Source organism: Rheinheimera sp., assembly GCF_037442345.1.
In the GTDB taxonomy this organism is placed as follows: Bacteria; Pseudomonadota; Gammaproteobacteria; order Enterobacterales; family Alteromonadaceae; genus Pararheinheimera.
The window spans coordinates 1-56492 of record NZ_JBBIQL010000025.1; the positions used below are offsets into that span (position 1 = coordinate 1).

Here is a 56492-nt window from a genome sequence, read left to right on the forward strand (position 1 = left end):
ACGATGGTAGTGTGGCGCTTGCCATGCGAGAGTAGTTCACCGCCAGGCTCCCAATAAATAGAAAAGCCCTTCGCGAAAGCGAGGGGCTTTTTGCTTTGAGCAATAACGACCAAATTTCCCCCTATCTTGCATTTTTATCCTTCAGGCGCACTTGCGCTGTTCAACAGACAAAAAGCCAAGCACTATCGTGACATCATTCGCAGAGGATAATGATGATGAAGAATAAGCTGCACTCAGGGGTTTTTGTTGCGGGCTTTGTTGCTGTTTGCTCATTTGGGGCAACAGCTGGCCAGCCATTGCAATACGAAGATGTATTTCAACTGGAGTATGTGTCGGAACCACAAATAAAAGCTGATGGCTCAGCCGTGGTGTTTGTACGGAACCGTTTTGATCAAGTGCTGGATAAGAGGATTGGTTCACTCTGGTTGTCGGATACAAAAACCGGGCAGCTTCGACCTTTATTGGCTGAAACAGACGATATCAGTTCGCCCGTCTGGTCGCCTGACGGCAAGAAACTGGCTTATATCTCTATGGCTTCTGGCAAACCTCAGATCCACCTGCGCTGGATGGATAGCGGCCAGACGGTACAAATCAGTCATTTGCCAAACGCGCCTTCGGGTGTTAGCTGGTCTCCAGACGGTCAATGGCTGGCTTTCTCAATGTTTACTGCAAAAAAAGCTGCAAACCCAGTTCAGTTGCCTGGTAAACCAGAACAGAATGATTGGGCCAAACCACCAATCTACATCGATACCATGCAGTACAGAGCTGATGGTCGCGGTTATCTGGCGAGCGGTTACCGTCAGATCTACCTGATGCCTGCAGAGGGTGGTACCCCGGTTCAACTGACTCAGGGCGATTTTGATCACGGCGGTGAGATTAGCTGGCAGGCCGATGGCAAAGCATTTTATTTTTCTGCCAATCGTCAGTCAGATAAAAGACTTCAGGCACAAAATAGTGAGATTTATCAGCTGACTATTGCTGATAAGCAGCTAAAGCAAATCACGGATCGTTTTGGACCTGACCACAGCCCTACACTGTCACCAGACGGTAAATGGTTGGCTTATCTTGGCTACGACGATAAAAAGCTCGCGTATCAGGCTGATCAACTGTATCTGCGAAACTTAAAATCTGGCGAAGTGAAAGCCCTGACCGCTGATCTGGACAGAGCGGTAGACAGTTATGCCTGGGCTGCGGACAGCGATGCATTGTATATCCAGTATGATGACGCCGCAGAAGGCAAAATTGCCTTACAACCAGTATCAGGCAAACGCAAGGTACTGGTCCAACAGGTTGGAGGCACTTCATACAGCCGGCCTTATACCGGAGGCAGTTTCTCTGTCGCCGATAATGGGGCTTTGGCCTATACCAAAATGTCAGCTCAGGCTCCGGCTGAACTGGGCTATTACAAAGGTGGCGAAGTCAGGCTACTGACGGGGCTGAATAAAGATCTACAGCTGGCCCGTGATATTGGCGAGGTAGAAGAGTTTAGGGTGAAATCTTCTGTAGACCAGCGGGAAATTCAGAGCTGGCTGATTCTGCCACCAGACTTTGACCCTAGCAAAAAATACCCTCTTATCCTGGAAATTCATGGGGGCCCCCACACGGCCTATGGCCCGGTATTTGCGATGGAGCTGCAACTCATGGCGGCTCAGGGTTATGTTGTGCTTTATTCGAACCCGCGCGGAAGTACCAGTTATGGTATGGAGTTTGCGAATTTGATCCATCATAACTTCCCAAGTCAGGACTACAACGACCTGATGGATACCGTGGATGCCACTATTGCGAAGGGCTTCATTGACCCAGAGCAACTATTTGTAACCGGGGGCAGCGGTGGCGGTTTGTTAACCAGCTGGATCGTTGGACATACCGATCGTTTTAAAGCTGCGGTGGCGGTAAACCCGGTAATAAACTGGTTCAGTTTTGTGTTGAATGCCGACATGTACAACTATTTCAGCCAGTACTGGTTTCCGGCTATGCCCTGGGAAAACCCGCAACATTATCTGAAACATTCGCCCATCAGCTATGTTGGCAATGTCAAAACTCCCACCATGCTGATAACGGGCGAGGCCGATCACAGAACGCCTATTTCTGAAACTGAGCAGTTTTATCAGGCACTGCAATTGCGTGGCGTTGAAACGGCCATGGTGCGGATCCCTGGTGCCTCGCATGGTATCCATATTCGCCCCAGTAACCTGATGGCGAAACCGGCTTACATCACCTATTGGTTTAATAAGTACAAGAGTAAAGACTGATAGGGGACGCCGGGAAGCCGGTTTTATTGACAGTCTGTGACTAAACAATCATACCTGTATTCAGGGCTTCACGGTCGAAGCCCGAATACAGGAGTCTAGGATTATGGAAAAGAATGCTCAGCCATTGTGGCCACTGAGTACAGCAAAGACGCTTTTTCTGTTGCTGCTCATTCTTCACGCTGCTTATCGTCTGACGGACTATTCAGCCGCACAATCAGGGTTTTATTATTCATTAGCGCTACTGCTGGCACTACTGTCTACTTTGTTCAGGCCGGAGGAGCTAAACTTGAATCTGACGGCTTTTCTCCATCAACCCTGGTATTGGCGCTCTGTTCCAGGTTTACTGGTTGCTGCTGCAATTGGTTGCCTGGGGATTGGCGTTGTTTTAGCTCTGAGCCACTAAATTCCTCTCTAAATAAGTACTTTAGGTTTTTCGACGGAAAAAGAGGCTCAGTTTTTTTGCAGAACGACGGTTTGTTGAGTAAATTTATTGTTAACTGATTGGGTGGTTGTTGGTCGTCGCCGAAAAATTAAGGCACAGACTATGACACAAGGATTGTTTCGCCCTCACGCAGTACAGCACCAAAGCTTACGATTGGAAGGTTCAGTCGTGGTCTTACAGCCTGTCTCGGCAACACTCCTTACTCTTTTGCTTGTCGCTGCCGTCAGTCTGGCTTTGTTGTTTTTAAGCCAGGCGTCTTTTGATCGGCGCGAAACCGTCGCCGGTTATCTAAAACCTATCTCTGGACAGTCGCATATCAGTGCTCCCCGATCTGGCGTAATCAGTCAGCTTCTGGTTCAGGACGGAACCGTAGTACAACAGGGCCAACCGCTGCTCGCCCTTAGGGTTCAGGGGCAGCTGGCAGAAGGGGGAAGTCTGGCTGAGAGTTTACAGCAGGGTATTGTTCAGCAGCGCCAGTTGTTGCTACTCAGGTATCAACAGATGGATCAGCAATACCAGCAACAACAGCAAGAGCTTGAGGCCAGACTGGCAAGTGGGCGACTGTTGCTGGAACAGACAAGAAATCAGCAGCGTTTGACGAAGCAGCGCATCCAGCTTCAAAACGAGCGTCTGGATGATCTTAAAAAATTGCGGTTTCAGGGAGCGGTCAGTCAGGACAGTATCAAGAATCAGCAAGAACAGATTTTTAGCCTTCAGCAATTGCTCAGCGAGCACATAAGCAACGAGCAAAATCAGCTGAACTACCAGCAGCAACTCAAAGGCCAGTTGGCCAGACTTCCATCTGAGCAAGCGCAACATCAAGCCAGTTTACAACAAGAACTGGCGCAGCTGCAGCAACAGAGTATTCAGCTAAAAGCGGATGAGGAATTGGTGTTAACTGCACCAGTGTCTGGCCGGGTGACCAGCTTATGGGCTGAGTTAGGCAATCAGGTTCAGAGCGGAGGCTCTTTGCTGACGCTGGTTCCGTTGAATGCAGAGTTGACTGCTGTGCTGTTGGTGCCAACCCGTGCTTATGGTTTCGTCCGGCCTGGACAGGCTGCCCGCTTGCGCTTTGATGCTTTCCCTTATCAACGCTTTGGGACTTTTCAGGGGGAAGTGATAAAAACCGCTCAGGCCATAGTGTTGCCGGGGGACAACGCCATGCCACTTTCTATTCAGGAGCCAGTGTACAGAGTGGAGGTACAGCTGGGATCCCAATCAATCCGCGCCTACAACAAGGAGATGCCGTTGCAGTCTGGCATGTTGTTAAGTGCTGATGTGGTGCTCGAAAACCGTAGCCTGCTGGCCTGGTTATTTGAGCCTTTGCTGAGCCTGAAAGGCAGGCTCTGAACTTTCAAGGAGAGAAGAAATGAAAGAGTTACAAGTAAATGAAGTACAAGAGGTAAGTGGTGGATTTTACAGCGCAGGCAACTTAGCTGCAGCTGCAAGATTCACAGGTGCGATGGGATTTCTATCCGGCGCCTTCCAGGTTGGTTTTACCGCAGGTACCTGGTTGAATGAAAATACTCCAATCCAGATGTGGATTTCTGAATATATCGAAGCTTATTAGTTCAACTAGGGGAGCGTGATACACCTTTATCATGTGAGGGTAATTAATTATGAACAGATTAAGTTCAAAAAATGACTTAGCCTTGTGTATTGCAAGGTATGTGTTTGTATTCTGCCTTGCGTTGTTTGTTAGTTATTCATTCGTTGATAGTGAACGCTGGAGTTATGCGTTTTTTATTTATGGAGCACTTTGTATTTTGATGGTGAGTGCGCTCCTAAATATGAGACAGTTAGATGAGACGTTTACTGGATTTATTACTCTCCCCATTGATTGGAAATCATTGCAAGGATGCCTATATATCCTTGCAATGCTCATCCTCTTTCTAGGGGTATTATATGGAGATTGACTAAATTTACGGTATAAATCGCTAGCAAGGAATGCTAAATGATTTATCAAGCCGAAGCGGCAGAATGTGGGTTGGCTTGTCTGGCTATGCTGGCCGGGCATTATGGGTTAAAGCTGGATTTACCCACATTACGCAGCCGTTATCCTGTTTCATTAAAAGGGGCTAATTTGCAGCAGTTGATGCAATTGGCTGATCAGTTGCAGCTGGCTCCGAGGGCTCTGAAGCTGGAGTTAGACGAGCTGAAACAGTTACGTCTGCCCTGTATATTACACTGGAATATGAATCACTTTGTGGTATTGCTCAGAGTGTGCCGCTCCGGTGCCTTAATCTGTGATCCAGCCAGTGGCGAACGATTGGTACCGATAAAAGAGTTGGATCAAAGCTTTACCGGGATCGCGCTGGAGCTCACACCAACATCCGATTTTTCGCCTAAAGACGAGCGTCAGCCGCTGCATCTGCACTCATTCTGGCAAAATAGCAGGGGCCTTTGGCCTTCGCTTGCCAAGCTTATGCTGTTGTCTCTGGTACTGCAGCTGTTTTTACTGGCGGCACCTTATTACAGCCAGTTGGTGGTTGATGAAGTACTGGTCAGTCATGACACCCCCTTATTGCTGGTGCTTGCGTTGGGTTTTGGTTTATTGATGTTGCTGCAAAACCTGACCTTTGCATTGCGCAGCTGGGTCGTTTTGCATTTGTCATCCAGTCTGAGCCTGCAGATGGCGACTAACCTGTTTCGGCATTTGCTGCATTTGCCAGCCAGTTATTTTGAGAAACGCCATATGGGCGATATCCTGTCGCGTTTCGGTTCCCTTGACAGCATTCGCGAGCAGCTCAGCAGCAGCCTGGTCGAGGCCGTAGTGGATGGTGTAATGGCATTTTCTGTATTGCTGATGATGTATTTGTACAGTGCCCACTTATTGCTGGTGGTGCTCGGGGCTGTGCTGCTTTACGCTTTGTTGCGTCTGCTGTTATACAAACCCCTAAAACACCGCACAGAAGTCAGCATCATCAGCAAAGCGAAAGAGCAAAGTAACTTTATGGAAACAGTGCGAGGTATTCAGACTTTGCAACTGTTTGGTCAGCAGAGTAACAGGCTGAATTTGTGGCAAAACTGCTATGCAGATGCGGTAAACCAACAATACCGGTTGGGGCGCTGGCAAATAGGTTATAGCACTGCCCAGCAGCTGTTGTTTGGTCTGGAAAATATTCTGGTCGTCTATCTGGCGGCTTGGGTAGTGTTGCAGAACCAAATGACAGTGGGCATGCTGCTGGCGTTTTTAGCCTATAAGAATCAGTTTACCAGCCGGACTTCTGCACTGATTGACCGCTTGATCGAGCTGCGGATGGTCAGTCTTCATCTGCAGCGCCTGGCCGATATCAGCCTGACGGCGAAAGAGCAGGATGGGGGCGACGCCAGTTTCCGGCAGATTTCCGGACAATTGGAGTTGTGTCAGCTGAGCTTTCGTTATGCAGTCACTGAACCTTTTTTATTCCAGAGCCTGCAGTTACAGGTGAATGCCGGGGAACATATTGCCATTATTGGCGCTTCAGGTTGCGGCAAAACCAGTTTGTTGAAACTGATGCTGGGTTTGCTGGCTGCGGACAGCGGTGAGGTTTGTGCGGACAGCATGAATATCCGGAATCTGGGTTTAAAGCATTACCGTGCTCAGGTGGCTGCAGTCATGCAGGATGACCAGTTACTGAATGGCAGCCTGGCTGACAATATCTGTATTTTTGATCCCAAACCTGACTGGGATTTGCTGGTGCATTGTGCCATGTTGGCAGGCATTCATCAGGAAATCATACAGATGCCCATGGGTTACAATGCGTTGGTCGGGGATATGGGCAGCAGTTTGTCGGGGGGACAAAAACAACGGGTGCTGCTGGCCAGGGCTTTGTACCGGAGGCCTAAAATTTTGTTTCTTGATGAAGCCTGCAGTCAGCTTGATATCGCGACTGAGCAGCAAATTAACAGCGCCATCAGCCAGTTACAACTAACCCGTATTGTGATAGCGCACCGACCTCAGACCATTCTGAATGCTGATCGGATCTATGTGTTGGAGCAGGGCCTGCTCAAAGAAGTGACTGCCTGTGTCCGGCAGCAGCTGCAGCATACAGCCGGCTAGTTGTATCAATGCTGCAGCTGCTTAAGCCCAGGGTATTGCTTTAACACCTCACAGGCTCGTTGCATCGCTTCACCAAACAAGACAGGATGAAAATCGCCATTTTGACAATAATCGCGTTTGAATCTGAGCAGGCTGTCTAAATCTGCACTGGCCCTGGCCAACGCCTCTTGCTGTCCAGAACCGTAGTCCTGACCTATCGCATAAAAAGCTTTTTGTACTTTACGGGTGATGACCGAGCTGTTGTTTTGCACGGGCAATGAAATATGCTCAGCCAGCCAATCCAACAGGGGTTCAGTATAAGGGAACACCCTGGGGTGATCATAAAATGTCAGTGTCAGAGCCAGCAGCAAACAGCACAACAGAAATTTACGCATATCAGTCTCACTCAGAGGCCTTGTATTGGTTATAACACAGTAACAGGCGGCTGCCACTGTGAACCGGGCAGTCACTGCGGCTGTCTGCTGTCAATTTTGTTCACAGGTGGCCGCATCCCTGTAGATTAAAAACCAATACAGATCATCGTGTTATATAATGGCGCTTTCTGGCTCGCTTTTTGCTGTGCCGGTTTGGGTCAAAAAACAACACAGGCTTTGTTCTGAGTCAACAAGCCGCAATGAACCGCCTGCTAGACTCAATGTCAGTTGGTGGTACGAGGTATGGGCGTGGATAACAAAATAGACATCAAGAATATTCCGGTCGATGTAAAAGTGCATAAAGCTGAGGCCGCTGTCAGTAAATACAACCCAAGGGATCGTATCTACGTGCGGGCTGTGCAAGGGTTGCATCAACGCTTGCGTCGGAATATGGGCTTTATCTTTATGGCGCTTTTTATGGCGTTGCCCTGGTTACAGTTCAATGGCCAGCAGGCCATTCTGCTCGACATTGTGGGACAGAAGTTCAATATTTTTGGCATGACGCTCTGGCCGCAGGATTTCACTATTCTGGCCTGGATTTTTGTCATCGGTGCCTTTGCTTTATTTTTTGTCACTACTTTTTATGGACGGGTCTGGTGCGGCTATATGTGCCCGCAGACGGTCTGGACCTTTATTTTTATCTGGTTTGAAGAGAAAATTCAGGGGAGTCGTAACCACAGGATGAAGCTGGACAAAGACCCCTGGTCAGCTGCCAAAGTCTGGAAAAAAGGTTTCACGCACTTCTGCTGGCTGGCTTTTTCATTGCTCACGGCGCTGATTTTTGTCGGCTATTTCACCCCTGTTACCCAGCTTTTTGTCGAATTTTTCAGCTTCAACGCCAGTTTTTGGGCTGTCGTGTCAGTGCTGTTTTTTATGTTCTGCACATACGGCAATGCGGGCTGGATGCGTGAAATCATGTGTACCCATATCTGCCCTTATGCCCGCTTTCAGTCGGCCATGTTTGATAAAGACACCTTTACCGTCACTTATGATGCGAAACGCGGCGAAAGCCGTGGTCCAAGGTCACGCAAAGACACCGACTATCAGGCCAAAGGCCTGGGGGACTGCATTGACTGCAACCTTTGTGTGCATGTATGCCCAACCGGCATCGATATCCGTAACGGCTTGCAGTACGAATGTATTAACTGTGGTGCCTGTATTGATGCCTGCGACGATACCATGGAAAAAATGGGCTATGCCAAGGGCCTGATCAGCTACACCACAGAACACAGCCTGGAAGGTAAAACCACTAAAGTGGTGCGAGGCAAACTGGTGGGGTATTTCTTGGTATTGCTGGCGGTATGTTCGGCTTTTGCCTGGACCTTGGTGGTACGCAAACCGGTGATGATGGACATAGTGCGCGATCGTGGAGCCTTATTCCGTGAAACCAATGAAGGTCTGATAGAAAATACCTACACACTGAAGATCATCAATAAATCTCAGACCGAGCAAACCTACCTGTTGTCGGTGAGTGGCATTGACGGGCTGAACTGGATTGGTGCTCAGGAGTTGACGGTCCAGGGGGGCGAAACCGCTAATTTGCCAATCAGCCTGGCTCTGGACCCAGTGCATGCGAATAAACCTGTGCTGGATATTGAGTTTGTGCTGCAGGACAAAGACGAATCTGAGGTCAGTCTGAGTCAGGGCAGTAAATTCTTCTCAGCCCGCTAAATCCCTGAACTACAGGACCAGGCTGCTCTGGGCTTGGTCCTTCTGCTTAAACCCAGTATGATGCGACCACCTTTGTTCTGTGACAGAACCTTATGAGCCAGTTTCATTTTGAGCATCTGACCCCGGATTTTATGCTGGACGCACTCTGGCATTATGGCTTCGACGTGGCATCCGGCTTATTGCCACTGAACAGTTACGAAAACCGGGTCTATCAATTTAAAGATCAGGACAGAAAAAACTGGGTGGTAAAGTTTTACCGGCCAGAACGCTGGAGCCTGGCTCAGTTGCAGGAAGAACATCAGTTTGTGGCAGAACTGGTAGCGGCTGAGATCCCGGTGGCACAAGCGGTGCAGCGTGATGCTGAATATGTATTGCCTTATCAGGGCAGTTATCTGGCGATTTACCCAAGCCTGGGTGGGCGGCAGTTTGAGCCTGATCAGGATGAACATCTGCTGCAAACCGGTGCTTTGTTGGGGCGCTTACATCAGGTGGCTGCAGGCAAAGGCTTCCAGCACAGGCCTGAGTTCAGTGCCGCACAAATGCTGGGGCAAAGCTCTGACGTACTGCTGAACAGTGGTTTTATCCCGAAAACTCTGGAGCGGGAATTCTCTGCGGTGCTGCAACAATTGCAGCAGAAAGCGGGTCAGCTGTATCGGCCTGAACGACAAATCCGGCTGCATGGAGATTGCCATCCAGGCAACTTAGTCTGGGCCAATGAACAGGTCATGTTGCTCGATTTTGATGATTGCAGAATGGGTCCGGCGGTGCAGGACCTCTGGCTGTTGTTGCACGGCGACAGAGCGGAGCAACAAATGCAACTGGGCTTATTGCTTGACGAATATGAACAATTTTGTGATTTTGCAGCCAAAGAGCTGACCTTGATTGAACCGTTGCGGGCTATGCGTCAGGTGTCATATATGGCCTGGTTGGCGCAGCGTTGGGATGATCCGGCGTTTGCCCGGCATTTCCCCTGGTTCAGCAGTTCAGAGTACTGGCAGCAACAACTGAAGGTGCTGGATGAGCAGCTGAAACGCTGTGGCGAGCCACCACTCAGCCTGATGCCGCAGTGGTAAAGATTTGATAAAGTAAACTTTAGTAAGAATACCAAGGAACAAAACATGAAGAAGTTAGCAACATGGGTTTTAGCTGCTTTAGTTCTGCCACTGTCGGCGTGGGCAGCGCAGTTTGAAGAAGGCACACATTATGAAGTGATTGCCGAGCAGGCAACAGCCAAGCCTGAAGTCAAAGAGTTTTTCTCGTTTTATTGCCCAGCCTGTTTTGGCTTTGAACCCAAAGTTCAGGCACTGAGCAAAAAGTTGCCTGCAGGGACTGAACTGAAAAAAGTGCATGTCGATTTTTTACGTCATGCCAGCCCGGAAATTCAGAACACTGTGGTGCGTGCTTATCTGGTGGCTAAAAATCTGGGCAAGGGCGACGAAGCCGCCAGCGCGTTGTTTAACCATATTCATGTAGACCGCAAAGCCTTTGCGTCGGATGAAGATATTAAAGCGGTCGTGGTTGGTCTGGGGATTGATGCAGCCACCTACGACAAAGCCATTAAAAGTTTCACAGTGGTTGGCGCTGCCAAGCAAATGAAAAAGGATCAGGACAATCTGACCAGCCGACGTGTGCTGAGTGGTGTGCCTATGTTTGTCGTGAACGGCAAATACAAAATTCTGAACCAGGGTCTGAGCCGTGACAATCAGGAGCAGGAATTCAACGAGCTGGTTGCCTACCTGCTGGCACTGAAATAAGGGGCATAACTATGTTGAGAACTTTGCTTGCTGCGCTGGTGCTGTTGCCATCTCTGCTGTTGGCGGCGCAATTCGAAGCCGGAAAACACTATGAAGTGCTGGAAACACCCAAAACGGCCACTCCTGAAGTGGTGGAATTTTTTTCGTTTTATTGCCCACACTGCAAAGCCTTTGAACCCTTTGCCCAGCAATTGAATAAAAGCCTGCCCAAAGGTCAGAAACTGATCCGGAACCATGTCGACTTTTTACGGGCAGCCCCGGCTGAACTGCAGGCCGAGTTGGGTAAAGCCTATCTGGTTGCCGAGAGTGCAGGCCAGGGGGACCGTATTGCCGATGCTATTTTTAATTACCTGCATCAGCAGCGAGCCAGTTTCAGCAACGCTCATGATATTCGCAGCCTGATGCTGGTAAATGACATTCCGGCTATGGTCTATGACGCAGGTGTGGTCAGCCCGAAAATTCAGTCCGAAGCTCAGGCCCTGAAACAGCGGCAGGAGTTTTACACTCAGGCTGAGGCGCTGCGAGGGGTACCAACCCTGATAGTCAACGGCAAGTACCGGGTGAAACTGGATGGCCTGGACTCAGCTCAGTTCCAGCAGCAATTGAATGATCTGGTGGCATACCTGCTGGCGAAAAAAGACTGATCTTTTTCTTGTTCTGAAGCCGGCATTTGCCGGCTTTGTTGTTTTTGTCAGCCTGAAAAAGGCCAACCTACTTTTTGTGCCGGACAGACTGGTGAACTTTTGTCAGATCAGGCAGACTAAATGCGAGTAATTCTCAAATGAGGTCTGGTTATGGACTACTGGCAACAACAAATGCAGGCCGGAAACAAGGCTTTGGCGGCACATCAGCCTGCTCAGGCTGAATACTGTTACCGGCAGGCGCTGAAAGATGTCTGGCCTGTGTGGTTTCACAGCTGCTTTATTGAAAGTCCGGCGGAGCTGGCGCAGGAACAGGCTTGTCTGCCGACCTTCTGCCTGGCAGCGACCATCCGTAATCTGGCCGAGTCTTATGCCAGACAAAAACGCTGGCGTCGCAGTCAGCGGACTTTGCGTCAGGCATTGCACTGGTTTGAGCTGGGGGCTGCGCAAATGGCTGCTGAACATCCAGCTGCCCTGGCAGTACTGATGCAGGTTGCTCAGTTCAGGCAGGATTACCAGCAACTGAAATGGCGTCAACACTACAGTCAGCAATCCGTCTGGATCCAGCCGGAACCGTCGGGGTTATTGCACTAAGCGCCACTGCCGTTCGCTGAACTCCAATACATGATGCTGTTGCTGTTGTTGACCGGCTGAGTGATACAAACGGACAAAACGCACTTTGGTCGGGCTTTGCCAGGCTACGTCAACAGGGTTCCAGGGTTGCAGCCTGTTGTCATCGCCGCTGAGCGCCAGTTCAGGAGTCAGCTTGCCTTGTTTAGTCAGACGATAAATGGCCAGCAGTTTGGCATTGTCTTTATCAGTGGTGGCTTCGGAATAGACCAGCAGTCGTTTCCTGTCTGGAGACAGCAATGGAAAACCATTGACCTGGGTTTGTTCACCGCTGTGCAAATGCACCAGATAAACGCTGCGTCCTTTGGTTTCAAACACCCAGACGACGGCCAGCTGCACTTCCTTAAAATAAGCCACCACATAAGGTTTAGTGTATTCGTCTGTTCTTCGGGATGGGACCACCGGAAACGCGAGGGCTTGCTGTCGGGTAGGCAGGTGCAGCAGATTGGTGCTGCGTTGCAGTTTGAGGGGGGCTTCCAGCTCCTCTTCCAGTTCCTCAGCACAATCTGGCTCTATGCTGGCAGAGAACTCACAGGCATGCAGGGGCAGGACCCAAAAAAGTAGCAGGGCAGTGAAACTGGCAAACCGCATCCAATACTCAGAGTGAAAGCTGTTCATTGCAGCAAGCATAGCTGGTGCCAGAGACGAAGTAAGTAACATAAAACAGGGAATCCTGTTGCCTGCGCAAAACGACCCAAATTCAGAGCGACCGGAATAAAAGAAAACTCAAATAAAAAAGGCCACCTGTTGTGGCCTTTGTCACAGGTTTAGAATTCCTGCACTGTTGGGCGTAACACCACTTCACTGATGTCGACATCGGCAGGTTGTTCAATGGCATAAGCAATAGCTCTGGCAACGGAGCTGGCCGGAATTGCATTTTGCTTGTAGAAGGATTCAACAAACTCTGCACTGGCAGCGTGCGCACTGCCATGTTTCAGTTCGGAATCAACAGCTCCCGGTGAAATCACCGTGGTACGGATGGTACCGCCAACTTCATGGCGTAACCCCTCACTGATGGCCCGTACGGCAAATTTGGTGCCGCTGTAGACGGTGCCACCCGGACTGAACACCTTGGTGCCAGCCACTGACGAGATATTGATCACATGGCCGCTTTGTTGCTGCTGGAACACAGGTAAAGCGGCAGCAATGCCATAGAGCACACCTTTGATATTGATATCGATCATCCGGTCCCATTCGTCTGTGCGGACTTCGCTCATTGGGGCTATGGCCATTACCCCGGCGTTATTGACTATCACATCCAGCCGGCCATAAGTCGTCAGTGCCAGCTGTACCGCCTGTCGCAGCTGTTCCGCTTGGGTCACGTCCACCAGCTGGTACACAGCTTCACCGCCCGTGGCATGGATCCGCGCTACCAACTGCTGCAACCGGTCTTCACGGCGGGCAACCAACACCAGCTTGGCACCTTTGGCGGCCAGGTGTTCTGCCGTGCTTTCGCCCAGACCTGAACTGGCACCAGTAATAAGTACAACTTTGTTTGCGATGGTCATGCTTTGTCTCCTCTGTTGAATTGCTGAGCAGTATAAAAGCCTGGACTAGCACAAAAAATGGAAATATCTTGATTTTATAATTCCATAAATAGGAATAAAAATGGCCAACAATCTGGAGTTATTACGGCTGTTCTGCGCAGCTGCGGAGTCTGACAGCTTTAAGGCGGCGGCCAACAGGTTGGCGGTATCGCCCCAGGCCGTGACCCGAGCGGTACAACAGTTAGAGCATCAGCTTGGAGAGATGCTGTTTCATCGCAGTACCCGTCATATCCGTTTGACCCGTTTTGGTGAAACATTTGCGCTGCAGGCCAGGCAGCAGCTGCAGCAACTGGACGCTTTGCTGAATCAGCGCCAAATCAAACCGGCACAGGCACAGGGGTTGGTCAGACTGACAGCACCCCGTTCGATGCGTGCTGTACTGATGCCCTTGCTGAACAGTTTTTTGCAACGTTATCCGGCTATTCAGTTGGATGTTCGCCTGACTGACCAACTCAGTGATGTGGTGGATGACCAAATCGATATTGGCATCCGGGCCGGAGTGATCCGTGACAACAGATTTATCGCCCGCACTGTGGGCAGTATCAGCATGTGGGTGGTGGCCAGCCCTGCTTTACTGGCAGAGCGTGGCCAGCCGCACAGTCCGGCTGAACTGAGTGGCTGGCCGCTGACAGGCATGATGGATGTGAATACCGGGCGGCCCTGGTTGTGGTATTTCAGTCAGGGGCAGCATTGGCAACCCAAAGAGTTCCGGATCCTGGTGACTGAGGCAGAAGCAGAGCTGGATGCTGTGCTTGCCGGTATTGGCATAGGCCAGCTGGCCAACTTCAGTGCCCATCAGGCGGTGCGCCAGGGGTTACTGACCCGGCTGTTGATTCCCTACCAGCCCGACCCTTGGCCTTTGTCGGTATACCGACCACAACGCGGCCCTGTGCCGGAGCGTATTCGTTTGCTGTACGACGAGCTGGTCCGTCAGCTTAGCCAAACAGACTGGTCAATCTCAGACTGAGTTAAACAGCAGCTCTGCTGCGGTTGGTGGCTGATCGATAAAAGAAAAACACCGTAGACTGTTAAGAACCTTTAATTGTCGCAGAGCAGGTTGTGAGAATTTTTGTTTTTATTGTGCTGCTGAGTCTGCTGATACCTTCGGTCTGGGCGCAAAGTTCGGGCTGGGTCCAGGCCACTGAATTAAAGGCCGAGCTGGTCAGTGACTACCAGCAGGTTAAACCTGGCCAACAGCTGACGCTGGCGCTGCATTTTATTCCCACCGAACACTGGCATACCTACTGGCTGAACCCGGGGGATTCTGGTTTGGCAACCCGAATTGAGTGGACTTTGCCTGCAGGTGTGACCGCCGGGCCCATTCAATGGCCCGTGCCCCAGGCAATACGGGTGCCGCCTTTGGTGAATTATGGTTTTGAAGGTCCGACCCTGTTGCTGACTCAACTGCAGCTAAGCCCGGATTTTCAGGGTGACTTGTTACCGGTTTCGGCCAAAGTGGACTGGCTGGTCTGTGCAGAGATCTGCATCCCGTCAGAAGCTGTGCTGCAACTGACGCTCCCGGTTAGGAACACTGCTGAGCTCAGTAAAAACTACAGCGCTCTGTTTGAGCAGGCAAGGCAACAGCAACCCAAATCGCTGCCACAACAAGGTCGGTTTGAGGTACAAAATGGCACTTTTTCAGCCGTGCTGCCGCTGCCTGAAGATTTAAAAGTCAGTGCTTTTTTTGTCGGCGGGACCGAACTGGTCGATCATTCGGCGGCGCAGAGCATTGATTGGGTTGACGGGCAGTTGTTATTACGTCAGCCACAAAATACCTATTTCAGTGCGGCACCTGCAGAGATCCCGCTGGTACTGCAAACCGCTGCCGGCGCAGTCAGTACCACACTGCAGTTTAATCAGCACTTGTCGGTGCCAGTGTCAAAGCCACAGACAGAATGGCTACAGTGGCTCTGGATGTTGGTGCTGGCCGGAGCCGGAGGTCTGGTGCTGAACCTGATGCCCTGTGTCTTTCCGGTACTGAGTTTTAAAGCCCTGAGCCTGGCGCAGCAACAGGCAGGTCAGCAGTCTGCCCGCAGTGAAGCCCTGTGGTATAGCGCTGGTGTGGTGCTGAGTTTTGTCGCTCTGGCCGGGGTGATGCTCAGTTTACGCTCGGCAGGTGAGGTGATTGGCTGGGGCTTTCAGTTGCAGCAGGCCTGGGTAGTACTTGGACTGGCTTATTTACTGCTGGTGCTGGGTTTAAGTTTATCCGGCTTAATGCAATTGGGAGCGGGCCTGATGAATACCGGTCAGGCGCTGACGGCGCGTGAAGGGAAACAAGGTGCCTTTTTTACCGGCATTCTGGCTGTCGTGGTCGCCAGCCCCTGCACAGCGCCTTTTATGGGCGCTGCGCTGGGCTACGCGGCATCGCAGCCGGCCTGGTCAGCCTTAAGTATTTTTGCGGCTTTGGGCCTGGGCATGGCCTTGCCATTTTTGTTGTTGGGCTTTTGGCCTGCGTTGGGGCGCAAATTGCCTCAACCCGGCCCCTGGATGGCGCTGCTGAAACAATGGCTGGCTTATCCTCTGTACCTGAGCGCTGTCTGGTTGTTATGGGTGTATGGTCGTCAGCAAGGGCTGGATGCGATGGCACTGGCGCTGGTGGGGGTGGTGGCGCTGGTGGCTGCCTGCTGGATTTGGGGACTGGTCCAGCTGGGCCGGCAGCCGAAAGTCTGGCTGGTTGCGGTGGCCGCTCTTGCCGCTTTGGCGCTGCTGTTACCGCAACAGGTGCAACAGGCTCAGGGCGATGCGTCGGCGGACCATAGTCTGCCCTGGACTGAAAGCCGGATGCAGCAACTGATCAGCGAAGGCAAACCAGTGCTGGTCAATATGACCGCCGACTGGTGCATTACCTGTCTGGTCAATGAAAGGGTGGCGCTCAACACCGACAGCAGCAAAGCCGCCATGAAACTGTACGATCTGCATTACCTGAAAGGCGACTGGACACGCAAAGATCCGGCTATTACGGCCTACCTGCGTCAGTTTCAGCGCGATGGTGTGCCTTTGTATGTGGTGTACTGGCCGGGTCAGCCACCAGAAATTTTGCCTCAGATCCTGACACCCGATTCTGTGCGTCAGGCGCTGGAACAACTCAGTCGTAAAAACTCAACTCAAGGGGAGTAAAACCATGAAACTGAAACTTTTGTGCTCTGTGTCTGCTTTGTTGTTCTCCACTGTGCTGTGGGCCATGCCACAGATTGGCCAGCCGGCACCAGACTTCAGCCTGGTTGACAGCAAAGGCCAACGTCATAATCTGAAAGACTTTGTTGGAAAAACTGTCGTGCTGGAATGGACCAACCATGATTGTCCTTTTGTGAAAAAACACTACCAGGGCAATATGCAGGTGTTGCAGAAAGAATTTACAGCCAAAGCGGATACAGTCTGGTTATCCATCATTTCGTCGGCGCCAGGTAAACAGGGGCATGTCAGCCCTGAGCAAGCCGATCAACTGACCCAAAGCCGCGGTGCTATGCCAACCGCAGTGCTGTTTGATGAATCCGGTGTTGTTGGCAAAGCCTATGACGCCAAAACCACCCCACATATGTATGTGATAGACGCCAAAGGGCTGTTGCAGTATATGGGGGGCATTGACAGCATTCCGTCGACCAAAGTGGAGGATATACCCAAAGCTACACCTTGGTTTGCCGATGCAGCGAGCGCTGTGCTGGCTGGGGAAGCGGCCAAACCGGCAGTCAGTAAACCTTATGGTTGCAGTATTAAGTACGCCGATTAGAGCGGATACCAGCGAAGGGCAGGAACAGACAAAGCGCAGCCGCTCTTTGCCTGTTCCGTCTTGTGGTCAGAGTTTCAGCAGGACCTTGACCGAAGCATCAACTTTGCTGGCGTCCACATAACCTATCAGGTTTGGGTTGCCAGCCACCAGCTGAATCATTTCTTCATCGGACGCCAGCTCTTTGGGTGGAGTCCCTTTGCCGGTAAAGACCAGTTTGGACCAATAGGACTTTAACTGACTGGAGGATTTCTTCAGCACCTGCTCGTTAAAGGTATTGGTAGCAGCATTGGTTTCCTGCAGGGCGACTGGCACCGCCGCGGCTCCACCAGGAAAGTTTTTGTCCCTGCCCAAATAAATTCGGGCCACAGTATCGGCGTCCAGACTGGCGGTGTTCGATGGATGGGCAATGATGGCAATATCGGCAAACACTGCACTGCAGCAGAACAGACTGACCGCGTAAATTACTGATTTCATGAGTCAATCTCCTTAGAAGGTTAAGTCAACACCAACGGAAGCAATACGGTAATCACCGACTGTGGGTCGGGTGTCTGTGCCCTGAAAATAGTCCACTTTCAGCGCTGCGCTTGGGTGGAAATCCCAACGCAGATCGATGCCAGCGCCATCGAATTCACGCTGACTGAAGGCGTCTTTTAAGGTGCGTCCTGTGGCCAGCAGCACAGGGTTGGAAATACCACTCAGAAAGGCATAATCCTGTTGATCGCGGCTGTAATCCTCGGTATGAACCGTCAAAGTCACACTGTCAAACCGCCGGCCTATGGCGGCATACCAGGCTTTGTTCTGTGCGTTGACTGAGTCCTGGATGCCATAGTCGACATACTCCACATCAAACAGCCAGTTGTTGTAGTCAATGTTAAAGGCGGCAAACATATATTCGCCTGTTTTGCCCTCGCTTTGGATGGCGGCTTTAAAGTCATCCACTTGCTCAGGTGTGGCGCCCATTGCCTGCGCTGCTGCTATGCCCGGTGCTGCCAGCAGAAAGGTGGTCTGTTGATCCAGGGTTTCTGCGGCAATATCGACCGTCATAAAGCCACCAGACAAGCTCCACCAGTCCCCAGTGAGGGATCCATTCGCGGCCATCAGGTTTTCAAAGGCCAGAGGCAAAAAGGCATTGGTGACCGCAAAAAATGTCTCCCCCTCCCAGTTGGCATACAAGAGTTTGGTGTTGGCAGTCATGCCATTCAGGTCAAACTGACTGTCGAGGGCTATGCCTTCTACTGTGCTGAAATCAAAGCCGATATACACAGCTTTGGGCAGACGGGCGAAATTATGGGCATAGCCTACTTTTTCATATTCAGACTGCCGGAACAGCGGGTTCGCCAGCAATCCTGCGCTCACTCTGTGGTGCTCGTTCAATTCGTAAGCGATATAGGCCCAACGGGCCTCCACATCAAAATCATTTTGTCCGTCAGCATAAAGCTGAACTGTGGCGGACAACCCTTCGCCTAAGTCGGCTCTGGCCTGAATCGCAAACAAGGATTCGCTTTTAAAGGAGAAGTTGCCTTCTTCGTAGCCCGGGAATGGCTCGGTGCCACCGTCGGTAGACACAGAAGTGCCTCGGATAGAGGCAAAACCATTGAGTTGAATTTCGGCAAAACTTGAGGTGGGCAGACAGCCTAAGGCGACAGCAAGCGCCAGGCTTTGATACGCGATATTGCTTTTTTTCATATTATGTTCCCATAAAGGAAGTGTGAACTTTGCATCCATGCGCCTTATCCACTTCAAAGCTAGATTTGAAGTGAACAAAATGCAATCTGGGCTATTTACTAGTTCGCTTTTTGTTGTGTTTTTTTAGTATTTATCAGATTTGTGCCATTTTCAGGCCCGCAGTTGACCGCCATGGCGATGAGTCTGGTGAACACGCATCAGCTTTTACAGTTGGAAATTTCTATGAATCACTTGCTCAATGCAGACCAAAGTATGGTGGTGTTGATTGATATCCAGCAAAAACTGGCGCCAGCTATTGCCGATGGCAAAGCGGTGGAACAGGCGGCTGCCTGGGTATTGCAGGTGGCGTTGCAACTGGGCGTTCCGTTGTTTGCCACCGAACAGTATCCGGCAGGCCTTGGCCCGACGGTACCGGCCCTGGCTGAACTGCTGCCGGCAGGTCAGGTGCTGGAGAAAATCCATTTCAGCGCTTTTAAAGACGCCCGAATCCGGCAACAACTGGCGCAAAGCGGCCGTCGTCAGTTGGTGCTGTTAGGGACAGAAAGCCATGTCTGCGTGTTGCAAACGGCTTTGGATGGGCTGGTGATGGGTTATCAGGTGTTTGTGGTGGTTGAAGCCGTGGGGTCGCGGACCGAACAGGATAAACAGCTGGCGCTGCAGCGGATGCAACAGGCGGGGGTGGTGCTGGTCAGCAAAGAAATGCTCGCCTTTGAATGGTTGGAAAAGGCCGGTAGCGACAGCTTCCGGCAGATCAGTAAAGGCTGGATCCGCTGATCTCAATGCCGCAATGGTAGTAAGTTGTAAACGCTGGTCTGAAAAGGCTTTATGTCTTGATACACTGCCATTTTTTTCTGATGGATCGGATGATGCACACTCAGCCACTTTTATCGTTGGTGCTGCCCTTTTATAACGCGCAGGACTTTTTGCAGCCTTTGCTTGAGAGCATTGACCCTCAACTAAGCCCTGAGGTACAGCTGGTGCTGGTGGCGGACGGGCCCACAGACGACAGCCTGTTGCTGGCGCAGCAGTTTATCCGGCTCAGCCAGAAGGGCAGTTGCTATATGTTGCTGCAACAGGCGAATGCCGGGGTCAGTGTGGCCAGAAATTTTGGTATAGCGCAATCGACCGGTCAGTATATTGGTTTTGTGGACGCAGACGATCTGTTGCTGCCGGGTTACACAGAGCAGGTGTTGCAGCTGATCCGCAAAGAGCAGCCGGATTTGATTGAGCTGGGTTATCAGCGTTTTAGTCAGCCTCCGCAGTTGTCAGCGGCTAAAGCACGTTTTTTGCATACCCGGGCCGGTTGGTTGCCGTTGCCGGCTGCGTTGTCTGAGGTTGCACAGGTCAATCAGTGGTTTCCCTGGTTACGTATTTATCGCCGTCAGGCGGTACCAGACTTTCAGTTTCCGGCCGGTATAGGGTTTTGCGAAGATATGATGGCGGTACCACAGCTGTATTTAAGCTGCCAAAGCCTTTATCACCTGCGCCAGCCGTTGTATGGATACAGGGTACATGGAGCCAGTGCCTCTTACCAGGTCAGCCCGGACCAAAAGTTACAGCTGCAACAGTTTTTCCGGCAACTGGACAACGGGCTTATGCCGCAATTACCAGTCAGAGCCCGGCAACTGATGTTGCTGCATCTGGCCTATTGGTTATATAACTGGCAGCTGCAGCAACCAAAAGCCGATGCAGAGACTGGTAGGTTGGCTGCCGACATACGGCAACTGGCCTGTCAGCTCTGGTGGTGCCCGGGTTTTTCCTGGCGGAAAAAGTGGCGGTTATGGCGTTGCATGTCGGTTTTTCAACAACAATTTCCGGCCTGAAAGGTGGGAATAACAGCAAAAACACAGGGAATTTTTATGAAACTGGCCATTCTTTTTACTGCAGTGTTGCCTCTTATGGCGTTGGCTCAACCCAGCCTGAGTCGGGTGTCTGAAACCGCGGATTTACGGGTGCCCGAGTCGGCTTTGGTCTGGCAGCGTCAGTCGGGGGGGAGCCTGCTGGTGTCGGAAATTGACGGTGCAGGTACCACAGTGGATGGCCAGGGTGGGGTGGCTTTACTGCAGCTGGATGGCCGTCTCGTCAAACAGGACTGGCTGCGGGGGCTGAATGCTCCCAAAGGTATGGCTATTCACGGCGACAGGCTGTTTGTTGCTGACCTGACGGAGTTAGTGGAGGTGGACCTGAGCACGGCGCAGATCATACAGAGGTATCCGGCAGAAGGGGCGGTTTTCCTGAATGATGTCACAGTGGATGCCGCTGGCCTGGTCTATGTGTCAGATACCAGAACCAACCGAATCTACCGGCTGCAGCAGGGGAAACTGCAGTTATGGCAACAGCAGATGATGTCAGCCAATGGATTAAAAGCGACAGCACAAGGTCTGGTGGTTGGGGCTGGAAAGCAGTTGTTGCTGCTGGATGACAGCGGAAAGAGCCGCTTACTGGCGGAAGGTTTTGCATCAGGTATTGATGGCATTGAACCCTTGACTGAGGGTGGTTTTTTGGTCAGTTGCTGGGTAGGGCTGATCTACCATGTCAGTGCTGACGGCAACGTCAGTTTGTTGCTCGACAGCAAAGGCAAATTTAATACCGCCGATATTGGCTACGACCCGGCCACTCAATTGCTGTATGTGCCCGGCTTTAATGCAAATTCTTTGCAAATATACCGCTTCGAGCCCTGAGAGCGCTGGCCGCAGTACAGCAAAAGCGGCATACTGCGGCCACTGCATATTCTGACCTTTTCGCATGTGGCAATTCAGTAAAACCCTGTTCTGGCGGGCGCTGGCTTTGATGAGTCTGGCGCTGGGTTTGTTGGGTATTCCATTGCCGGTTTTACCCACAGTGCCTTTTTTACTGTTGTCGGCCTGGGCGGCCGGTAAGGGCTGGCCAGCGTTTGAACTCTGGTTAGTACAGCATCCGAAATTCGGCCCGCCGGTGCGGCGCTGGCGTGAACAGGGCGCCGTACCGCGCAAAGCCAAATGGCTGGCTTCTGTCATGATGCTGTTCAGTGTCGGGCTCTTGTGGCTGTCGGCGTCACCTCTCTGGTTAAAAGTGGCAGTGCCGTTGTTGTTGCTGGCCGTGGCCTGCTGGTTATGGCGTCGGCCGGAAACAGCTGGTTAAGGCACACTGCACCAAAGTGTTATGTCGGGTCGATCGAAGCCCGACTATGGTTGTGGCGGGCACTGTTGCCCGTGACAACCAAGGACATAACAATGAAAAAAATCCTGTTGGCTTTGTTGCTGCTCTGCACAGGCTCGCTGAATGCCGCCTGTCTGGACGCGGTGGTGCTGGTGCATGGCAACACGGCCAGTCCGTCCAGCTGGAATACCACCTACAACCTGCTGCTCAGTAAAGGTTATACCAGTGCGGATATTTACCGGCCCGCCTGGGGCAGCAGCAGTTGCGCCGCCTGCAACGACCACAATGGCTCAGAAGAAACGCCGGTTCGAACCGCAATTCAGAATGCTTTGGCCAGCTCCTGCACAGGTAAAATAGACGTGATAGGCCATTCGATGGGCGCCACTCTGGCGGCACAACAAATTACCAAACTCGGTGTGCATAGCCAGGTGGACGCTTTTGTGGGTATAGCGGGCGCCTTTCGTGGTTTATACAGCTGTGGTATTTACCCCTATAACGTCTTGACCAGTACCTGCGGACAGCACGGCTTGTCGGTCAGCAGTCCCTTCCTGGATAACCTGTATGGTGTGCGTTTTGGCAGCCGGGTCTATTCCATCAAAAGCTACAGTGACCAGATTGTCTGCTCAACCGGGACTTGTCTGGTGTACGGTGCTCACAGCAGCAGTATCTGGGGAGAGAACGGCTCCAGCACCTTTGTGTTGGGGCATTTTGCACTGCAAACCGATACGGCAAACACTCAGTATCAATTCATCAGGTAAGCGCAGGCCTGCACCGCAGCGGCGGTGCAGGCTGATATGGCTTAACGGCCGGGCTGAAAGTGCAGGCCAACCGCCAGCCGGTTCCAGGCATTAATGCTCATCACCAGCGCGGTTAAATCAACCAGTTGTTTGTCATTGAACTGGCTGCTGACGCGCTGATAGTCCGCCTCTGACGGACGCTGGCTGGCCAGCAAGGTCAGTTTTTCTGCCCAGTGCAACGCAGCCTGTTCTGCAGTGCTAAACAGCTCCGGCACGTCCACCCAGGCCGACAGCAGGTCCAGCCGCTGTTGCTGCTCGCCGTCGTTGCGGGCTTCAGTTGTGTGCATGTGCAGGCAAAAAGCACAGCCATTCAGTTGCGACACCCGCAGTTTCACCAGATGCACCAAGAGGGGGGGCAGGCCCTGGCTGGCGGCTTTATCCAGGCTGTAGAGGCCGCTCAGCAGGGCGGGTTGTAACTGATAACTGGTTTCACGGGCTATGCGTTGCGTCATGGTTGTTTCCTCAGTTGGGGGGCTGCACGCAGCATAAAGCCGACAGTCCGCCCCGCCTTGGAAATTTGCGACATGGGCAAATTTTTTGTGTGCCGCGTTTAACCCGGCGTATAAGGCCCTGTACCTGGCAATAACTGCAGCAGGGCATCGCTGATCATGCGGGGGAACACCGACAAATGGTCTTCGTCCGGGATCACCTGGTGCCTGAGCTGCAACGAAGGGTACTGACGGCTCTGCAGCAGCACAGCGAATTTCTGGGTATCGGCCACCATATTCAATGGGTTGGTTTTGTAATGCCGGGCTGTTGGCCCCTGTTGTTCATAAGCGCCGGTATAAAGCAGCACATTGGCGGGCAAGTCCTGGTGGGTACTGGCATAGGTTTTTTCCTGTTGCCAGGCCCAATACTGATCAAACCATAAAGACGGGCTGCTCAGCACATAATGGCTGAACAGTTGTGGTTCGCTGAGCAGAATTTGACTGCCCAGTAAGGCTCCGTAGGAGTGGCCAACAAACATCAGCCGTTTGGGGTCGACCCGGTAATGCCTGCTGATATAAGGCAGCACCTGAGTTTTCAGATACTGTTGATAGGCCGCCGCACCACCATAAGCCTTGGCCCCGTAGCGGGATTCGGGTTTGGCTTTGGCCAGCACATTGGTTGGGGTGTAGTCGAAGCTGCGGCTGTCGGTGGCGCTGTCTTGTTTGGCATAAGACAGCCCAATCAGAATAAAGTCTTCAATATTCTGTCCACCAGCGCCCAGACGGTTATTAATGCTGCGTACCAAAGGAAAGGCATAACTGGCGTCCGTCAGCAGCACGACCGCATAGCGTTTGTCCTGGTGTGTATGGTAAGAAGCCGGCAAGTCCAGCCAGAGCTGATACTGGCGGCCACTGCTGGGGTCGGGTAGTTCAATAACCTGAGTGTCGGGCAGGCTGAGTTCAGGAAATTCTTGCTGGGCCTGTGCTGTCCAGCCAAAAATCATCAAGGCCAGGAGCCAGAGCCTCATAACACTTCCCCCCAAAACCATTTGGCGACTTTGCCTGTCACATCGGCTTCAGCATTGGTCAGCAGCACCAGACCTATGTCTTTTTCCGGCGAATAGGCGATGTAAGGCCGGTAACCGTCCACCACTCCGCCGTGGTAAAACAGCCGGTGGTTGTCGTATTGCACCATACGCCATCCGCGGCCATACCAGGTCGAGACTTTTTTGTACTGCTGCCAGACAGGCCAGCGCGGTTTATTGGCTACCTTCACCGCAGGGCTGCGCAGCTCCTGCAGTGCTTGCGGGCTGAACACTTTGGGCTGATGGCCCAGCATCGCCAGCAGGTATTTGGCCAGATCGGTGGCGCTGGCGTTAATACCTGCCGCCGGGTTCACCCAGTAGAAATTCGGTTTGACCTGTTCGGAGCGCCAGCCTTTGCCAGCCCTGTGGTGGGGCATGGCTTTATTCTGAGTGGCGAGAAAACCGGCATAACCCACCGACGCTGTCTGCATTTTCAGCGGGCTCAGGATGTGTTGTTGCAATAAGTCAGGGTAAGGCAGGCCAGTGCTGTGCAGCAACGCCTGCTCCAGCAAACCAAACAGAATATTCTGATAGCTGTAACAGCGGCCCGGTGTGCAGCTGGTCTTCAGCAGCTTAAAACGTGGCAGGATCTGCTCCGGGGTCTGATTGTCCTCCAGCAGGTTTTCAAACGCATGAGGCATCACCCCACTGGCCTGGCTGACCACATGATCGACCGTCAGCGCTTTAGTGTCGCGTTCGCTGCCCAGCTGAAAACCGGGCACATAATGGGCCAGTGGCGCATCCAGTTTCAGGCTGCCTTGCTGGGACGCCAGCACGGTCAGGCCGCCGGTAAAGGTTTTCGACACCGACGCCAGCCGGAACACGGTGTCGGCGTCCACTTTGTCGGGTTTACCAACTTCCCGTACCCCATAAGCGCCGGTGAACACAATCTGGCCGCCTTGTACCACGGCATAAGCGCCACCCGGCACTTTGGCTTTATTCAGCGCCAGCCTGAACTCCTGGTCCAGGCCCTGCAATAACTCAGTCTGGCTGAGCTGCGCCAGCGCCGGGGTGGCCAGCAGGCTCAGCAGTCCAATCACACCAGCACGAAAGACCAGTTTCGTCATGCTGTACTCCTTGGTGATTTAAGGTGAGGTGGTCAGCAGCAAAGCCGGGTCTTGTGCCTGGCCCTGCTGCAATAATTCAAAATGTAAATGGGCACCGGTCACCCGGCCTGTCGCACCGACTTTGCCCAGAGGCTGGCCTGCCTGTAACTGCTGGCCCGGCCTGACGTCGGCTTGCTGCAGATGGGCATACAAGGTCTGGTACCCATTGCCATGGTCCAGCAACACTGCTATGCCATAGTTACTGTTCAGGCTTTGGTTGTCGGCAATCAGCACTGTGCCGCGGGCGCTGGCGTACACAGGGTCACCGGCCTGTGCGGCAAAGTCCATGCCCTGATGGCGGCGGTTTTGCCGGAACGGATGCTGCTCCCCATAAAAAGAGCTCACCCGCACCTCAGCGGCCACAGGGCGCAGCCATTCTGTCGGGCTCTGGCTGAAGCGCAGCTGAGCGCAGCCCAGTGTCAGAGCCAGGGTGAAGAGCAGCAGCAACAGGCTGCCACTTTGTTGTTGTGGCGCAGGCAAAGCCGGTAAAGGCTGAAATAAGGCGGTTAACCGTTGCTGATACTGAGCCAACACCGAAGACCGGTTAAAGGCCAGGCCATTGGGTTGCTGCTGCTGGTTCAGCTTCAGACAAAGCAGCAAGGTTTGAGCATACAGTTCTGGCTTGGAGTCTTGGCATAACTGACGGTCAACCCTTAGCTCCACAGCCTGTTGCCAGTGTTTTTGCCAGAGCGCCAGTACGGGGTTAAACCAGCACAGTGCCAGCAGCAACCGCCACAGCAGCAGCACTAAAGGGTCGCGATATTGCAGATGGGTCAGCTCATGACGGAGCAATAACTGGCGCTGTTCGGGCGGAAGTTGCACTAAATAGGCGGGCACCATCACTACAGGCTGGATCACACCAGAGGCAAAAGCTGAACTCTGGCCATAAAACAGCCGCAGTTCGACCTGACCAGGCCAGTCGGGCAGCCAGTCTTCACCCTTTAACAGTTCCGACTGCACAATAAAACGCTTTAACTGCCACTGTTGTTGCACTAAGGCCCCAAGCCACCAGGTGGTGACAAGACACAACAAGGCCAGCAGGTAATCCGTAGCTTGCCAGCCCGGTTCCACCTGCAACGAAGGGTGCACAGGCACCGCCTGCAGTTGTTGCCATTGCCAGCTGCTTTCCTGCAGCAATGCCACAGGCACAGGCCAGCTGTGCCCCAGCTCGGGCAGGGGCAGAAAAGCAAACAGGGACAACAAAGCCAGCAGCAGGTAAAAACCCGGCAAGGCTTTTAAGGCTGGCCAGCGTCGTTGCAACAGCAACTGCAGCAGCGCCAGCACTGAAGTTAAGCCAACAAAGGCCAGCAGATGCAGCAAAACCTGGCTGCTCATGATGGTTGCTCCTGAGCGGCTGACAGCATGGCCAATTGCTGTTCCAACTGCTGTAACTCTGTGCTCGTCAGCAGCCGGCTGTCGGCAAACATACTGACCGGCAAAGGTCCGTTCAGCCCCAGCACCCGGCTGGCGAAATCATTGGCCAAAGCGGCCAGAGTGGGTAACTTTTCCAGTTTGGCCTGGTAGCTGTTTTTATGGCCCTGGCTTTCCATCTGCACAAAGCCTTTTTCGGTCATACGTTCCAGCGTTTTGCGGGTGGAGGAATAGCCCCAACCCAATACAGCTTGCAGCTGGTCATGCAATTCCCGTCCAGTTTGTGGCTGCTGTTGCCATAACAGTTTTAATATTTCCAGCTCAGCGGCAGTAGGGTGTGACATCTAAACTCCGGCACTCAATGCAAAACTGGCATCAGGGTGCGACAAGTGTCGCACAAAGGCAAGTAAAAAGTGCGACCAATGTCGCACAAAAGTTTTTTCTGTTTAGCTCAGCGAACCGGTCTGATGTCACATCAGAGTCATACTGTGATTGTATAACGCAGAGTTATCGGCAAGCCCTGACCCACCCATCGGAGATCAACATGGCAGTTTCTTTTGCAGAAATGGTACAACGGCGTTTATCGCGGCGTGAGTTTTTAAAAGCCGGTACGGCGCTGGCGGCGGCCGCGGCTTTACCAGGCTGTGGCAAAACGGCGCCCACCCTGGCGGCCAGCGGTAAATCCGCCCTGACCTTTACCGAACAAAGCGCAGAAATGACCACTCAGTTGGAAGTACCGCCGGGGTATCAGGCGCAGGTGCTGCTGAAATGGGGGGAGCCGTTATGGGCCGACGGCCCGGCCTTCGATCCGCAGCAGCAAAGCGCGGAAAAACAGCAGCTACAGTTTGGGTTTAACAACGACTTTATCGGCTTTTTGCCCTTGCCGCTGGGCAGTTCGAACTCTGAGCATGGGTTGTTGGTGGTGAACCACGAGTACACCAACAGTGCCACTATGTGGCCCGGCTCACCGCCAGATACCAAGCTGGATAAAGCCCAGACCGACACCGACATAGTGGCCCATGGCTTGTCCGTGGTCGAAATTCGCTATCAGAATGGCCAGTGGCAACAGATCAAAAACTCCGCCTATACCCGACGGATCACACCGCTCACCCCCATGCAGATCAGCGGCCCGGCCGCAGGCAGCAGCCGGCTGAAAACCGCCATTTCCGCTGATGCCGTGCATACGCTGGGGACTTATGGCAATTGCGCCGGTGGCGTGACGCCCTGGGGCACAGTGCTGACCGGCGAAGAAAATATTGATGCGATGTTTGCCGGTGACTACAGCCAAAGCAGCGAGTACGACAGCCTGAAACGTTTTGGTATGGAAGTGCAGCCACAAAAAAGCTGGGCCCGGCATTACCCACGCTGGGATTTAAGCCAGCAGCCAAACGAATCTTTGCATATGGGGTGGATAGTGGAAATTGACCCGTACGACCCCAATTCCACACCGAAAAAACGCACTTTGCTGGGCCGCTTTAAACACGAAGGCGCCAATGTGTTTATCAATGCCGATGGCCGGGTCGTGGCCTATATGGGGGACGACCAGAAATTTGAATACCTGTATAAGTTTGTCTCCAGTGGTCGTTATCAGCCGGACAACAGAGCCGCCAACCTGGACTTGCTGGACAGCGGCACACTGTATTGCGCGCGTTTTGATGCTGACGGCACAGTCGACTGGCTGCCGCTGCAATTTGGCGAAGGCCCTTTACAGGCGGCCAACGGCTTTCACAGCCAGGCCGATGTATTGATTGATACCCGCAAAGCGGCCGATTTACTGGGGGCCACGCCAATGGACAGACCTGAGGATGTGGAGGTCAACCCGGCCAATGGTGCTGTCTATGTAATGCTGACCAAAAACGCTGACCGCACAGACAAACAGCTGAATCCGGTGAATCCCCGCGCCCGTAATAAAGCCGGTCAGATTGTCGAGCTGGTGCCGCCCAAAGGCGATCACACGCAAAACAGTTTCGCCTGGGAGCTGTTTTTATTGGCGGGCCGGCGCGACGACCCCAGCACCAACTATCACCCGGCCACGGCGGTCAGCAGCTGGATTGCCTGTCCGGATAACTGTGCCTTTGACAGCCAGGGCCATCTTTGGGTGACGTCCGACGGCGCTGAAGATTTTGGCATTGCCGAAGGCGTCTGGGCCACTGAGGTCAGTGGGCCAGACCGGGCCTTAATGCGGCGTTTTTTGCGTTCGCCTGTGGGCTCTGAAGTCTGTGGGCCGTTTTTTACCCCTGACGACAAACACTTTTTCTGCTCCATTCAGCACCCGGGCAGTGGCAGCAGTTTTGAGCAGCCGTCTACCCGCTGGCCGGATTTTGATGCTACATTGCCACCCCGCCCTGCAGTGGTGGTGATCAACAGACCTGATGGCAAGGTGGTTGGCAGTTAACAGGCCCTGAGTTCAGGGCGAAGACTCAGACCGCCCTGAATGAGAAGCACAGAATGCAGCCACGTATTCCTTTGTATGTATTAACCGGTTTTTTAGGCAGTGGTAAAACCACCTTGTTAAACCAGCTGGTGAAAACGCCGGTTTTCGCCAACAGCCTGGTTATTATCAATGAGTTAGGCTCTACCTCACTCGATCACTTGCTGATGACGCACAGTCAGGAAGAGCAGGTGGTCGAGCTGGCCAGCGGCTGTATTTGCTGCACTATCCGTAGTGATTTAAGTAAAACGCTGCGGGACATTGGCTGGCGTTTTGCCCGCCAGGGCCGCAAACAATTCGACCGGGTGCTGATTGAAACCACGGGCCTTGCCAATCCAACTCCTGTTTTGCACACCCTGATGGCTGATCCCAACATTGCCGATCAGTACCGGCTGCAGGGTGTGGTCAGCTGTGTCGACAGCGTCAATGGTCTGTCAACCCTGAAGGAACACTCGGAAGCGCGCCAGCAAGCGGCGGTGGCCGATTTGCTGCTGCTGACCAAACAGGATTTGCCACAAGCCCATAGTGTTGCAGAGCTAACGGCGGCGCTGCGGCCACTGAACCCGCTGGCCCACATTGCTTTGGCCGAACAAGGGCTGGCCGACTGGAAACTGATAGAGCAACTGGACCATGCCGAACCTGTGCAGTCTGAGACACCACTGCACCAATGGCTGAGTTTCACCCCGGCCGCAGCCAGCCCTGCCAGGCTGACCCCTGAGCAGCAACTGAATGCCCATGGTGACGCCATTCAGGCCTACAGCTTTGAGCTGGCAGAGCCCATACCTATGCATAAATTTGAGTTGTGGCTGAATGCACTTTTGGCGCACCAAGGCCCGGATTTATTGCGGATGAAAGCCATTTTGCATATTCAGGGTTTTCCTGGCCCTATGGTGGTTCACGGTGTGCAGCACCTGTTCCATCCGGCGGCTTTTTTAACCCAATGGCCAAACAGTGATCGCCACAGCAAGCTGGTGTTTATCACCCGCAATATTCCGCGTGAGCTGCTGGAGCAAAGTGTGCAGCAGCTGCAGCCCTCGTCTGAAGGTTAAGCCATGGTAAATCCGGTTCTGAGTTTTCTGCACCCGTTGCAGCAGCTGGAAAAACTGCTGCTGCGTATAGCCGCAGAGCGGCCGGCCTTATGGGCTGCTCAACTGGCGCCGGATATGCTGCCCTTGTGGCAACAGGCCCGCACGGCGGCCGGTTTTAGTTTACGTGCCTGCTATCCGCTGGCCGCGTTGGAGACTCCGGCCATAGAGCTGGTAACCGAAGACTGGATCGGATTGATTCAGTTTGTGCAGCAATGCCAGACGCAGTTGCAGGCGCTGGCACCTGCTGGTTTTGCTGACTGGCAACAGCGCCCCGTTGAATTTGACGCCGGTTTTGCCCACCAACAGCTGACCGGGCAGGATTACCTGCAGTTGTATGCGCTGCCCAACTTCTATTTTCATTTCAGCATCTTGTTCGCCATAGCCCGCCAGCAGGGCCTGGCCATCGGCAAAGCCGACTTTGACGGCTGGCACAGTTACCCAGCCGGGTTTAGCTGGGTTGGCTGAATAGCCTGATCAAACGGCGGTATTGCTGGTTTAGGTTTTCACTTGCTCAAGTTTTTTAAGCTCAATCAGCAATTCTGTGTTTATGGCTTCAATCTTTCTGGCAAAGTCTTTGGCATTAATTTGTTGAGCTTCCAGTAAGCTAAAGCTATTGGTTTTGTCAGCACCTGAGGTTGAAGCGTAATTGAACATTACGACTTTTAACACCTGATCAAGCTCCGCAGCTTCTTTGCCCAAAGAGCCGTCAGTTTTTACATCAGCCGTTAATTTCGTAATCATATCGTCGACTGCTTTTTGAGTTGGACTAACCCTGCTTTTGTAATCCTTTAATTTCGCTGCAAAACCGGCCAGCACTTTTTCCGCTACCACTAATGAGTCTATTGGTCTAAGCATAAATGACTCTGACAGACGTCGGCTGTTACTTAAGGAAGCCATCGCATCGTTCAGTTTACTGATGCCAATATCGTCGAAAGACTGAATACTCTTTTGGGCATACCCTATGCCTGTGTCCATGCTACAAGCGCCGTGGTAAGTGATAGCATCAGCCATTGCTCCTTCTACTGTGTATTGCGTTAAAGGTTGGGAGCGCTTTTTATCAATTTCTTTTAACAAATCAGCCCTGCTCTTTTGGATACCGGGAATAATGACGCTGGTGGCTATGGATTCGAAGATGGCTTGAGTCAATTCCGCCCGGGTTCCACTAGATATACCCGACAACCCTGACAATAATCGTGCCGTACTTTGGTCTGTAACAATGGCCCCTGCTCCACCAAGTACAGTTGTTAACGTGCCAAAGATGCCGTTGGTGTAGTTACTGACCCTTTTCAGGTAAGTCATATACAAGTTGCATCGCTGATTGGACGCAGCAATTAAGCGATCCTGGATCTGTGCGCGGTGGGCGAGAGCGTTAGTGCCCGTATTGGCCGTCAGAAATGCTTTACGCAAAATCTTGATTTTTGTTGACTCATCTTCATTGTCATAATTACCCGTATTGTTGGGATCCAATAGTAATACCAGTTGTGCGTCGGTAAAGCCTTCAAATCCTTTATCAAACATTTGGTTGGCGGACGCTGCAGTGACTCTGTGATCCCCGAAAAAGTTATCTTCGGGGGTCATACTGCAGCTGGATATTAAAAAACAGGTGAAACTGGAGATGAAAATAGCCTGTGGTTTGAGCATGACTTGTGTCCTTTGCTTTGTAGCAGCGTTGGAGGCATGGTTGGGTCTGCGAAAGGGATTAGCGCTCAACTACAACTCCCCTTCGCGCAAATGGCTTTAGAATTTCAGGCCGTAGCTATTGCCGACATTCCATACGCAATGGGCATTTACGTGTGGAAACTCCTCGTGTTGTGGCTCAATATATCGGTGCCCAAGCAGTAAACCCACGGGATCGCGTAATTTCAACTTCAGATTAGTGCTGATGCTTGCTCCACTTCGGGGGCTAAAGCTTGCAAGCAAACATGGATAATCTTTATTTTCCACGATAATTTTTGCTTCTGAGTTTAGGGCATGGAATCGTTCGTGAGCTCTCTTCTCATGTCCCGCTCCTTGGGTCTGTTGGCGTAAAAGTTCGGGAACATAATGAGAGTGTTGCATACGGTAGAATACGGAAGAGTGAACAGTGGTTCTGTATTCGCCCGGTCTGTTTTTGCTGACCTGACGGATGAATGAACTGCCAGTCAGTTGATAAGGCAGACCATATGAGTTATGTAGTTCGCCCAAGAGATCTGGTTTGACTGAGTGTCTAAAGGTCGGATCGTCCCGATCAAATTCCAGTCCCAAAGCCTCGGCTTTTTCAACAAGCCACAGCAGGCTGATATCCGAAACTTCAGATGACTCATAACCACCACCAATGTCGGAATGGACCCCGGCAAACCAACATTGTTCTACCTGCTGGTTATTTTGTGTTAAACCTTTCCACACAGAAGGCTCAAAAGGGCCTCTTTTTTCATCCAGAGCCAGCGCATGGTAAGCATGCTCTACATAGGGTGACAGTTCAGTGTCATAAAAACCGACCCAACGGTTAGTTAATTTCTTTAGCAATGGAGTTGGGGCTCCTAATGAGCCGACGGTATCCCAGACACCAATCATTTTAATCCTGGGTGCGATATTGTTTTCGCGTGTTAAAGGGCTGGTTTTAGGCCTGTGTTTGGGAGGTGTCCGATAATATTCGTAGGCTTTAGGTAGTTCTTCCCACAAATCTTTCTTTAGAATACCTGCCGCATGGATCAGGCCTGCGACGGCTCTTGCCGTGTAAGCTCCCCGACTAAAGCCAAACAAATAAATGTCATCATTGGGTTCATAGTTGTGCACGATAAAACGGTAAGCGTCTAAAACGTTTTTTTCTAAACCTTTGCCTGTCGCGCCACCTATATATTTATCAATAGGTCCCCCAGTGCCGACACCTTGGTCATAAAACACCACCTGTTGCATTCCATTACTGGCGGTGGGTTTCACGTGATGAGCAACTTTTATCACGTTGGTCGGGGAGTGATCAGGTTCATTCCAGGTACCATCACAACAGATCACAATGCGTTTATTGAGTTTATTTTCGTTCATGTAAGAGCTCTCCTTGAGTGGGGGTTATCCAAGCACTACAAAATCTTTGCCTTTCACTGCTCTGGTGCGCTGACAGACTTCGTAGCCATTGCGGCTGCCGTCATTGTTGGTATTGCCTTCAATGGTCTGAAACACACCATCCTGCATGGCAAAGCCCAGCCCTGTGTGGATCCAGTCCGAGGCGGATTTACGGTTTAAAAAAATAAACACCTGGTCGGGTTTGATGCTGGATGCCTGCTTTTCTGGCAGAAAAAGCCCGGCGGTTTTGGCCTGGCTGGCCAGCGAGTCGCAGGAGAAAGAACCGGGGACCGGCATTTTTTGCTGCTGTATTAAACAGGCTTGCTTCAGGATAAAAGTGACAAAACCGGCGCACCAATACCAGGCCGTGCCTTCATTGCCCTGCATATAAAGCCTCACCCAAGGGCCTTTGTTATCACCACCCACCTCCATGGGGTGCTGTTCCAGGTGCTGTTTGGCAACGCGCATCACTGTGCTGCTGAAGTCCGGGGCTGCCGGGCTTAAAGCGAGCGCCTGCTGCACAGGTGCAGTCAGTTTTTGCCAGCAGGTTTCGGTCAGGGATTCATTGGCAGGCAAGCGTTGTTTTTGCTGAAAACGTTGCAGACAACTCAGAGTTGCTTTGCCAAAAATACCGTCGGGTTCACAACCAAACTGCTGCAGTGACAGCCATTCCTGCAGCTTCTTCACACTGCTGCCCTTTTGTCCCAGCGTGACGGCGCCAGGGAACTGCAGTTCTTTTTGCACATGTGCCGGGAAAGGCATAAGCAAGCCTCCTCAGTAAAGGATTCTGTTGGATGATTCAATTGAAATTGATGTTTTGTCTTGCCACTGGACAACACAAAAACTGAAGGGATACGCGACGGCCTGGCTGTGACGGCTGGTTCAGTAATGGGCACTACAGACTGTTCAAGGCTAGTCAGCTTTAGGCTGATTGCCACCCTGATTCAGGAAATATTTTTCGAATTTAGTGAATTTACCAAAATTTTATTTTTCGTTTACCTTTTTGCGCATCAAACGCCTGCTGCTCTGCCACCGTTTGTCTGCGACCCCAGACAGTGGCCTGATTTCCCGGCTTGGTATGCAGGTGCCCGCTCGAAGCGCAGGGCGCCCTGGACTGGCAGTGATCTGTGTTGTGGCGTTATGCCTTTGGTTGGTCTGAGTCTGGCATTTGGGTCAGTTGCCCGCTTGTACCTCAAGGCTCTTCAGGCGCAAAGCTGCAGAGAAAACCTCAGTCCTGGCGCTGCGTTTTCGGCCGACAAAGTCCAGCCGTGCGCCAGCGCAATCTCCTGGCAGATGGACAGCCCAAGGCCAGCGCCATGGTCGCGCCGGTGCGGGCCACGCCAGAAACGGACAAACAGCTGGCTTAACTGGTCGTCACGAACCCCAGGGCCAAAGTCCCGCAGCGACAGCCCTTCAGGGCCGATAGTGATCTCCACGGCCGTCCCTTGTGGGGCATGTTGCAATGCATTTTCCAGCAGGTTTTTCAGCAAGGTAAAAAGCGCGGCACTGTCGGCTTGCCAGTACAAATCTGCGAACTGGCGGAGCTGAACCCTTACGTCTGCCGTGTCCGCCATCGGCTGCAGATAACGGCTGACTTCCTGTGCCACAGCCCCGACATCCACCCGACTGAACTGATAATTCTGCGGTTCACTGACCTCCGCCAGCAACAGCAACTGCTGGACCTGGCGGGCCATATGGCTGACATCGTTCAGCAACATATCCCGCTCGGCACTGGGTGGTTTGACTTCAATTTGCGCCCGGATCAGTGCCAGAGGTGTTTTCAGCTCATGGGCGGCAGTGGCCAAAAACTCCTGCTGCACCTGAAAGCCATGCTGCAACCGGTCCAACACCTGATTAAAGTTGCTGACCAATGGCGCGATTTCGGCTGGCACTTTGTCCAACGGTAAGCGGGTATGCAGGGAACGCGGTGAAATGGCCGCCGCCGACTGTGACAGTTGACGCAGCGGCGCCAGGGTATAGCCCAAAGTCACAAAGGCACAAAAACCGAACACAAACAGCAGCACCAGGCCAAAGACACTGACCCCCTGAGCCATAAAAGGCACCGCTATATGTTTATCCACCAAATTGAGAAAACGGCTGCTGATGGCCAGTTGCACAATCCACAGCTGACCATTGTGCTCTCTGGTTGCACTGGCGCCCTGCACATGCAACCCGTGCCTGGTAAATTCAAAATGGTCGTTACTGATTTGTTTAAGTTCTGGATCTGCAGGCCAGAAATCCTCTCCCGCTTTTGAACTCAGGGCAATTTCTCCTGAGGGGGATATCACCCGGAAGGCTGCGTCTTCACTCATGCTGTCAAAGAAAAACCAGTTTTGCTCACCATCTTCATCATCGATCACGGCAACCGGCAAATTCTGGCTGTTAAACACCAGTTCGTCAGCTGCACCTTCGACGGTGTCCATCAGATTGGTGGACAGCAGCAGCTTGCTGTTTTGGGCCGACAGCAAAGCGATCATCAGGCCGATGCAAATCAGGCTCAACAGGACCCCGATAAAATAGGCCATCAAGACCTTCAGACTGAGGCTGTTACGTGGCAGGCGCAGAGGCTTTTTGACGAAGTGCATAACCAAGGTTTCTCAAGTTGATAATCTGTTGGTTGGAGCCAATAGCCAGCAGTTTGCGCCGCAGCCGGTGAATAGCCACATCCAGGGCGTTTGGAGTGACTGTGTCGCTGAAGCCCCAGGCGGCGGCCTCCAATGCACTGTGCCGCACCACGTCGCCTTGTTTGCGGATCAGCAGCAGGGCTATTTGCAATTCGGCCGGAGCCAAAGCGACACTGTCGTCACCGCAGCAGAGCAACCCCTGTGCGGGTTTCAGTATCAGATCGGCATGGCAAGGGTCGGATGCCACGTTGTGGGCAGGACGGCGCAATAAAGCCCTTACTCTGGCCACCAGTTCATCCATCGCAAAAGGTTTGGTCAGGTAGTCATCGGCGCCGGTTTCCAGCCCTGCCACCCGATCATGCAGGGCGTCCCTCGCCGTCAGCACCAGGCAAGGAATGCCTGAGCCAGCCTGGCGCAGGCGCTTCACCAGACTGATGCCATCGCCATCCGGCAGCCCTCTGTCCAGCACCAGAGCCTGATACGGCAACTGCTGCAATGCCATCCAGGCAGGCTCCAGCTGACCAAACACATCCACAGCAATACCGGCGCTGGCCAGCTGATGACGGATCAGCTCCGCCAGACGCTCATGGTCCTCGACCAGCAGGATCCGGCTCATCAGAAACGGTAAATGTAACCAAACAGCACCCGCTGCTCGGTAGAGCTGTCGACCAACGGGCTGTCTTTAATTTCAGACCCCAGACTGGTCACACTGAGGTCTAACAGCACTGAATGGCTTGGGTTAAAGAGATACATGGCCCGCACTCCGTAGTCGATATTCATGGTTGAACTGGCTGTATAGGCCGGACGGCCGGCTCTGGCCTGGTGCTGTTGTACACCGTAAAGGTAATTGACCTCTTTGTCATCCAGCCAGCTGGCGCTCAGTTTAGGCGTCAGTATCAGATGGTCGCCAAAAAACCAGTTGCGTTCAATGCCCAGGCTCAGCCGCCGGCCTTTGCTGTGGCCTGATGCGTCGGAAAGCCATTGCAGGCTGAGGTCAGCCCAGGGGCTGGTCCATTCTGCTTTGAAGCCGGCCCACAAGCTGCCTTTGCGCTCTTCCATACCCACCAGTATTGGCGTGTCACGGATGTCATCGTCATCATAACCGCCAAAATCATAGTGCGCCGACAGACTGAAATTCAGCTGCTGTGACTCATTGAGTGTCAGACCCGGCAACTTGATGTCGAGATTAGGGCCCAGCCAACGCAGGTACTGGTTTTCATAGGTTAAAAATGGGATCACTTTGTTGTCCCTGTCCATGCCGGTGAAAGGTTTTTGCGAGCTCAGCGCCGCCACACCCAACCCCCAGTGGGACTCGTGTTCCGGTGGCTGTTGCGCTGCTGCCAGCATTGGCAGACAAAGCAGCCCAGCCAAAGCTAAACCTGGGGCGTGATGGTGACGGACTGCAGAAGGTTGAACGTGCATTGGGTGTCTCCAGACAGATTGATTTCCACACCAGCATCACAGTGCTTGTCTTACCGGCGCCTTACCGGAATTTGTTTTTTTCGGTAAGGAACCAGCAAGTTTTGCGGCCGGATAGTGGGGGCACGCACGAACCCCAACCCCGTTGTAAGTCATGCGGCAGCGGGCACCACAGGACTGTATCTGATGAACTATTCATGGCAAAAAACAGCGGCATTGTTGCTCACTCTTCTGTTGCTGCTCTGGCTACTACTGCGCGACGACCCGCCAGGTCCCATGGCCAGCGAGCCGGCGAGACCGGCTCTGACGGTGAGTGTGGTGTCTCCGCAATGGCAGAGCTGGCCGCTGCAACTGGTGGCCAGCGGCAATATCATGGCCTGGCAGGAAGCCAGCATTGGGGCCGAAGCCAATGCGCTGCGGTTGCATGAGGTGTATGTCAATGTCGGAGATCAGGTACGCAAAGGCCAACTGCTGGCTCAATTTGCAGCTGACACCGTTCAGGCCGAGCTGGCCCTTAGCCGTGCGGCCGTCAGTGAGGCGCAGGCCAGATTAAAAGATGCAGCAGCCGACGCGGCACGGGCCCGTTCTTTAGTGCATGGTTCAGTGGCGCTGTCAAAGCAGCAGGTGCAGCGTTATCTGAATGCGGAGCAGATAGCCGCTGCACAGCTGAACGCGGCGCAGGCAGCACTGCAGTTACAGCAGTTGCGCCTGAAACAATGCCGGGTACTGGCGCCGGATGACGGCGTCATTTCAGCCCGCACTGCAACCAAAGGTGCTGTGGTTCCGGCAGGACAGGAACTGTTCCGGTTAATACGGAAAAACCGGCTGGAATGGCGGGCTGAAGTGGCGGCTGGCGAGCTTGACCTGCTGCGCGCTGGTCAGCAGGTCAAGCTTCTACCTGTGGGCGGAGCGCCGGTGCAGGGGCGGCTGCGCTCCGTCGCCCCTGTGGTGGACACACAAAACCGTAATGGCTTGATTTATGTGGATTTGCCAGCTGGCAGTGCGGTCAGTGCCGGCATGTTTGCCCGTGGCGAATTTGTGCTTGGCGACAAACCGGCACTGGTGTTACCGGCGCAATCGGTAGTGCAGCGTGACGGTTTCAGCTATGTGTTTGTGCTGCAGCCGGATTCAACGGTGCGTCTGAATAAAGTCAGTACAGGGCGACGGCAGGGCGAGGCGGTAGAAATTCTGGCCGGGCTGGCGCTGACGGCCAGGGTCGTTGCACTGGGCGGTGCTTTTCTGAGTGATGGTGATCAGGTGCAACTGGCTGATCCGGCACTGGTCCGGCAGCTGTCGGCTGAGGGCATATGATGAGCCTGAATGTTTCTGCCTGGTCTATCCGTAACCCTATTCCGGCGATTTTGCTGTTCATGTTGCTGACCCTGGCGGGCGTCATCGGCTTTGGGCAGATGAAAATTCAGAATTTTCCTGATGTGGAACTGCCGTCCATTCTGGTCAGTGCTGAGCTGCCGGGGGCCTCGGCCCTGCAGTTGGAAAACGAGGTGGTGCGTAAGCTGGAAAATGCTTTTGCGTCCATTCAGGGCGTGCGGCATATCAAAAGCCAGCTGAGCGACGGACAAGCCACCATGGAGGTGCAGTTCCAGCTGGAAAAGCCATTGCAGGAAGCTCTGGACGATGTGCGGGACGCGGTATCACGCCAACGGTCGGAATTGCCGGCTGAACTGCCGGAACCTGTTGTCCGCAAAGAGGAGTTTTCCAGCGAGGCCATTCTGACTTATGCGGTGCAGAGCGACCGCCTGGATGAACAGGAACTGTCCTGGTTTGTGGACCATCAGGTCAGTAAGGCAATTCAGGCGCTGCCCGGCGTTGGCACTGTTTACCGGCTGGGTGGGGTGCAGCGTGAAATGAGGGTGCAGCCCACAGCGCAGCAATTGCTGGCATTTAACTTCAGTACGGCGGAATTGTCCCGGCAGTTACGGCAGGTGCTGCAGGACGAGTCCGGGGGGCAGTCGGATCTGGGGGGCGCGCAGCAATCGGTGCGGACCTTGTCGACAGTGCAGTCGGCGGAGGAGCTGGCACAGCTGGAGCTGACGCTGGCCACAGGACAGCGTTTGCAGCTGCGTCAGATTGCCACAGTGTCTGACACCGTCGCAGAACCTCAGACCCAGGCTTTGCTGGATGAACAGACTGTGGTGGGGTTCGAAATTGTCCGGGCCAAAGGGGCCGGAGAGCTGGAGGTGGCTGAGCGGGTGCGGGCTGCGTTGCAGCAGCTGCAGCTGGCGCATCCGGATGTGCAGGTGCTGGAGGTTGCCGACCTGACCTTCGCTGTTGCTGAGAATTATCAGGGGTCGCTGGCGCTGCTGTATGAGGGAGCAATTCTGGCGGTACTGGTGGTCTGGCTGTTTTTGCGTAATGGCCGCGCCACGCTGGTGGCTGCTGCTGCGTTGCCGCTGTCGGTGATCCCGACCTTTGCGTTGATGCACTGGCTGGGCTACAGCCTCAATACGGTCACCTTGCTGTCGTTGTCGTTGGTGGTTGGCATTCTGGTCGATGACGCTATTGTTGAAATTGAAAACATTATGCGCCATCTGCGTCAGGGCAAAACTCCGTATCAGGCCGCTATGGACGCAGCGGACGAAATTGGTCTGGCGGTCATTGCCACCACCTTCTCACTGATAGCAGTCTTTCTGCCAACCGCATTTATGGGGGGCGTGGTTGGGCGGTTTTTTGTCCAGTTTGGCTGGACTGCCGCTATTGCAGTGCTGTTTTCTTTGCTGGTGGCCCGCATGCTGACACCCATGCTGGCTGCTTATTTTTTACAAGCGCCAGCCCATCCGGAGCCTGCGTCGCCCTGGCAGCAGCATTACCAGCGTTGGTTGCCCAGTTGCCTGACGTATCGCGGGCGCACTGCCCTGGCGGCAGCCGCCTGTTTTGCCAGCAGCCTGGCACTGCTGCCGTTATTGCCCACTGGTTTTATTCCGGCTGACGATCTGTCACACAGCCGGGTGACTGTCACTTTACCGCCAGGCAGCACCTTGCAGGATACCCGTGAAGTCAGCCGGCAGCTGCGTACACTGATCCGGCAACAACCAGAGGTCAGCCAGATTTTTACTGTATTGGGGGCGGCTGGTGGCGATTCGGAAGCGTCGGCCGGCCAGCACCTGACGCAACAAAATAAAGCGAGCCTGACGCTGAACCTGGTGCCGCGAGCGGAACGCGAGTTGTCCAGAACACAGATTGAAAGCCAGCTGCGGCAGTTATTGTCGGCCGTGCCTGGTGTGCGGATTAAGGTGGGTAACAGCGAGTCTGACCACTACATTCTGGTGCTGAGCGGGGAAGACAATCAACTGCTGACGCAGTTTGCCAGTCAGGTTGAAAAGCAACTGCGCACTATTCCCGGCACGGGGGCCGTGATGTCCAGTGCCAGCCTGACCCGGCCGGAGCTGAGGGTGCAGCCGGATTTTACCTTGGCGGCCCGGGCAGGTGTGACCCCGGCAGACATCGCTGACAGCCTGCGGATTGCCACCAGCGGTGATTATGGTCAGGAGCTGGCCAAACTGAATTTCAGCGAACGCCAGGTACCGGTGCGGGTTCGGCTGAGTGCTGAAGACAGGGCGGACCTGAGTCTGCTCAGACGTTTGCCTGTACCAGGTCTTTATGGCGCAGTACCGCTGGACTCTGTGGCTGACATTGAGATGGGCAGCGGTCCTTCGGATCTGACGCGTTATGACCGGCTGCGCAATATCAGTCTGGAAGTGGAGCTCAATGGCCGTTCTCTGGGGCAGGTGGAGCAGGACATTCTGGCGCTGCCGCTGCTGCAGCAACTGCCTGCCGGAATTTATCTGGGGGCCGAAGGGGATGCGGAACAAATGGCTGAACTGTTCGGCAGCTTCAGTCTGGCCATGGCCACAGGTGTGTTTTGTATCTATATGGTGCTGGTGCTGCTGTTTAAGGATTTTGTGCAGCCGGTCACTATTCTGGCGGCACTGGTATTGTCGGTGCCAGGTGCTTTGTTGGCACTCTTTGTAACGCAGTCCGCGCTGTCGATGCCCTCGATGATTGGTCTGATCATGCTGATTGGCATTGCCACCAAAAACTCCATTCTGCTGGTGGATTACATCATTATCGCCCGTCGTGAGCTGGGCCTGCCGCGCTGGCAAGCGGTACTGGATGCCTGCCAGAAAAGAGCACGGCCTATTGTGATGACCAGCCTGGCGATGGGCGCTGGCATGCTGCCTGTTGCGTTGGGTTTGGGCGCGGATGCCAGCTTTCGTGCCCCTATGGCTATTGTGGTGACAGGCGGCTTAGTGACCTCCACTGTGCTTAGCCTGCTGGTGGTCCCCGTGGTGTTTACCTATGTCGACGACCTGGTGTGTTGGGTACGCATCACCTTATTAACCCGGAGTCAATCATCATGATGAACTGGACCCATTTGTTGCTATTGGGGCTGGCGCTGTACAGCGTCTTGTCGGTGTATTATGTGTATCGCTGGCGTGGTTCTGTGCGTTACGCCGGTTTCAGCCAGTATTTGCGTAAAGCCTGGCCAGTATTTGCGCCACTGAATTGCCTGTTGTATATGACCACCACAGCCCGGGCGCGCAAGCCGGTGCTGTCAGCGAGTGAGATACCGGAGACAGAGCTGCTGCGGCAAAATTGGCCGCTGATCCGCGCTGAAGCCCAGGCGCTGCTGGAGGCCGGCTTATTTGATGCCATCCGTACCCCAGGTTCAGCCGGTTATTACGATTTGGGCTTTCGTACCTTTTACAAACGGGGCTGGAGTAAGTTTTATCTGAGCTGGTACGGCACCACACATCAATCTGCCCAGCGGCTGTGCCCGCAAACCGTTGCCTTGCTGCAGCAGGTGCCGGCAGTGCGTGGTGCCATGTTTTCTCTGTTGCCGCCCGGTGCCGAGCTAAGCCTGCACTCTGACCCGCTGGCGTGCTCGCTGCGCTACCATCTGGGGCTCATCACGCCAAATTCAGCACAGTGCCGCATTGTGGTTGATGGCCACAGCCGCAGCTGGCAGGACGGCCAGGATTTTGTATTTGACGAAACCTACCCGCACCATGCACTTAATCACACAGCGCAGTACAGGTTAATTCTGATGTGTGATGTGGACAGGCCGTTAAACTGGCTGGGGCGGCAGTTTAATAAGGGCTACCTGCGTCTGGCACGGCACTCGCTGGTGCCAAACTTGCCGGAAGATCAGCAAGGCGCTGTCAGTGCTTTGTTTGCGGCATTAAGCCCCTGGCAGCAGCGGGCCATGCAGCTGAAAGCATCGCACCGTACCCTGTATAAACTGCTGAAATGGGTGCTGAACACCAGCCTGGTGTTGCTGCTGGCCGCGCTGGTGATGCTGGTAGCCAAAGGGCTGGATGCGTTTCTCTGGCAAGGTGGGCTGGTGCTGCTGCATTCGTAAACAGAGGGCAGCATTCTGGCTGCCCCGTTTTTTGGGCTCAGGCCACTTCGGCGCGGGCCTGCAACAGCTGGAACAGCTCGTCTTTGAGCAGCACCCGCTGCTTTTTCTGATGGTCCAGGTACTGGTCGCTGGTGGTTTCGACGCCTTGTTCAATGCGGTGAATTTCGTGATCCAGTTCGTGATAACGCTGAAACAGCACGGCAAAATGGTTGTCGGACAACTTCAGTTGGTGGATCTGATCGCGAAACTCTGGGAATTCATGCACTAAATCGTGTTTTTCTGACATAGACTGGCTCCTTTAAGCGCAATGCTGGCAGTACAAAGTAAGGGGTAAAGCTTGCAGCCGGGGTGCGGCGATCGACTGACCGCAGCGGCTGCACAGGCCATAACGACCGGCGTCAAAGCGGTCCAACGCGGCTTCGGCGGCATAAAGTTCGGCTGCCAGCTGAGTTTCCAGTTGTTGCAGCACTTCATCATTTTCCCGCTCAGCAGCCTGATCGGGGCCGTCTTTGCTGTGGCTTTGACGGAAATCCTGCTGCAGCTTGTGCAAACGTTGTTGTAACTCTTGCTGCAACAGTTGCAATTGCTCACGTTGAATCAGCATCACACTCTCCTCGGCTTGATACTGTTATCCTAGTCGCCGGGGCCAGGCGACAGCTTGATCCAAAACAACAAAAGAGTGCTGTCTGCAGGCAGCTCTCAAAAGGACTGCAATGATTGGTTTAGGCGATCTGAATGCCCGCTTTCGGGTTTATGTGCAAAACCGGCCGCCGCTGCCGCAGTATCAGCAGTTATGGCAACTGCAAGCACTGCAAGCGGGTGAGATCGATCAGATTTACCGCGACTGCGGCAATGGCTGGCGCAAGCTGTTTAATGTGTATGCCAAGCTACTGTTTGAGCTGGGACCCGCCTTTGGTTTTGCGCAACAAGCGCCAAGCTGGCAGCAGTACCGTGACCAGTGGTTGCTGCAACAAGGTTCGGGCACCGCGCTGCTATTTAGCCCGCCCGATCTGACTGCCACCGACTGTGTTCATCTGATTGCCGGGCGTAGCTGCGCCAAAGCCTGGATAGAGCAGAAGCAGCTGCACAGTCAGTTGCATTGGCTGAATCAGGAGTTTGCGATTGACCCGGCCAACCGGCTGCTGGTAACGCCTTATTTTGATTACCGCCAGCTGAGTAATGAAAAAATCACCAAAGCCGCAGGCTTAGTGCGACAACTGGCCAGCAGAACATAACAAAAAGGGCCGGAAATTCCGGCCCTTGGTTTGCAGATGATTGCTGGGGTTAAATCCGCGATAAACGCCAAAAGGCGGCTGCCATTAGCAGGGCTGTGGCGTCCACACCAAAGCGGATCCAATGGCCTTGCCAGAAGGCGCTGAATAACTGCTCACCGCTGTGCAGGTAACCGGCTACAGGGATCAACAGCGTCAGCAGTGCAGTCAGCCGCAGCAATTCACGCCGGGCCAGCACTGCAGGGCGCACAAAAGCCCACAGCAGCGCCAGACCGAACAGCGCAAAATAGACCTTGGCGTGCAGCGCTTCTGGCAGCAAGGCGCCCGCCAAAAACAGCCCAGACACACCAGCCATAGCACCAATACAGGTGCCGTCGGTTAAGGCGGTCAGAAAACGGATAGAGCGCGGTTGCAACACATCGCCGCTTTTACGCCGGGCTTCAATCCACATCAGGTTGCCGCTGTAAAACAAAAAGGCACCGGCCAGGCCCAGCACAAAGTACAACCACTTCACCGGGTACTCACCAAAATTGCCGTAATGCAGGCTTTGCAGGCCACGTAAAAAGGTGGTGCCTGGCCGGTACTGCTCCGGCGTCAACTGGCCCAGTACTTCGCCCGTACCAGCGTTTAACACCACAGCGCCACTTTGAGTGACGGTCTGGCTGTGCACATGGCCATAAAAAGTGACATTGCCGTTTTCATCGCCTGCGTCATGGTAATACAGGCTTTCTATTTCCAGCTCCGGCAGCACGGCCTGGGCTTTGGCCAGCAGTTCGGTGACCGGCAGCAGTGGCACTTTTACGCCTGTAGGTTCGACATGGGCGACCACTTCAAACTCAGGTTCCAGAATTTCCAGCAGCTTGCCGTCGTACACCAGAAACTGATAAGGCGCCAACAGCACAAAGCCGATGGTCAGTACGGCACCACTCCAGGCGAACAGCACATGAAAAGGCAAAGACAAGACGCCAACCAGATTGTGGGCGTCCTGCCAGACTCGTTTCAGGCTTTGACCCAGGCGCAGTGCAAATAAGTCTTTAAGAAATACCGGCGCATAAATAATGATGCCGCTTACCAGCGCCAGACCATACAAAATGCAGACAATACCAAAAAGGTAAGTGCCAAACAGTCGCGGTAAACCAGCGGTAAAGTGCAGGTCGTAAATCAGGCTGACAAAATCCTGCCGGGCTGGCGTCTGGCTCAGTTCGTCACCTTGCCACTTAATTATTTGCTGCTGGCCGTTTTGTGGGTTGTACCAATACAAGCTCAAATCCGGGCCATGATGCCCTGGCAGCACCAGGCTAAAACCATGAGCAGCTTCAGGGGTTTGCGCTAAAAACTGGTCGATCAGCGGCTGGGCGCGGTCCAGGCTGGCAGCCTGGCGCAGTTCGCCCTGTTGTTGCCAGCTCGTCAGTTCATGCACAAAGACCGACACCGAACCGGCGTAAAAGGCGATAAACAAAAACAGACCGGCCACCAATCCAGTCCAGGTATGCACAGCCCTGAAGCTTTTTTGTGTACTGACTTTCATCCTGCCGGCCCCAACACTAGTTTTAATCCATGCAATAAGCCGTAACTGACAATGGTCAGGCCCGCCATCAGCTTCCAGGCGCTTTTGCCGCTTTGGCATAAAAACACCAGTGACATCAGGCCGACCCAAAGCGGAAAAGACAGCAGTAACCAGGACATGGTCCAGCGCTGTTCAGTACCAGGGAATAGCAAAGCAAGCAGGCCAATAGTGGCGATAGTGAGCGGCAGCCCAAAGAGTGCGGCAGCTGTTGATTTACCCCACATGATTTTTACTCCTCCACTGAGCCAGCACAGGCAACAACACCCAAGCCAGCATCAGTGCGGCCAGCACCAGATAAAAGCCGGGCCAGAAGCCATAACCTATAGCAGCCAGCCATAACGCCAGCGCCAGACTAACGACCACACCGGCCCAGAGCAGGGCGGGTTTATAGCTGTGCTGCTGGCGCGGGGCCAGCAGGTACAGCAACCAGGCAGCCAGCAGGCTGCAGACGAAAGTGCCTAAAGTCAGCATTGTTGATTACCCACAGCTGTTACCACTGCCAGGTGACGCCGACACCGACCACCCGTGGCGCGCCAAAAATGGCGACCGGATCAGCAGGCCAGCGGTACTGGATATAGCCTTTATCCAGCAGGTTATTGGCAAACAGATAGGCTGACCACTGGGTTGCGTCGTAGCTTAAACGGGCATTGACCAAGGTTCTGGATGACAGCTCGATCACATCTGTGCCCGGGCCTGTGGTGACGTCGCTGCGGAAGCTGGTGTTCAGGTTCAGCTGCCATTGGTCTGTGATATACCAGTTACCGCCCACTGCGGCGGTGTGGCGTGGCGCATAGCCAAATTCCTGACCTGAGTAATCAGTAATTTGAGCGTTTTCAACGGTTTCGAACTGGTCATACTGGGTTTTAGACCAGGCATAAGAACCGTACCAGTCAAAGGCATTGTTAATGCGGTGGCGCAGCTCAAACTCGGCACCGTACAGGTGGGATTTACCGGCGTTGACTGTGTGGTAGTCGTAGACATTGTTGCCGAAGTTGGCAATCACTTGTTTGTCGGTCCAGTCAATGTAATACAGGTTGCTGTTCAGCGTCAGGCTTTGGTCCAGCCAACTGCTGCGGTACGCCAGCTCGTAGTTGGTGGTGAACTCAGGCTCGTAAGCAAATACCTGGCCGCGGGCAATATTGTATGAGCTGCCACCAGAGCGGTAACCACGTTGCAGCGTAAAAGCCAGCGACTGTTCTGTGGCAAACTGCCAACGCAGACCCAATTTCGGCAGGAAGGCGGTGAAATCGCGGCTGCTGGCCGGGGTTTCACTGGCTGCATCGGCCACCAGGCCTAACACCGCCATATTAATCCCAGCAATGGCAGCGCCAAGCTGACCATAATTGGCTGGGTCTGGCAGCACACCGACAAATTCAGCGGTGCTGACGTTTTCAAAATCGTACTGCTCTTTGTCATAACGCATACCGGCCAGCAGCGACCATTGCTCAGCCAGCTGATATTCCAGGTCGACAAAGGCGGCCTGGTTTTCTGACTGAGTAGGTGCTGTGCTCAGGTAATCCACCGGGATCACCGGCAGCGCCTGGCCATACAGGCCTGCAACATAAGTGGCTGTGGCGGCATCCAAACCTGCACCTTGCAGCACTAAAGCAATGGTTTCCAGTGGGGTAGGCACATTCACCAGGCTACTGCTTTGGTTGTCCATCTCACGTTTGGACCAGTACAAGCCACCTAAGGCGGATAGCTTATCGCCGTCGTAATGCAGGCGTAATTCCTGTGAAGTGGTTTTGTAATGCTCGTCGGTGCCGCCGTATGACAAGTTTTCTGCGGTTAGATCGTTGTCATAACTACGGGTGGCGTCGGCTTTGGTGCGGGCTGTTACTGCTGTCAGCGACCAGTCGTTGTTCAACTGATAATCCAGCTCCAGCGTGGTAACGTCAGTTCTGGCGTCTGTGCTGCTGGGGCTGTTGGAATAATTCAGTCGGTTGTCAAAATAGTCGTCAGCGGCCAGTGAGGCATAGCTGTACATATAAGGGCCTTCACGGTCATCCCGCATATGCGTCAGGCGGGCGGTAAATCCAGGTAAGGCTGACGGTGTCCACAACAGCTTGATGCGGCCAAGCAGGGATTCGGATTTGTCTTCCGGTTCATTGCGGGTTGGGTTCCAGACGTAACCGTCAAAATCACGTTTTTCCAGTGACAAACGGGCTGCCAGCTCGTCTTCTATCAAGGCGCCACCACCGGCAAAAGAAAAGCGTTTGTCGTCCGGGTCGGACCATTGCGCCCGCACTTTACCGCTCCAGTCCATGGTCGGGTCTGCACTGCGCAAAATCACTGCACCGGCTAGGGCATTTTCACCCTGAATAGTGGATTGTGGGCCACGCAGAATTTCGACCTGGCTGATATCCCATAAATCGGTTGGGCCTGAATCGCTGATCTGGCTTGGCAGTGCGGCGCCATCCAGATACACCGAAGCCAGTGGGTTGGGCGCACCTGCTTCGTTGGCAATACCCCGAATGGTAAAGCCGCGTGACCCATACATAGAGCTGACGTTGGCGGTGCGGTTAATAATATCGTCCAGATTTTGCAGGTTTTCCTGCTCAATTTTCAGCGCCGTGGTCACAGCGACACTACTGGTGGTTTCCTGCAGGCCGCGATCCGTCTTTTCGCCTTTGACGGTAATGCGTTCAATGTCAGCTTCTTTAGCCCCATCCGGGCTTGATTGGGCTGACACAGAAAAGGCAGCGACTAAACAAAGGGTGACACATGACAGGCGAAACGGGGGCAACGACATAACAGCTCCATGCAAAAGGGATTTTTCTAGTCTCTTTTATGGTATCGAAAATGAGAATAGATCTCAATGGCAACTGAGATCTATTCTCATTTTGTCTAAGTCTATGGCCGCCAAAGAAAACTTGGCGTACTCTGGCTGCAAAATTTTGCTGGCAGGGTGAACAAATGAACAGAAGAGGTTTTTTAATTGGTTTGGCCGCAGTGCCTGTGGTGGCGGTGGCTGGTGTCAGTGTGGCGGCCTGCCGGTATTCACCAGACTACGAACCCTTGTTAGCCCGTTTGCTGGCGCTGCAGGGCAAAACCCTGCAAAGCAGTGGCAGCTGGAACCCAAGTCAGATATTCCAGCATTTAGCTCAAAGTGTGCAGGGGTCGCTGGAAGGCTTTCCTGAACACAAAGCAGCCTGGTTCAGCCACACCGTCGGACCGTTGGCGCTGAAGGTGTTTAAAGCCGCAGGAGCTATGCATCACCCGCTGGATCAGCCAATCCCAGGCATGGCTGCACTGGACCCGGCACTCTCTGTCGATTACGCGCTGGGCCACTTGGTGGCTACGCTGCAAAACTTTAACGACGCCACCGAATTACAGCCGCATTTTGCTTACGGCAATCTGTCCAAAGCCGACTACTTAGCCGCCCACCAGCTGCATATTGAGCAGCATTTAAGCCAGATTTCTGTGGTCTAGCGGGTTGGGCTGGCGCGTTTTATTGGAGTTTTTCCGCTGTTAAACAGCTGATTTCGGCGCTTCAATGGCTCTGACTGCCGCGGCCGCCGCCAACTCTTTATGCTGCAGTTCTGTGCATTATCACCCAAAGAGCTTCAGCATGACGTTAAAACTACCAGCCACTTTTAGTCTGTTACTCAGCCTGCTGACGGGCTGTTCAACCGCAGGACCAGCAAACCAGATACTGCAGCATCAGCCACCCGCGGCCTGGGCCAGCGACACGCTGAACAGTGATGGTCGTTATCGCAATCTTTTCGCCAGCCCAAAGCAGTGGCCGCATAACTGCGAGCAACATTGTTATTTGGCGGATGATCGGGTGCTGTGCAAAGAAACCGCCTCGGATTGTCAGGTGCAATGGCCTGAGATGCCGCCATTGCTGCAGGCCCAATTGCAGTGGACAGGTCACGCCAGTTTCCGGTTGTTAACCGCCGATGGTCAATTATTTCTGTTCGACCCGGTGTCAGCAGGGTTTGACTGGCCATTTAACTGGCTGGCTGCTTTGGTGGGCAACAGGCGGGTGACGCCGCAGTTTCCTTTGCTGGCAGACCAGCAGCAGGCCAAGGCTGTGTTGTATTCCCATGCCCATTACGACCACTTTAACCGCGCTGATGCCGTGGCGCTTGGGCAACAGAGCCCGCTTTTTTTACCTGCAGGCATGGCGAAGTACTTACCGGAAGCCGGGCTGCAACTGCATGAAATGGCCTGGTACAGCAGCACAGAGCAGCACGGGGTTAAAATTGATTTTGTACCGGCGCACCATTACACAGGCCGCAGCCTGTATGAACTGGATGGCGACACCAGTTTATGGGGCGGTTGGGTACTGCAACTGCAAGGCCAAAAGGTATATTTCGCCGGTGACACCGGCTATTCACCGGTATTCCAGCAAATTCGCAACCGCTACGGTGCTATGGACCTCTGCCTGATCCCTATTGGTTCTTATCACGGCGAAAACTACCGCAATGCCCACCTGACACCGGAAGACGCATTGCAAGTAGCGGAAGACTTAGGCTGCAAGCGCATGATCCCCTGGGGTTATGGTAACCACAGCTGGTTAATGGGCGACAAAAGCTCCCATTCCGCCCTGCTGCGTCTGTTGTCCATGCACCGCCAGCTGAATTCAAGCGTAGAGCTGCAAATACTGAACGAAGGCGAAATTGTTGGGGTTTAATCCAGAGTCGGCCAGTCCATGAGGCAAATAAGGTTGCTATTTGCCTCATTTGGTGAGTAGATTAAGGGGTCTATTTGCCTCAGGGAGCCATTATGTGGATATGGCAACAGCCCGACTGGCCGGGGAACCAGCCTGAAACAGCGCAGCCTTTTCGTTACAACAGCCTTGAGTTAGCGCCGCTGTTGCGTGAACTGCATTTTTTGCAGGGCCTGTTGCTGGGCAAAACCGGCGCGGCTGAAAACCCGCAGCTGGCCCTCGACACCTTATTGGCCAATATCCTCACCTCCAGCGCTATTGAAGGCGAGCGGCTGAACCATAGCCTGGTGCGCTCGTCGTTGGCGCGTAAACTTGGCCTTGCCGAACCTGAAAACGCACCTATCACAGTTCAGTCCGAAGGTTTGGCTGCCATGTTGTATGACGCTATTGGCAACTGGGCTCAGCCGTTATCACTGGAGCGCTTGCTGCAGTGGCATGCCTGGTTGTTTCCCCCTGTGGAGTCGTTTACCAATAAAGTGGTGGGTGGGCAATTGCGGGGTGACGAGCCGATGCAGGTGGTGTCTGGGCCCCCCGTGGTTGACAATAGTGACAGACCTAAGGTGCATTTTGAAGCGCCGCCACGCTATGTTCTGGAAGCTCAGTTGCAGCAATTTATCGGCTGGTTTAACCAATCGGCCGGCCAGACAGAGCTGGACCCATTACTTCGGGCCGGTATTGCCCATTTCTGGTTTATCACCCTGCACCCGATGGAAGATGGCAACGGCCGTTTAGCCCGGCTGCTGACCGATCTTGCCCTGGCACAGGCTGAACACCAGTCCATCCGCTGTTACGCCATGTCGGTCGCCATATTGCAAAAACGCAGCAGTTATTACGACATTCTGGAGCAAAGCCAGAAAGGTGACACCGACATCACAGCCTGGTTGCTTTGGTTCCTCGAAACCCTGAGAAGCAGCATGCAACAGGCATTGGCCGACATAGACCTAACGCTGCAAAAAACCAGATTCTGGCAGCGTGCTGACCAGAGCCAGCTGAGCAAAGAGCAGGTAAAAGTACTGAACCGCCTGCTGGACGGAGATTTTGCAGATGGCATCAGCAGCAGCCAGTACGAAAAAGTCGCCAAAGTAAGCCGCGCCACCGCCACCCGTCATCTCGCACAGTTGGTCACGCTTGGGTATATGGTAAAGACGGATGCTGGGGGGAGGAGTACGAGGTATAGAGTGGCAATTGATAAAAGTTGAATCCTTGCCAGTCATTGAAGTAAAAGGCAGCGGTCGCTGTTGGTTGGGTAGATAAAGCTGTTCAGGGTGAACAGGTAATGCCTATAATCCCTGCGTTATAAAAAAGTGATATATAGGGACGTAGGCGTTCACTGTGGTAAAAAATTCAATTCCTGTTGTCGATTTATTTGCAGGCCCTGGCGGCCTTGGTGAAGGCTTCTCTGCATTAGACGATGGACGCGCATTTCATATAGTTGTGTCGGCGGAAAAAGATGCTGTTGCGCACCAAACCTTGCGTTTACGGGCCTTTTATCGCTTGCTTCGCTCCGAACGGCCGGCATGCCTGGATGATTACTACAACTATTGTCATGGCAAAACTAACCAGCCGTATTCAGCTGCAACTGAAGATCTATGGCAAAAGGCCAACCAAGAAGCTCTTTGTATTGAGTTAGGGTCAGTAGAAGGTAATTCCAGGCTGGATGAGGCTATTCATCAAGCGTTTGGTGGTGACCCTGACTCAACCCAACCTTGGGTGCTTATAGGCGGGCCACCATGTCAGGCGTATTCACTGGCTGGCCGTTCCAGAAACAAAGGCAATGCAGACTACAAACCCGAAGCGGACGCTCGGCAATTTTTATACAAAGAATACCTGCGGATTATTCAGAAATATAAGCCTGCCATTTTTGTGATGGAGAATGTGAAAGGCCTGTTGACTGCCACAGTAAACGACACCCGAATTTTCCATGAAATTCTTAAAGACCTGGCAGAACCAGACCGGGCCTTGGGCTTGGAGAATAGCGGTACTGGCTATAGGATTTTTTCGTTGGTTTCAGACCAATCCTTTGCCGCAGGCGATGACCTTAACAAACTCAAACCACGTGAATTTGTAATTCGAGCTGAAAACTTTGGTGTACCCCAGGCTCGGCACCGGGTAATTTTGGTTGGTGTTCGGGAAGACTGGCTGAACGGCCCAATGCCTAAGCTTATGCCTCAGCAAGGTGTGAGTGTTGAAGACGCTATCGACGGGCTGCCAAAAATTCGCAGCCGTTTAAGCAAACAAACAGATTCCGCAAAGTTGTGGGCGCTGAATACCGGGCAGTGGCTGCGGGAGTTGGCTGAAAGCGCCACAGAGCAAGGAATGAACGATATTTCTGCTGGCTTGCTACATGTTGCTTCAACCATGCACAAGCACGAAAGCTTTGGCGGCAATATCTACAAAAAAGATTACGATGCAGAAACATCATCTGAAATGCTCGATCAGTGGCTAATGGATGAAAGGTTGGAAGTGTGGCTTAACCATGAAAGTCGTTCTCACCGTATCGATGATCTTGGCCGTTACGCTTATGCTGCAGTATTTGCGGAAAGCAGAGGCAAGTCCCCCAAAGGGCATACGGATTTTTCGTTACCCAAACTGGCGCCTGACCACAAAAATTGGGAATCCGGAAAGTTTGCCGACAGGTTTAAAGTGCAAACAAGGTCAGGGCCTTCTACCACCATTACCAGCCATATATCCAAAGACGGTCATTACTTTATTCATTACGACCCTGAACAATGCCGTAGCCTTACTGTGCGGGAAGCTGCAAGGTTACAGACCTTCCCGGATAACTATTTTTTTCAGGGGCCAAGGACTGAGCAGTTTCATCAGGTAGGGAATGCAGTACCGCCATTTTTGGCGAAACAGATTGCAGATGTAGTATCCAATTACTTACAAGCTATAGCGTAACGTCTCTTTTTCGGTAACCAAATTCAGCCTGCAACAATGGTAGATATGTTCCTTTCATCGATGTCGTAGCACGACAATTTGAATAATTTTTCGCGTATGAGACTCAAAAAACTATCGAACATTCATTTTCAAAACCATTGTAATTAGCATCAACTTGTTTTAGGGTTGGGTACTTGTTAGTGCTTCAAATAACAAGAAAATCTAGCGCGAGAGGGAGTTTGATGGCGCGAGAACAGAGGCATCCACCTAGTGCCGCTTGTCTTTCAGCTTCAATGAGAGATTTAGGGTATTCACTAGAGACCGCAATTGCAGACATTATAGACAATAGTATTTCCGCGAAATCTGACGCTATCGAAATTATATGTGACTTATCGGGTGATAAACCCGTGCTGGTTATTTTTGACAACGGTCAGGGGATGTCAGAAGTTGAGCTGCTTAATGCAATGCGACACGGTACAGGAAATCCCAAGTCACAGCGTTCGCCAAAGGACCTTGGGCGGTTTGGCCTCGGTTTAAAAACTGCTTCCTTTTCCCAATGCCGTTCACTGACTGTGGTGAGTAAATATGAGGGAAACGTCTGTGCTGCTGAATGGGATTTGGATCGAATCGATAATTCAGACGATTGGATTCTCTCAGTATTAGACGATAGAGATATCCAACAGTTACCTTATATTGCTCAACTTGCGAGTAGTGGAACTGCTGTAATTTGGAGAAATCTTGATCGATTAACGGAAGATGAAGCCGGTGATCGGCTGCATGAAATTGTGAATGAAAAACTCAACACTGTGGGACGCCACTTATCCCTTGTTTTTCATCGTTTTTTGTCGGGAGAGGCAAAGGGATATCCAAAAATAGCGCTTAAAATCAATGGTCACCCAATTTCTGCCTTTGACCCCTTTTGCAGAAAAAATCAAGCGACTCAAGTCCTTCCCGAAGAAATAGTCCGCATCGGAAATGCGGAGGTCAGATTACAGCCCTACGTATTACCCCATCACAGTCGTCTCTCTGCATCTGAGTATGATTACTATCAAAGCCGTAGTGACTTCATTTCTAATCAAGGAGCCTACATTTATCGTAACAGCCGCTTGATGGTTTGGGGGGATTGGTTCCGCTTAGTGCCCAAAGGAGAAGCTACTAAGCTAGCGCGTATACAGATAGATTTTCCGAATAGCCTGGATGAAGCCTGGACGATTGATATTAAGAAATCACGTGCACGCCCACCCCATCTGGTTCGCGAAAGACTACGTCAGATAATCGCCAAAATCACAAGTCGGAGCGTGACAGTTCATCGGGGACGTGGCCAGAAATTGTTTCAGGAAACCCAAGCCTCATTCTGGGAGCGGTATGCAGAACACAGTGGCATCAAGTTCGCAATCAATGAACAGCACCCGTTAATCACTACATTAGCAAGTAGGCTCTTACCTGACCAGGTTGATCTGCTCCGTTTATTACTTGAATCGATTTCGGCATCGCTGCCTGTGGAGATGATTTATTCCGATTACTCAACTCAGCCGCGTGAAGTTAACCAGCGGACGGTGGATGAAAGCGAGATTGAGGAACGCTTGCACAGCTTGCGACAGGTTTTATATGGCGATGGGCCCTGCGATGCTGCAGCCTTTCTCCAGATTGTGCGCTCTACACACCTTTTCGACGGCCAGTTGGAACTGGTTGAAAAATACATTAGCGAGGCATTTGCATGAGTATTAAATCCATCACGGAAGAACGAAACATTACTAACGCACTTATATCCGGCCTTGCGAACATGGTTGAAACACCAACGAGGGAACAGGTAGAAGAAAAAGCAAAACAGATAGCCGCGATATTTGGCTATACAGGCGACCTAAGCAATATTGTCACCGAAGCTTTGGTATCAGTTGTTACTCGTATGGGGGCGGGTATTTCTCTTGTTGATGTCAAAGCAAAGCATGATGATCAATGGGTTTACAGGCGGGAAAACTTGGATTGGACCTACACCAAGGCCTACGAAGAGTTTCTTCGCAACGATGGCTGGGCTCCGCAAATGGTTCAGTCGCTGAGTGATGTGACCAATCGTATTCTTGGTCATCTCCAGGATCCTTTCAGTGAGGGAACAAGTTGGAATCGTCGCGGCTTGGTTATTGGCCATGTGCAGTCAGGAAAGACAGCTAATTACACCGGTTTGATAGCACGGGCAGCTGATGCAGGATACAAGTTCATCATTGTTATTGCTGGCATACACAACAACCTCCGTAAGCAGACACAGCAACGAATAGATGAAGCCTTTATTGGCCGGTCTAGTGACCCGGACGATCGTCGTAATATAGGTGTTGGCCTCGCCCCTGGGTACCCTCATCCAGCAACACTAACAAATATTAATGAAGACTTTAATAAAAATACTGCAGCCAAGAGTGGTTGGAGAATCAATGACTTTAGTAAACCAATAATCCTGATTATAAAAAAGAACGTTACAACGCTTAATGCATTACATAAATGGCTTAAAGCGCTAAACGCTGAAGGGGGAGATCGGATAACTGATGTACCTATGCTTGTAATAGACGATGAGGCTGATAATGCATCGATCAACACAAACAAAGAAGACTTAGACCCGACGAGGACGAATGCAATGATTCGTCGCATACTTGGGTTGTTTGCGAAGTCTTGCTATGTCGGCTATACCGCTACCCCGTTTGCAAATATTTTCATCAATCCTGATGCATACAGTGATGATGTCCGTGAAGAACTGTTTCCCCGCGATTTCATCTACTGCCTTGATGCACCCACGACTTACTTTGGAGCTGAAAAGGTATTTCTCAATGAGGCTAGTAGTGAGTCTGTTGTCAGGCCGATCGACGATTGTGAAGATTTCATCCCCTATTCGCACAACCGCGACGATATCATCTATGAGTTACCTCCCAGCCTGTATCGGGCCCTTGACGAGTTTATCGTAGCAAGAGCAATCAGGAACTTGCGCGGGCAGGTTAATAAGCATTGTTCGATGATGGTGAATGTGTCCCGCTTCGTTCCCATCCAGAAGACGGTGCGTGACTTCTTAAGTCTTAGGCTTAAGAAACTAAAGGAAGCGGTTCTTGCTAACTATGCAATGGCTGAGGACGTATCCTCAAAAAATTTGTATATGCAAGGACTAAAGAAAGTGTTCGATACCGAATATGGTAAATTCGAAGTCACTTGGACTGAAGTTAAGGCTGCTTTGCCAGATGTCTTCGAACATCTTCAGCTCTATGTTATCAACAGTCAGAGTGATGAAGCGCTCGATTACGACCGGTACAAGAAGGAAGGTATTGGGCTGACTGCTATCGCGGTCGGAGGTCTGAGTCTTTCGCGAGGCTTAACTATCGAAGGATTGACAATCAGCTATATGTACCGAAATACGAAGATGTACGATACCCTAATGCAAATGGGTAGGTGG

53 protein-coding genes (1 of these 53 running past the window's edge) are annotated in these 56492 nt (G+C 52.8%); 31 read left to right on the plus strand and 22 right to left on the minus strand.

Going from position 1 to position 56492, the window contains the following annotated elements:
• Positions 1 to 215: 215 nt before the first annotated feature.
• The 5 genes from WKJ04_RS14940 (at position 216) to WKJ04_RS14960 (ending at position 6736) form a co-directional block, all read left to right on the plus strand.
• Positions 216 to 2252, plus strand: coding sequence for a S9 family peptidase (locus tag WKJ04_RS14940; protein WP_337881137.1), 2037 nt, complete (start codon positions 216 to 218; stop codon positions 2250 to 2252).
• Between the two features lie 103 nt (positions 2253 to 2355).
• Complete coding sequence (locus WKJ04_RS14945) at positions 2356 to 2655, plus strand: hypothetical protein (protein WP_337881138.1); 300 nt, start codon at positions 2356 to 2358, stop codon at positions 2653 to 2655.
• 141 nt (positions 2656 to 2796) lie between these two features.
• Entirely contained in the window at positions 2797 to 4044 is a 1248-nt protein-coding gene (locus tag WKJ04_RS14950) for an HlyD family efflux transporter periplasmic adaptor subunit (protein WP_337881139.1), read from the plus strand.
• A gap of 19 nt (positions 4045 to 4063) precedes the next feature.
• Positions 4064 to 4264 (plus strand): hypothetical protein, encoded by a 201-nt coding sequence (locus WKJ04_RS14955; RefSeq protein WP_337881140.1) that lies wholly within the window; start codon positions 4064 to 4066, stop codon positions 4262 to 4264.
• Between the two features lie 384 nt (positions 4265 to 4648).
• Positions 4649 to 6736, plus strand: a complete 2088-nt coding sequence (locus WKJ04_RS14960; RefSeq protein WP_337881141.1) for a peptidase domain-containing ABC transporter — start codon at positions 4649 to 4651, stop codon at positions 6734 to 6736.
• A 5-nt stretch (positions 6737 to 6741) separates the two neighbouring features.
• Here WKJ04_RS14960 and WKJ04_RS14965 read toward each other — a convergent pair whose 3' ends face one another.
• Positions 6742 to 7110 (minus strand): hypothetical protein, encoded by a 369-nt coding sequence (locus tag WKJ04_RS14965; RefSeq protein ID WP_337881142.1) that lies wholly within the window; start codon positions 7108 to 7110, stop codon positions 6742 to 6744.
• A 282-nt stretch (positions 7111 to 7392) separates the two neighbouring features.
• Between WKJ04_RS14965 and ccoG the strand changes: the two genes are divergently transcribed.
• From ccoG to WKJ04_RS14990, 5 genes are all read left to right on the plus strand, one after another.
• Positions 7393 to 8820 (plus strand): cytochrome c oxidase accessory protein CcoG, encoded by a 1428-nt coding sequence (ccoG, locus tag WKJ04_RS14970; RefSeq protein ID WP_337881143.1) that lies wholly within the window; start codon positions 7393 to 7395, stop codon positions 8818 to 8820.
• A gap of 92 nt (positions 8821 to 8912) precedes the next feature.
• Positions 8913 to 9893, plus strand: coding sequence for a serine/threonine protein kinase (locus WKJ04_RS14975; RefSeq protein ID WP_337881144.1), 981 nt, complete (start codon positions 8913 to 8915; stop codon positions 9891 to 9893).
• A 45-nt stretch (positions 9894 to 9938) separates the two neighbouring features.
• Entirely contained in the window at positions 9939 to 10574 is a 636-nt protein-coding gene (locus WKJ04_RS14980; protein ID WP_337842523.1) for a thiol:disulfide interchange protein DsbA/DsbL, read from the plus strand.
• A gap of 11 nt (positions 10575 to 10585) precedes the next feature.
• Positions 10586 to 11218 carry a thiol:disulfide interchange protein DsbA/DsbL gene (locus WKJ04_RS14985; protein WP_337881145.1) on the plus strand — a complete coding sequence of 211 codons (633 nt, stop codon included), beginning with the start codon at positions 10586 to 10588 and terminating at the stop codon, positions 11216 to 11218.
• Positions 11219 to 11368: 150 nt separating this feature from the next.
• Complete coding sequence (locus WKJ04_RS14990) at positions 11369 to 11809, plus strand: hypothetical protein (protein WP_337881146.1); 441 nt, start codon at positions 11369 to 11371, stop codon at positions 11807 to 11809.
• On the opposite strand, the gene WKJ04_RS14995 is transcribed toward WKJ04_RS14990, so the two are convergent.
• Positions 11798 to 12505, minus strand: coding sequence for a hypothetical protein (locus WKJ04_RS14995; protein ID WP_337842520.1), 708 nt, complete (start codon positions 12503 to 12505; stop codon positions 11798 to 11800). The genes WKJ04_RS14990 and WKJ04_RS14995 overlap by 12 nt on opposite strands.
• A 107-nt stretch (positions 12506 to 12612) precedes the next feature.
• On the minus strand, positions 12613 to 13353 hold the full coding sequence (locus tag WKJ04_RS15000; protein WP_337842519.1) for an SDR family oxidoreductase: 741 nt from the start codon (positions 13351 to 13353) through the stop codon (positions 12613 to 12615).
• 100 nt (positions 13354 to 13453) lie between these two features.
• Between WKJ04_RS15000 and WKJ04_RS15005 the strand changes: the two genes are divergently transcribed.
• From WKJ04_RS15005 to WKJ04_RS15015, 3 genes are all read left to right on the plus strand, one after another.
• The gene (locus WKJ04_RS15005; RefSeq protein ID WP_337881147.1) at positions 13454 to 14359 is read left to right on the plus strand and encodes a LysR family transcriptional regulator; all 906 of its coding nucleotides are present in this window, start codon (positions 13454 to 13456) and stop codon (positions 14357 to 14359) included.
• Between the two features lie 92 nt (positions 14360 to 14451).
• The gene (locus tag WKJ04_RS15010) at positions 14452 to 16509 is read left to right on the plus strand and encodes a protein-disulfide reductase DsbD domain-containing protein (RefSeq protein ID WP_337881148.1); all 2058 of its coding nucleotides are present in this window, start codon (positions 14452 to 14454) and stop codon (positions 16507 to 16509) included.
• A 4-nt stretch (positions 16510 to 16513) separates the two neighbouring features.
• The gene (locus WKJ04_RS15015) at positions 16514 to 17119 is read left to right on the plus strand and encodes a thioredoxin family protein (RefSeq protein ID WP_337881149.1); all 606 of its coding nucleotides are present in this window, start codon (positions 16514 to 16516) and stop codon (positions 17117 to 17119) included.
• A 66-nt stretch (positions 17120 to 17185) separates the two neighbouring features.
• Here the strand turns inward: WKJ04_RS15015 and WKJ04_RS15020 are convergent, their stop codons facing one another.
• Together WKJ04_RS15020 and WKJ04_RS15025 are read right to left on the minus strand one after the other, a co-directional pair.
• The gene (locus WKJ04_RS15020; RefSeq protein WP_337842515.1) at positions 17186 to 17593 is read right to left on the minus strand and encodes a phosphate ABC transporter substrate-binding protein; all 408 of its coding nucleotides are present in this window, start codon (positions 17591 to 17593) and stop codon (positions 17186 to 17188) included.
• A 12-nt stretch (positions 17594 to 17605) separates the two neighbouring features.
• Positions 17606 to 18805, minus strand: coding sequence for a hypothetical protein (locus tag WKJ04_RS15025; RefSeq protein WP_337881150.1), 1200 nt, complete (start codon positions 18803 to 18805; stop codon positions 17606 to 17608).
• A gap of 222 nt (positions 18806 to 19027) precedes the next feature.
• Between WKJ04_RS15025 and WKJ04_RS15030 the strand changes: the two genes are divergently transcribed.
• The 5 genes from WKJ04_RS15030 to WKJ04_RS15050 all read left to right on the plus strand — a co-directional run bounded on the left by WKJ04_RS15030 (position 19028) and on the right by WKJ04_RS15050 (position 22701).
• Positions 19028 to 19579: a hydrolase gene (locus WKJ04_RS15030; protein ID WP_337881151.1), complete on the plus strand. Its 552-nt coding sequence runs from the start codon at positions 19028 to 19030 to the stop codon at positions 19577 to 19579.
• 92 nt (positions 19580 to 19671) lie between these two features.
• Positions 19672 to 20628 (plus strand): glycosyltransferase, encoded by a 957-nt coding sequence (locus WKJ04_RS15035; protein WP_337881152.1) that lies wholly within the window; start codon positions 19672 to 19674, stop codon positions 20626 to 20628.
• A gap of 36 nt (positions 20629 to 20664) precedes the next feature.
• Positions 20665 to 21486, plus strand: a complete 822-nt coding sequence (locus WKJ04_RS15040; protein WP_337881153.1) for a hypothetical protein — start codon at positions 20665 to 20667, stop codon at positions 21484 to 21486.
• A gap of 64 nt (positions 21487 to 21550) precedes the next feature.
• The gene (locus WKJ04_RS15045) at positions 21551 to 21925 is read left to right on the plus strand and encodes a YbaN family protein (RefSeq protein WP_337881154.1); all 375 of its coding nucleotides are present in this window, start codon (positions 21551 to 21553) and stop codon (positions 21923 to 21925) included.
• Between the two features lie 92 nt (positions 21926 to 22017).
• Positions 22018 to 22701: an alpha/beta fold hydrolase gene (locus tag WKJ04_RS15050; RefSeq protein ID WP_337881155.1), complete on the plus strand. Its 684-nt coding sequence runs from the start codon at positions 22018 to 22020 to the stop codon at positions 22699 to 22701.
• 41 nt (positions 22702 to 22742) lie between these two features.
• On the opposite strand, the gene WKJ04_RS15055 is transcribed toward WKJ04_RS15050, so the two are convergent.
• The 5 genes from WKJ04_RS15055 to WKJ04_RS15075 form a co-directional block, all read right to left on the minus strand.
• Positions 22743 to 23192 (minus strand): carboxymuconolactone decarboxylase family protein, encoded by a 450-nt coding sequence (locus WKJ04_RS15055; RefSeq protein WP_337881156.1) that lies wholly within the window; start codon positions 23190 to 23192, stop codon positions 22743 to 22745.
• Between the two features lie 98 nt (positions 23193 to 23290).
• Positions 23291 to 24196: an alpha/beta hydrolase-fold protein gene (locus WKJ04_RS15060; RefSeq protein WP_337881157.1), complete on the minus strand. Its 906-nt coding sequence runs from the start codon at positions 24194 to 24196 to the stop codon at positions 23291 to 23293.
• Entirely contained in the window at positions 24193 to 25320 is a 1128-nt protein-coding gene (locus WKJ04_RS15065; protein ID WP_337881158.1) for a serine hydrolase domain-containing protein, read from the minus strand. The genes WKJ04_RS15060 and WKJ04_RS15065 overlap by 4 nt, the downstream gene beginning before the upstream one ends.
• Before the next feature lie 18 nt (positions 25321 to 25338).
• Positions 25339 to 26694, minus strand: coding sequence for a peptidoglycan DD-metalloendopeptidase family protein (locus WKJ04_RS15070; RefSeq protein WP_337881159.1), 1356 nt, complete (start codon positions 26692 to 26694; stop codon positions 25339 to 25341).
• Positions 26691 to 27074 (minus strand): BlaI/MecI/CopY family transcriptional regulator, encoded by a 384-nt coding sequence (locus tag WKJ04_RS15075; protein WP_337881160.1) that lies wholly within the window; start codon positions 27072 to 27074, stop codon positions 26691 to 26693. Before WKJ04_RS15075 ends, WKJ04_RS15070 begins: the two co-directional genes overlap by 4 nt.
• A 200-nt stretch (positions 27075 to 27274) precedes the next feature.
• Between WKJ04_RS15075 and WKJ04_RS15080 the strand changes: the two genes are divergently transcribed.
• From WKJ04_RS15080 to WKJ04_RS15090, 3 genes are read left to right on the plus strand one after another with little or no spacing between them, the layout of a single operon-like run.
• Positions 27275 to 29125 (plus strand): PhoX family phosphatase, encoded by a 1851-nt coding sequence (locus WKJ04_RS15080; RefSeq protein WP_337881161.1) that lies wholly within the window; start codon positions 27275 to 27277, stop codon positions 29123 to 29125.
• A 53-nt stretch (positions 29126 to 29178) separates the two neighbouring features.
• The gene (locus WKJ04_RS15085; protein WP_337881162.1) at positions 29179 to 30210 is read left to right on the plus strand and encodes a GTP-binding protein; all 1032 of its coding nucleotides are present in this window, start codon (positions 29179 to 29181) and stop codon (positions 30208 to 30210) included.
• Between the two features lie 3 nt (positions 30211 to 30213).
• Positions 30214 to 30714 carry a DUF1993 family protein gene (locus WKJ04_RS15090; RefSeq protein ID WP_337881163.1) on the plus strand — a complete coding sequence of 167 codons (501 nt, stop codon included), beginning with the start codon at positions 30214 to 30216 and terminating at the stop codon, positions 30712 to 30714.
• Positions 30715 to 30744: 30 nt separating this feature from the next.
• Here WKJ04_RS15090 and WKJ04_RS15095 read toward each other — a convergent pair whose 3' ends face one another.
• From WKJ04_RS15095 to WKJ04_RS15120, 6 genes are all read right to left on the minus strand, one after another.
• Positions 30745 to 31890, minus strand: coding sequence for a hypothetical protein (locus tag WKJ04_RS15095; protein WP_337881164.1), 1146 nt, complete (start codon positions 31888 to 31890; stop codon positions 30745 to 30747).
• A gap of 96 nt (positions 31891 to 31986) precedes the next feature.
• Positions 31987 to 33270 (minus strand): DUF2235 domain-containing protein, encoded by a 1284-nt coding sequence (locus WKJ04_RS15100; RefSeq protein WP_337881165.1) that lies wholly within the window; start codon positions 33268 to 33270, stop codon positions 31987 to 31989.
• A gap of 24 nt (positions 33271 to 33294) precedes the next feature.
• The gene (locus WKJ04_RS15105; RefSeq protein WP_337881166.1) at positions 33295 to 34050 is read right to left on the minus strand and encodes a peptidoglycan-binding domain-containing protein; all 756 of its coding nucleotides are present in this window, start codon (positions 34048 to 34050) and stop codon (positions 33295 to 33297) included.
• Positions 34051 to 34490: 440 nt separating this feature from the next.
• Positions 34491 to 35873 carry an ATP-binding protein gene (locus WKJ04_RS15110; protein WP_337881167.1) on the minus strand — a complete coding sequence of 461 codons (1383 nt, stop codon included), beginning with the start codon at positions 35871 to 35873 and terminating at the stop codon, positions 34491 to 34493.
• Positions 35836 to 36528 carry a response regulator transcription factor gene (locus WKJ04_RS15115; RefSeq protein WP_337881168.1) on the minus strand — a complete coding sequence of 231 codons (693 nt, stop codon included), beginning with the start codon at positions 36526 to 36528 and terminating at the stop codon, positions 35836 to 35838. Before WKJ04_RS15115 ends, WKJ04_RS15110 begins: the two co-directional genes overlap by 38 nt.
• A complete protein-coding gene (locus tag WKJ04_RS15120) occupies positions 36528 to 37334 on the minus strand; it encodes a MipA/OmpV family protein (protein ID WP_337881169.1) in 807 nt (268 codons plus the stop codon). The genes WKJ04_RS15115 and WKJ04_RS15120 overlap by 1 nt, the downstream gene beginning before the upstream one ends.
• 183 nt (positions 37335 to 37517) lie before the next feature.
• Here WKJ04_RS15120 and WKJ04_RS15125 point away from each other — a divergent pair, with 183 nt between their 5' ends.
• The 3 genes from WKJ04_RS15125 to WKJ04_RS15135 are packed head-to-tail and all read left to right on the plus strand — an operon-like array spanning position 37518 to position 42711.
• Positions 37518 to 38642 (plus strand): efflux RND transporter periplasmic adaptor subunit, encoded by a 1125-nt coding sequence (locus WKJ04_RS15125; protein ID WP_337881170.1) that lies wholly within the window; start codon positions 37518 to 37520, stop codon positions 38640 to 38642.
• Positions 38642 to 41710 (plus strand): efflux RND transporter permease subunit, encoded by a 3069-nt coding sequence (locus WKJ04_RS15130; RefSeq protein WP_337881171.1) that lies wholly within the window; start codon positions 38642 to 38644, stop codon positions 41708 to 41710. Before WKJ04_RS15125 ends, WKJ04_RS15130 begins: the two co-directional genes overlap by 1 nt.
• Complete coding sequence (locus WKJ04_RS15135; RefSeq protein WP_337881172.1) at positions 41707 to 42711, plus strand: aspartyl/asparaginyl beta-hydroxylase domain-containing protein; 1005 nt, start codon at positions 41707 to 41709, stop codon at positions 42709 to 42711. The genes WKJ04_RS15130 and WKJ04_RS15135 overlap by 4 nt, the downstream gene beginning before the upstream one ends.
• A gap of 37 nt (positions 42712 to 42748) precedes the next feature.
• On the opposite strand, the gene WKJ04_RS15140 is transcribed toward WKJ04_RS15135, so the two are convergent.
• Positions 42749 to 42997 carry a YdcH family protein gene (locus WKJ04_RS15140; RefSeq protein ID WP_337881173.1) on the minus strand — a complete coding sequence of 83 codons (249 nt, stop codon included), beginning with the start codon at positions 42995 to 42997 and terminating at the stop codon, positions 42749 to 42751.
• A gap of 12 nt (positions 42998 to 43009) precedes the next feature.
• On the minus strand, positions 43010 to 43315 hold the full coding sequence (locus WKJ04_RS15145) for a TraR/DksA C4-type zinc finger protein (RefSeq protein WP_337881174.1): 306 nt from the start codon (positions 43313 to 43315) through the stop codon (positions 43010 to 43012).
• Between the two features lie 109 nt (positions 43316 to 43424).
• Here WKJ04_RS15145 and WKJ04_RS15150 point away from each other — a divergent pair, with 109 nt between their 5' ends.
• Positions 43425 to 43946: a hypothetical protein gene (locus WKJ04_RS15150; protein WP_337881175.1), complete on the plus strand. Its 522-nt coding sequence runs from the start codon at positions 43425 to 43427 to the stop codon at positions 43944 to 43946.
• A gap of 49 nt (positions 43947 to 43995) precedes the next feature.
• Here the strand turns inward: WKJ04_RS15150 and WKJ04_RS15155 are convergent, their stop codons facing one another.
• From WKJ04_RS15155 to WKJ04_RS15170, 4 genes are read right to left on the minus strand one after another with little or no spacing between them, the layout of a single operon-like run.
• Entirely contained in the window at positions 43996 to 45471 is a 1476-nt protein-coding gene (locus tag WKJ04_RS15155; protein WP_337881176.1) for a PepSY-associated TM helix domain-containing protein, read from the minus strand.
• Entirely contained in the window at positions 45468 to 45734 is a 267-nt protein-coding gene (locus tag WKJ04_RS15160; protein ID WP_337881177.1) for a hypothetical protein, read from the minus strand. The genes WKJ04_RS15155 and WKJ04_RS15160 overlap by 4 nt, the downstream gene beginning before the upstream one ends.
• Positions 45724 to 45981, minus strand: coding sequence for a hypothetical protein (locus WKJ04_RS15165; protein ID WP_337881178.1), 258 nt, complete (start codon positions 45979 to 45981; stop codon positions 45724 to 45726). Before WKJ04_RS15165 ends, WKJ04_RS15160 begins: the two co-directional genes overlap by 11 nt.
• A 19-nt stretch (positions 45982 to 46000) precedes the next feature.
• Positions 46001 to 48262, minus strand: coding sequence for a TonB-dependent receptor (locus WKJ04_RS15170; protein ID WP_337881179.1), 2262 nt, complete (start codon positions 48260 to 48262; stop codon positions 46001 to 46003).
• Positions 48263 to 48426: 164 nt separating this feature from the next.
• Between WKJ04_RS15170 and WKJ04_RS15175 the strand changes: the two genes are divergently transcribed.
• The 6 genes from WKJ04_RS15175 to WKJ04_RS15200 all read left to right on the plus strand — a co-directional run.
• Positions 48427 to 48942 carry a DUF1569 domain-containing protein gene (locus WKJ04_RS15175; RefSeq protein WP_337881180.1) on the plus strand — a complete coding sequence of 172 codons (516 nt, stop codon included), beginning with the start codon at positions 48427 to 48429 and terminating at the stop codon, positions 48940 to 48942.
• 139 nt (positions 48943 to 49081) lie between these two features.
• Positions 49082 to 50149, plus strand: a complete 1068-nt coding sequence (locus WKJ04_RS15180) for an MBL fold metallo-hydrolase (RefSeq protein ID WP_337881181.1) — start codon at positions 49082 to 49084, stop codon at positions 50147 to 50149.
• Between the two features lie 92 nt (positions 50150 to 50241).
• Positions 50242 to 51384, plus strand: a complete 1143-nt coding sequence (locus tag WKJ04_RS15185) for a Fic family protein (protein WP_337881182.1) — start codon at positions 50242 to 50244, stop codon at positions 51382 to 51384.
• 133 nt (positions 51385 to 51517) lie between these two features.
• A complete protein-coding gene (locus tag WKJ04_RS15190; protein WP_337881183.1) occupies positions 51518 to 53086 on the plus strand; it encodes a DNA cytosine methyltransferase in 1569 nt (522 codons plus the stop codon).
• A 221-nt stretch (positions 53087 to 53307) separates the two neighbouring features.
• Positions 53308 to 54786: an ATP-binding protein gene (locus tag WKJ04_RS15195; protein WP_337881184.1), complete on the plus strand. Its 1479-nt coding sequence runs from the start codon at positions 53308 to 53310 to the stop codon at positions 54784 to 54786.
• Positions 54783 to 56492, plus strand: the 5' portion of a protein-coding gene (locus tag WKJ04_RS15200) for a Z1 domain-containing protein (protein ID WP_337881185.1). The gene runs 951 nt beyond the window's last position; the window shows 1710 of its 2661 coding nt (coding positions 1-1710); it begins with the start codon at positions 54783 to 54785; its stop codon lies beyond the right edge, outside the window. The genes WKJ04_RS15195 and WKJ04_RS15200 overlap by 4 nt, the downstream gene beginning before the upstream one ends.

Excerpts from the sequence above, each read along its gene's own strand:
- WKJ04_RS15175 (WP_337881180.1), top strand. The coding sequence starts at position 48,427 with ATGAACAGAAGAGGTTTTTTAATTGGTTTGGCCGCAGTGCCTGTGGTG.
- WKJ04_RS14990 (WP_337881146.1), top strand. The coding sequence starts at position 11,369 with ATGGACTACTGGCAACAACAAATGCAGGCCGGAAACAAGGCTTTGGCG.
- WKJ04_RS15015 (WP_337881149.1), top strand. The coding sequence starts at position 16,514 with ATGAAACTGAAACTTTTGTGCTCTGTGTCTGCTTTGTTGTTCTCCACT.
- WKJ04_RS15025 (WP_337881150.1), bottom strand. The coding sequence starts at position 18,805 with ATGAAAAAAAGCAATATCGCGTATCAAAGCCTGGCGCTTGCTGTCGCC.
- WKJ04_RS15165 (WP_337881178.1), bottom strand. The coding sequence starts at position 45,981 with ATGCTGACTTTAGGCACTTTCGTCTGCAGCCTGCTGGCTGCCTGGTTG.
- WKJ04_RS15090 (WP_337881163.1), top strand. The coding sequence starts at position 30,214 with ATGGTAAATCCGGTTCTGAGTTTTCTGCACCCGTTGCAGCAGCTGGAA.
- WKJ04_RS14950 (WP_337881139.1), top strand. The coding sequence starts at position 2,797 with ATGACACAAGGATTGTTTCGCCCTCACGCAGTACAGCACCAAAGCTTA.
- WKJ04_RS15130 (WP_337881171.1), top strand. The coding sequence starts at position 38,642 with ATGAGCCTGAATGTTTCTGCCTGGTCTATCCGTAACCCTATTCCGGCG.
- WKJ04_RS15050 (WP_337881155.1), top strand. The coding sequence starts at position 22,018 with ATGAAAAAAATCCTGTTGGCTTTGTTGCTGCTCTGCACAGGCTCGCTG.
- WKJ04_RS15095 (WP_337881164.1), bottom strand. The coding sequence starts at position 31,890 with ATGCTCAAACCACAGGCTATTTTCATCTCCAGTTTCACCTGTTTTTTA.
- WKJ04_RS14960 (WP_337881141.1), top strand. The coding sequence starts at position 4,649 with ATGATTTATCAAGCCGAAGCGGCAGAATGTGGGTTGGCTTGTCTGGCT.
- WKJ04_RS14965 (WP_337881142.1), bottom strand. The coding sequence starts at position 7,110 with ATGCGTAAATTTCTGTTGTGCTGTTTGCTGCTGGCTCTGACACTGACA.
- WKJ04_RS15045 (WP_337881154.1), top strand. The coding sequence starts at position 21,551 with ATGTGGCAATTCAGTAAAACCCTGTTCTGGCGGGCGCTGGCTTTGATG.
- WKJ04_RS14975 (WP_337881144.1), top strand. The coding sequence starts at position 8,913 with ATGAGCCAGTTTCATTTTGAGCATCTGACCCCGGATTTTATGCTGGAC.
- WKJ04_RS14955 (WP_337881140.1), top strand. The coding sequence starts at position 4,064 with ATGAAAGAGTTACAAGTAAATGAAGTACAAGAGGTAAGTGGTGGATTT.
- WKJ04_RS15000 (WP_337842519.1), bottom strand. The coding sequence starts at position 13,353 with ATGACCATCGCAAACAAAGTTGTACTTATTACTGGTGCCAGTTCAGGT.
- WKJ04_RS15140 (WP_337881173.1), bottom strand. The coding sequence starts at position 42,997 with ATGTCAGAAAAACACGATTTAGTGCATGAATTCCCAGAGTTTCGCGAT.
- WKJ04_RS15115 (WP_337881168.1), bottom strand. The coding sequence starts at position 36,528 with ATGAGCCGGATCCTGCTGGTCGAGGACCATGAGCGTCTGGCGGAGCTG.
- WKJ04_RS15080 (WP_337881161.1), top strand. The coding sequence starts at position 27,275 with ATGGCAGTTTCTTTTGCAGAAATGGTACAACGGCGTTTATCGCGGCGT.
- WKJ04_RS15055 (WP_337881156.1), bottom strand. The coding sequence starts at position 23,192 with ATGACGCAACGCATAGCCCGTGAAACCAGTTATCAGTTACAACCCGCC.
- WKJ04_RS15120 (WP_337881169.1), bottom strand. The coding sequence starts at position 37,334 with ATGCACGTTCAACCTTCTGCAGTCCGTCACCATCACGCCCCAGGTTTA.
- WKJ04_RS15005 (WP_337881147.1), top strand. The coding sequence starts at position 13,454 with ATGGCCAACAATCTGGAGTTATTACGGCTGTTCTGCGCAGCTGCGGAG.
- WKJ04_RS15145 (WP_337881174.1), bottom strand. The coding sequence starts at position 43,315 with ATGCTGATTCAACGTGAGCAATTGCAACTGTTGCAGCAAGAGTTACAA.
- WKJ04_RS14940 (WP_337881137.1), top strand. The coding sequence starts at position 216 with ATGAAGAATAAGCTGCACTCAGGGGTTTTTGTTGCGGGCTTTGTTGCT.
- WKJ04_RS15065 (WP_337881158.1), bottom strand. The coding sequence starts at position 25,320 with ATGACGAAACTGGTCTTTCGTGCTGGTGTGATTGGACTGCTGAGCCTG.
- WKJ04_RS15040 (WP_337881153.1), top strand. The coding sequence starts at position 20,665 with ATGAAACTGGCCATTCTTTTTACTGCAGTGTTGCCTCTTATGGCGTTG.
- WKJ04_RS14980 (WP_337842523.1), top strand. The coding sequence starts at position 9,939 with ATGAAGAAGTTAGCAACATGGGTTTTAGCTGCTTTAGTTCTGCCACTG.
- WKJ04_RS15150 (WP_337881175.1), top strand. The coding sequence starts at position 43,425 with ATGATTGGTTTAGGCGATCTGAATGCCCGCTTTCGGGTTTATGTGCAA.
- WKJ04_RS14985 (WP_337881145.1), top strand. The coding sequence starts at position 10,586 with ATGTTGAGAACTTTGCTTGCTGCGCTGGTGCTGTTGCCATCTCTGCTG.
- WKJ04_RS15060 (WP_337881157.1), bottom strand. The coding sequence starts at position 24,196 with ATGAGGCTCTGGCTCCTGGCCTTGATGATTTTTGGCTGGACAGCACAG.
- WKJ04_RS15100 (WP_337881165.1), bottom strand. The coding sequence starts at position 33,270 with ATGAACGAAAATAAACTCAATAAACGCATTGTGATCTGTTGTGATGGT.
- WKJ04_RS15160 (WP_337881177.1), bottom strand. The coding sequence starts at position 45,734 with ATGTGGGGTAAATCAACAGCTGCCGCACTCTTTGGGCTGCCGCTCACT.
- WKJ04_RS15035 (WP_337881152.1), top strand. The coding sequence starts at position 19,672 with ATGCACACTCAGCCACTTTTATCGTTGGTGCTGCCCTTTTATAACGCG.
- ccoG (WP_337881143.1), top strand. The coding sequence starts at position 7,393 with ATGGGCGTGGATAACAAAATAGACATCAAGAATATTCCGGTCGATGTA.
- WKJ04_RS15125 (WP_337881170.1), top strand. The coding sequence starts at position 37,518 with ATGAACTATTCATGGCAAAAAACAGCGGCATTGTTGCTCACTCTTCTG.
- WKJ04_RS15020 (WP_337842515.1), bottom strand. The coding sequence starts at position 17,593 with ATGAAATCAGTAATTTACGCGGTCAGTCTGTTCTGCTGCAGTGCAGTG.
- WKJ04_RS14945 (WP_337881138.1), top strand. The coding sequence starts at position 2,356 with ATGGAAAAGAATGCTCAGCCATTGTGGCCACTGAGTACAGCAAAGACG.
- WKJ04_RS15180 (WP_337881181.1), top strand. The coding sequence starts at position 49,082 with ATGACGTTAAAACTACCAGCCACTTTTAGTCTGTTACTCAGCCTGCTG.
- WKJ04_RS15185 (WP_337881182.1), top strand. The coding sequence starts at position 50,242 with ATGTGGATATGGCAACAGCCCGACTGGCCGGGGAACCAGCCTGAAACA.
- WKJ04_RS15195 (WP_337881184.1), top strand. The coding sequence starts at position 53,308 with ATGGCGCGAGAACAGAGGCATCCACCTAGTGCCGCTTGTCTTTCAGCT.
- WKJ04_RS15170 (WP_337881179.1), bottom strand. The coding sequence starts at position 48,262 with ATGTCGTTGCCCCCGTTTCGCCTGTCATGTGTCACCCTTTGTTTAGTC.
- WKJ04_RS14995 (WP_337842520.1), bottom strand. The coding sequence starts at position 12,505 with ATGTTACTTACTTCGTCTCTGGCACCAGCTATGCTTGCTGCAATGAAC.
- WKJ04_RS15110 (WP_337881167.1), bottom strand. The coding sequence starts at position 35,873 with ATGCACTTCGTCAAAAAGCCTCTGCGCCTGCCACGTAACAGCCTCAGT.
- WKJ04_RS15155 (WP_337881176.1), bottom strand. The coding sequence starts at position 45,471 with ATGAAAGTCAGTACACAAAAAAGCTTCAGGGCTGTGCATACCTGGACT.
- WKJ04_RS15135 (WP_337881172.1), top strand. The coding sequence starts at position 41,707 with ATGATGAACTGGACCCATTTGTTGCTATTGGGGCTGGCGCTGTACAGC.
- WKJ04_RS15070 (WP_337881159.1), bottom strand. The coding sequence starts at position 26,694 with ATGAGCAGCCAGGTTTTGCTGCATCTGCTGGCCTTTGTTGGCTTAACT.
- WKJ04_RS15105 (WP_337881166.1), bottom strand. The coding sequence starts at position 34,050 with ATGCCTTTCCCGGCACATGTGCAAAAAGAACTGCAGTTCCCTGGCGCC.
- WKJ04_RS15085 (WP_337881162.1), top strand. The coding sequence starts at position 29,179 with ATGCAGCCACGTATTCCTTTGTATGTATTAACCGGTTTTTTAGGCAGT.
- WKJ04_RS15075 (WP_337881160.1), bottom strand. The coding sequence starts at position 27,074 with ATGTCACACCCTACTGCCGCTGAGCTGGAAATATTAAAACTGTTATGG.
- WKJ04_RS15030 (WP_337881151.1), top strand. The coding sequence starts at position 19,028 with ATGAATCACTTGCTCAATGCAGACCAAAGTATGGTGGTGTTGATTGAT.